The organism is Flagellimonas aurea, assembly GCF_017313785.1.
Lineage (GTDB): Bacteria > Bacteroidota > Bacteroidia > Flavobacteriales > Flavobacteriaceae > Flagellimonas > Flagellimonas aurea.
Genome location: NZ_JAFLNL010000002.1, coordinates 57,672 through 114,947 on the forward strand (window position 1 = coordinate 57,672; position 57,276 = coordinate 114,947).

Sequence of the window (57,276 nt, forward strand, 5' to 3'; positions counted from 1 at the left end):
ATATAATGTTCCAATTGCTTTAAACTGATCTTGCCTTCATAAATGGCTTTTCCAATGATTGTACCTTCACAACCAAGTTTAGCAAGTCTGGGGAGTTCGTCAAAAGTGGAAATACCACCACTGGCAATTAAATTTAAGCCTTTTTTGGTTTGGGCCAACATTTTTTGATACAAGTCGAATGCAGGCCCTTGCAGCATGCCATCCTTGCTTATATCCGTACAAATCACATATTCGATACCTTCGGATTGATACTGCTGCACAAATGGAATCAGCTCCAAATCCGATTCTTCTTGCCAGCCCGAAACCGCCACTTTCTCGTTGTTGGCATCGGCACCTAGAATGATTTTTCTAGCCCCGTAGGTCGACAACCAGCTCAAAAAAGTTTCCCTGTCTTTAACAGCAATACTTCCGCCCGTAATTTGATGTGCTCCGCTTTGAAAAGCAACATGCAGGTCATCACCCGATTTTAATCCACCGCCAAAGTCAATTTGCAAACTGGTTTTTAAGGCAATGGTCTCCAACACTTTGTAGTTGACAATATGTTGGGATTTAGCCCCGTCCAAATCAACCAAATGTAGGTACTGGATACCGTGTGCCTCAAACTCCTTGGCCACTTCCAACGGATTTTCATTATAGACTTTTTTGGTGCTATAATCACCTTTTGATAGACGAACACATTTTCCATCGATAATGTCTATGGCTGGAATCAATCTCATTTTCTAGTCATATTTTACTCGTTCTATGGACATCCACATTTTTGAATCCCCAACTTTTTTAAAGCCCAGGTTTTCATAAAAACTATGGGCGTCCAATGTTTTTAGTGCTACTGTGTTGACTTTCTTCACATCAGGTTGGTCCAAAATATATTGCACCAATTTTTTTCCAAGTCCTTTGCCCTTGTTGGGATCAAAGACAACTACATCCATAATGTAGGCAAACACCAAACCGTCTGTCATCATTCTGGCGTAAGCAACCTGCTCACCGTTCTTATTGAACATTCCAAAGCAGATACTTTTTTCAATGGTCATCAAGGTTTCCTCCCAGGTTCTTTCCTTTCCCCAGTATGTCGAGGTTACCTCTTTATGAATTCTTGGGATATCCAGTTTCTCTTTGTCCGTCAAAATATGGAACTCCATATCAGGTAATATTTAGAAAATTTTTTAATATTTCACTACCTACATCGCTGCTTTTTTCAGGGTGGAACTGTACCCCATAAAAGTTTTCTTTCTGCAGAGCCGCACTATATTCTACATCGTACTCGGATTTGGCAATAGTTTCCGAGCCAATCGGAGCATAAAAACTATGCACCAAATAGATATAGGCTTTCTCAGGAATATTTTTGAACAGCTCACTTTTTAAATCCGAAATCTGGTTCCATCCAATTTGAGGGACTTTGACCTTATTGGAAAATTTAACCACATCCAAATCAAAAATGCCCAAGCCTTCCGTGTTACCTTCTTCTGATGAGTGGCACATGAGCTGCATGCCCAAACAGATGCCCAAAACAGGTTGTTTTAAGGTAGGAATTACCTTGTCCAATCCTGTAGCTTTTAATTTGGCCATAGCGGAACTGGCTTCTCCCACTCCAGGAAAAATCACTTTATCGGCATTTCGGATTTCTTCTGCATCATGGCTCAAAACAGCTTCATATCCTAGCCGTTTTATCGCAAATATGATACTTTGAATATTACCTGCTCCGTAATCGATTATTACAATCTTCATTTATTCTTTAATCTTTTGTCATTTCGAGCAAAGCGAGAAATCTAGATTTCTCAGTCGCAAGCTCCTTCGAAATGACAGTTTTTATAGCATACCCTTGGTAGAGGGCAGCACCATTTTTTCAGCATCCCGTTTTACCGCCATTTTAATGGACTTGGCAAAAGCTTTGAATATGGCCTCGATTTTATGGTGTTCGTTGGTTCCTTCGGCCTTGATGTTCAAATTGGCTTTGGCGCCATCGGTAAACGATTTAAAAAAGTGCATGAACATTTCAGTTGGCATATCGCCCACTTTTTCACGTTTGAATTCGGTGTCCCAGACCAACCAATTCCGTCCGCCAAAATCAATGGCAACTTGTGCAAGGCAATCGTCCATGGGCAACGCAAAACCATAGCGTTCAATGCCCAATTTGTTGCCCAAAGCTTTGGAAAACAGCTCACCCAAGGCAATCGCGGTATCCTCAATGGTATGGTGTTCGTCCACTTCCAGGTCTCCATCCACTTTGATTTCCAAATCCATTTGTCCGTGCCTAGCTAGCTGGTCCAACATATGGTCAAAAAACGCCAGACCTGTATTGATGTCACTTTTTCCTGTGCCGTCAAGGTTGATTTTGATATAGATTTCGGTCTCGTTGGTTTTTCGGGTTATTTCCGCAACACGATTCTCCAATTTTAAGAATTCATAAATTTTCTCCCAATCGTTGCTTTCCAAAGCGATGTACTCATCCAATTCTTCACGTTTTACTGTGATTTCCCCTGTTCCCAAATGTGTTTCATCATTGATAAAGATTCCTTTGGCTCCCAGATTTTTGGCCAATTCAACATCTGTCAAGCGGTCACCGATCACAAATGAATTGGCTAAATCATAGTCATCGGAAAAATAGGAGGTCAACATACCCGTACCTGGTTTTCGGGTATTGGCGTTGTCTTTTGGAAAGGTTCTGTCAATAAAAACATTATCGAAAATCACACCTTCGTTCTCAAAAGCTTTGATGATGAAATTATGCACGGGCCAAAACGTAGCTTCAGGAAAAATATCGGTACCAAGGCCATCTTGATTGGTGATCATGACCAGTTCATAGTCCAACTCTTTGGCTATTTTACCTAAATAAGTGAATACCTTGGGGTAAAAAACCATCTTTTCAAAAGCATCTATCTGCTCATCCACAGTTTCCTTGATGATGGTTCCATCACGATCAATAAACAATACTTTTTTGCCCATTAGTTCAATTCTTTTAAAATGGCTATCAATTTTTTGTTCTCCTCTGGTGTGCCTACGGTAAATCGCAATGTATTCTCACAGAGCGGCTGCGTGCTTCGGTTGCGCACCACCACTTGTTTATCCAATAGTTGTTGGTAGCGTTTGTTGGCATCGTCAACTTTGGCCAATACAAAATTAGCGTCGGTTGGATATAATTCCTTTACAAATTCCAAACCGTTCAAAGCATTAATCAATTCATCTCTTTCATCAAGAATCTGTTGCACCTCTTTATTGACTAAGTCTTGGTTCAACACCCGTTGTAAGGCACGCTGCTGTGTCAATTGGTTGACATTGTAGGGTGGTTTGATTTTGTTCAAAACACCGATAATTTCTTCTGATGCATAGCATATGCCCAATCGGATACCAGCCAGTCCATAGGCTTTGGACAGCGTTTGGGTCACAATCAAATTGGGATAGTTATCCAATTTCGACAACCAACTTTCATCCTTTGAAAAATCGATATAAGCTTCGTCAATCACCACCAAACCCTGAAAGGACTTCAGCAATTTTTCGACGGCTTCTTCTTTGAAAGCGTTGCCCGTAGGATTATTTGGCGAACAAATGAATAACAACTTGGTTTTGATATCCACCGCCATTAAAATTTCATCCACATTGGGTTCGAAATCATTGGTTAGCAGCACCTCCTTGTTTTTAACTGCATTGATGCCTGCCAGCACTTTATACATTCCGTAAGTTGGTGGCAGCGTGATAATATTATCCTGATTCGGTTCACAAAACGCCCTGTAGATCAAATCCAAGACCTCGTCGCTCCCATTCCCGAGTAAAACTTGATTTTCCGATACTCCTTTCTGCTTCGCCAGCAAAGATTTTAAACTTCGCTGGTAAGGGTCTGGGTAGCGGTTGACCCCATTATCGAAGGGATTTTCGTTGGCGTCCAAAAATATCATCTCCGAACCATCCGAGACATACTCGTCGCGTGCGGAAGAGTACGGTTGTAGCTTAAGAACCGATTCCCTTACCAATTTATTTAAATCAAACCCTTCCATTATTTCAAACTTTTTAATCTAAGGGTCACCGCATTTTTATGTGCCTGCAATCCTTCCGCTTCGGCCATCAGTTCAATGGCAGTTCCAATACCTTTGATGCCTTTTTTGGATATTTTCTGAAAGGTCATACTCTTCATAAAGCTATCCAGATTCACACCGCTATATTGCTTGGCATAGCCGTTTGTGGGCAGGGTATGATTGGTGCCCGAAGCATAATCCCCTGCACTTTCTGGCGTATAGTTTCCAATAAAGACCGAACCCGCATTCTGAATGTTCTCGAGATAAAAACCCTCGTTCTCCACACAAACAATAAAGTGTTCTGGACCATATTCATTAATCAAATCCAAAGCTTCTTGGTCATTTTTGACTAGAATGAGCTTGCTGTTACCGATGGATTTACCGGCGATTTCTTCTCTGGACAGAAGTTGTATCTGATTCTCGATTTCCTTTTCAACGGCCTTAACCAACTTTTCCGAAGTGGAGACCAAAATCACTTGACTGTCCACCCCGTGCTCGGCCTGACTCAACAAATCCGAAGCAACAAAGGCTGCATTGGCAGAATCGTCAGCAACCACCAACAATTCACTTGGACCTGCGGGCATATCGATAGCCACGTTGTATTGTGTGGCCAGTTGTTTTGCGACGGTCACATATTGATTCCCAGGGCCAAAGATTTTGTACACTTTCGGAATGCTCTCCGTTCCAAAGGTCATCCCTGCAATGGCTTGAATCCCACCTACTTTAAATATTTGCGTTACACCGCACAATTGGGCCGTATATAAAATCGCTGGATTGATTTCCCCATTTTTATCTGGTGGGCTACAGAGCACAATTTCTTTGCATCCCGCCAATGTAGCAGGAATAGCCAACATTAAAATTGTAGAAAAAAGTGGCGCTGTTCCCCCAGGAATGTACAATCCTACTTTCTGGATGGGGCGCTTTTCTTGCCAGCACTCCACACCAGGCATGGTTTCAACTTCTACTTTTGAGGTTTTCTGTGCCGCATGGAATTTCTCAATGTTGGATTTGGCCAGCGTGATGGCTTGTTTCAACGCATCAGAAACAGAATTACTGGCGTTATCAATCTCAGCATCGTTCACTAAAAGTGATTCCAAACTCACTTTATCAAATTGGGCCGTATATTTTTTGATGACGGTATCGCCCTCGGCCTGAACCTCCTTAAAAATACTGTTGACAATTTCCTCAATATCGGAAACGGTCTGGGTAGGTCGCTTTAAGATTTCTTCCCACTCCGTAGGCTGTGGATAGTTGATACGTTGCATTACAATACCATTTTTTCAATTGGACAAACCAAAATACCTTCTGCACCAGCTGCTTTCAGCTCATCGATAACCTCCCAAAAGGTCTCCCGATTGATTACGGTGTGCACGGAGCTCCATCCTTCTTCTGCCAAAGGTAAAACCGTAGGGCTGCGCATTCCAGGAAGAATGGAAATGATTTTATCCAATTTATCGTTGGGGGCATTCATCAAAACATACTTGTTGTTCCGCGCCTGCAATACCGATTTAATCCTGAATTGGATTTTCTTCAACAGCTCCTTGCGTTCTTCGGAAATGGTGGGTGATACTGCCAATACGGCCTCACTTTTTAGCATCACTTCCACTTCCTTTAAATTGTTTTTGAAGAGCGTACTGCCACTGGAAACAATGTCACAAATTCCATAGGCCAAGCCAATATTTGGTGCGATTTCCACCGAACCATTGATGATGTGTAAATCTGCTGTTACACCTTTGGACTCCAAATACTCCCTTACGGTGTTCGGGTACGAAGTGGCAATTTTTTTACCTTCAAAATCCTTGATGGAATTGTAGGTTACGCCCTTGGGTACGGCCAAGGAAACGCGACATTTGGAAAAATTAAGACGCTCCGCGATGGAAATGTCCTTTCCTTTTTCAATCAAAACATTTTCCCCGATAATGGCAATGTCCACTACCCCATCTCTCAGGTATTGTGGAATATCCCCGTTCCGTAAATAAAAAACTTCCAAAGGAAAATTTCTTGAGGTGGCCTTCAACTGGTCCTTTCCATTATCGATGGAAATGCCACAATCTTTTAAAATAGCGAGGGAATCCTCGTTCAATCGGCCACTTTTTTGGACTGCAATTCTAATTTTTGTCATTTTTTAATCGTTTTGTCCGAAAAATCAAATGGGTACAAAAAATAAACCCGTTTGATTTCTCAAACGGGTTAGAATATATTTTAAAAACAACAATACATTTCTATCTCGCTTGAGGGCAAGTATAAAAATGATGATGTGTGTTTTTGTTTCTCATTATGCTCCAAAAATAGGATATATTTTTATATCAAAAAAGGAGAATTTAGTTATTTCCCAAAATTAATGGCAATCCGTCATCGCCCGAACCTACCACAACCACTTTGGCATTTGGGGATTCCGCCAACTTAAGCGTTGCATCTATACCCTTGTCCTGTAATATCTTATCTGTTAAAGATGCACTCAAAATACGGTTGGCATCGGCCTTACCCTGCGCTTCTATTCTAACTTTTTCAGCTTCCTTTTCGGCAGTCACCAATCTAAATTCATATTCCAATGACTCCTGTTCCTGCTTCAATTTGCGCTCAATGGCATCCTTGATGGTTGGCGGTAAGGTAACATCTCTCACCAGTACCTCATTGAGTTGAATATACTGGTCTTCCACAATTTTCTGGGTCTCCTCAAAAATCTCTTGTTGGATTGCATCACGTTTACTGGAGTATAATTGTTCGGGGGTATAACGCCCAACAACGCTACGTGCGGCAGACCTGATGGCAGGAAGTAGAACACGCTCTATGTACTGTTCACTTTTTTCCTGATGTAACTTTCCGAGTTGCTCATATTTGGGCTGGAACCACACGGATGCCTCCAATTTAATGTCCAGACCGTTGGATGAGAGTACGTTCATTTTTTCGAGCTGTTCTTGCTGCCGTACTTCGTAAACAAAGACTTTGTTCCAAGGTGCTACAAGATGAAAGCCTTCTCCCAAAGGTGGTTCGTCGGTAACAACCCCTCCACCGAAATATTTGTACAAAACTCCAGCTTCACCGGAACCAATGGTCACTGTTGACCTAGATGCAAAAATGATTAAAAAAATAATCGCTGCCAAAGCCGGCAACGCAATCTTTGGTAATTTATCCATGTTTAGTTTGATTTATATTAATCCGTTATATTTTCTGATAAACCATTCCGCTGCAAGCGAAAGGATGATGAGTCCGAGTAAAATACGGAAATCTATTAAAGATACAACATTATCCCTGCTTTTTTGAACAGGTAAAAACTGTTGTGATGATGATAAATTGGTCTGTAGTTCTTCCAGTTTGTCCAAATAATATGCTTGCCCCCTATTTTTGGAAGCTAAACGTTCCATTTTTTTATAGTTTGAGGAAACCAGTTGCTTTTCTGGGTTAAAATCCAATATTTTAAAAGTGGCCGAGCGGCTCAAATTTTCATCCTGAACAGTTACTGTAAACTCATATTCCCTTGATCCCAGATCACTCAGATCCACTTCATAAAAAGAGCCCTTCAACAACATTGGCGAAGTCCGTGAAAAATCGTTCTCCCTTCCTTTGATAGAAATGGAAATGTTGGCATTGGAATCAAACTGATAGCTTTCATCAAAATAGGAAGCCCTGATCTTGGCCATACTCGCATTGTCAAACACCAATTCATAGTCCAGTTCCAAACGATTGCGCTGTTTGTTGGAGCCCAGATACACCATCAAATTCCCGATAAATTCATCGAAGGTGTCAAAACTCTGCTCATTTCGATAGACTTGAGCGCGCCAGCGCCAAATATCCTCTCCAAAAAGAACGGCTTCCTTTGTGTTGGATTCGGTCAAAATTGAAAATAAAGGCTTTTCAAGGTTGATGCCCTGCAATTGCTGGAACATCAATGTTTCACTTTCTTTGTTCAACTGAATATCTGCCAAGGTTCCCTTTAAGGGTGGAAATCCGTCAACAGCAAAATTGCCAAGACCAAATAACCCGAAGGCGTTGTTCAAAACAGGTAAAATATCCTCTGCTTGTCTGCTACCCGAAACGGTGAAGCTCTCTTGAATACCGTTCAAAAAGTTCCAATCCGTTTTGCTTCCAGTGATGGTAAAATGGTTGGCACCTGAATTATTGATAAACTCGTAAATACTTCTAAAATTTCGATTGGGCTGATACAAAATGATCAATCCCATGTCTTTCAATTCGGATTGACTGACGTTGGGTTTTAAAAGGGTAACTGAGCGCTGTTCGTTGGATTCGATGGATTTTTTCAATGCCCCGATATCAGGGTGCAACATATCCGAAACGATGGCGACATTGGTTTTTTCGTCGATTACTTCAATGGCGGTTTCCTTGGAATTGTTGGCGGTATTACGTTCGTTGTCCAAGGTCCCTACTTCAATTTTAATGGTTTTGACGCCCACACTTTGCGCCTCGACCAAGGTGTTCAAGGTTTGACTATTCTTGGTAGCACTAAAGTTTATGCGTTCTTGGTGCACCCTGCTTCCATTGATGGAAATAGTTACCGTACTGGATACCGCTCGGCTACCTTGGTAACGAATTGTAGATTCTATAGGAAAGCTATTGCGTAAAAAAGCGTATTTGTTTACATTGATAAGCCCAACTGAAATATCTTCATACTGGGTTGTATCCCCAACGACAACTGGGTTTACGGTTGAATTTTCATTGAGCGTGATGTACTCATAATCTCTTCCTAAAGTTTGATTGCCATCGGAAAACAACACAATGGCATTGTTTCCGTTGACAAATACTTCGTTTAAGGTATTGAGTGCATTGGAAATATCGGTATTGCTCCGATCAAATTGAATAGAATCGCTAGCAGAAATGGTATTGCCAAACCCGTATTGATGGATGCTGAATCTTTCGTTTATAGCATTATTCTGACTAATTTGTTGGATAGCTTGGGAAATATCAGTCTGGGATGAAGCATCTTGCATAGAAGTGGAATTATCCACTACCAGAATCAAATTGGCTTTTTCAACAAAATAATCCTTACTGACAAACTTTGGGTTTATTAAAAGTAAAAGGCCGCAAAACAAGGTGATAAACCTTAATGCGGCCAATAGTATCTTAAGTGAACCCTTTCTTGGGTTTTTATAGAAGTATTGAAAATAGACAAGGATAAGCGCGGCAGCAACTGCTAAAACAATAAGAAGTACCGTGCTCAACTCCATTCATTTATGTTAACATTCCACCATCAACATTCAATACCTGTCCTGTTACGTAGTCGGATAGGTCCGATGCCAAGAATACACATGCATTGGCAACATCTTCTGGACTTCCACCTCGTTTTAACGGAATGCCTTCTCTCCAACCTTGAACTGTTTTTTCGTCCAGTTTTTCGGTCATCTCAGTTTCGATGAAACCGGGAGCAATGGCGTTGCAACGGATATTTCTAGACCCTAGTTCCAATGCAACGGATTTGGTAAAACCAATCATACCGGCTTTAGAGGCTGCATAATTGGTTTGTCCTGCATTACCTTTTACCCCTACTACACTGCTCATATTAATAATAGAACCTTTGCGCTGCTTCAACATAGTACGTTGCACCGCTTTGGTCATATTAAACACTGATTTCAAGTTAATTTCAATTACGGTATCAAAATCTGCTTCGCCCATACGCATCAACAAATTGTCCTTGGTGATACCTGCGTTATTGATCAATACATCAATTCTTCCGTCAAAATCCTCCAAAACCTTGGCAACAAGTGCTTCGGATTCTTCAAAACTGGCGGCATTACTTTTATAGGCCTTGGCCTTTACGCCTATTTCGGACAGTTCTTTTTCCAATTCCAAGGCTGGGGCTTCACTGGAACTGTAAGTGAAAGCCACATTTGCCCCATGTTTTGCAAATACTTCGGCAATGCCTTTTCCAATTCCTCTACTGGCTCCAGTTATAATTACATTTTTCCCTTCCAAAAGTTTCATACAATGATTGTGTTTGAATGGTTAATAACCAAATATAGTTGTTGTTTTATGTTTAGACGAAAAAAAATCCCGCATAAAACGGGATTTAGTATGGTTTTAACGGTTGGTTACCCAACCACTTCTTTTACTTTTACGCCGATTTCAGCTGGAGAATCGACCACGTGGATTCCACATTCCTTCATGATTCTCTTCTTGGCTTGGGCCGTATCATCACTTCCACCTACAATGGCACCGGCATGTCCCATAGTACGACCGGCAGGAGCAGTTTCACCAGCAATAAATCCAACAATCGGCTTTTTGCTTCCACTCTCTTTATACCACCTAGCGGCTTCAGCTTCCAATTGACCTCCGATTTCACCGATCATAACAACACATTCGGTTTCTGGGTCATTGATCAATAGCTCAACGGCTTGTTTTGTTGTAGTGCCGATAATTGGGTCACCACCAATTCCGATGGCAGTTGTGATTCCCAATCCTTGGCGAACTACTTGGTCAGCAGCTTCGTAAGTCAATGTTCCGGATTTTGAAACGATGCCCACTTTTCCTTTTTTGAAAACGAATCCTGGCATAATACCAACTTTCGCTTCACCGGGAGTAATCACACCAGGGCAGTTTGGACCAATCAATGTGCAATCCTTGTTTTTTATGTAATCGTTGGCCTTCACCATATCCGCTACGGGAATACCTTCGGTAATGGTAATGATTACCTTGATTCCTGCATCGGCAGCTTCCATAATGGCGTCAGCAGCAAATGCGGGCGGAACAAAAATAATTGTGGTGTCGGCACCAACCTCTTTTACAGCATCTTCCACTGTATTGAAAACTGGTTTTCCCAAATGTTCCTGTCCTCCTTTTCCGGGAGTCACACCACCAACCACGTTGGTTCCGTATTCAATCATTTGTTCGGCATGAAATGTTCCTTCACTACCGGTAAATCCTTGTACAATTATGTTTGAATCCTTGTTTACTAAGACGCTCATATATTTAACTTAATGTAGAGATACAAAAATATGGTTTACTAAAGTTTTTATCTATTGATTTCTTAAATCTTTTTCAGTTTTTTCAAGATTTCGGGAATCTTTTTAATGTATGCGATTTGTTTAAGTTTTTCCCGTGCTTCCTCTGCCGGGTACCCAAAATATGTTTTTCCTCCCTCTAAGGATTTTGAAATACCTGACTGCGCCAGAATCACTGCTTTTTTTCCAATGGTGGCGCCACTTGTTATACCAACTTGTCCCCAAAGTGTCACTTCATCTTCAATAATACAACAGCCTGCAATACCCACGTGGGATGCAATCAAACATTTTTTTCCAATGATAGTATCGTGCCCTACTTGAATCTGATTATCCAGTTTGGAACCTTCTTTAATTGTTGTTGAAGCTGTTACACCTCGGTCAATCGTGCACCCGGCACCAATATCTACGTTGTTCTCGATAACGACATTTCCTCCGGTAAGCAGTTTATCGAAGCCTTCGGGTCTGTTTTTGTAGTAGAACGCATCGGCACCCAACACAGTTCCTGCGTGAATGGTTACGTTGTCGCCAAGAATACATCTATCGTAAATCGTTACGTTTGGATGGATCACGCAGTTTTTACCGATTTTCACATGGTTGCCAATAAATACGTTGGGCTGAATAATGGTACCTTCCCCTATTTCCGCCGATTCAGCTATTGATGCAGCTGCAGTTTCAAAGGGTTTAAAATGACGCGTAAGTTTGTTGAAATCCCTGAAAGGGTCATCGGAAACGAGCAATGCCTTCCCTTCCGGGCATTCAACTTCTTTGTTGATGAGCACCACCGTTGCCTTTGATTGAAGGGCTTTATCATAATATTTGGGATGATCCACAAATACGATGTCCCCTTCTTCCACCACATGGATTTCATTCATACCGAGTACAGGAAAATTTTCATCCCCGACAAAATCGCAGGCAATGATTTCCGAAATTTCTTTTAAAGTATGCGTTTTAGCGAATTTCATTCAAAGTTATTCTTTCGCACGTTCCAGGTAAGCTCCTTTTTCGGTGTCAATTTTAATCTTGTCACCCTCATTGATGAAAAGAGGCACATTGATACTCGCCCCTGTTTCAACGGTAGCGGGCTTGGTAGCATTGGTCGCCGTGTTTCCTTTTACCCCAGGTTCTGTATGGGTGACTTCCAAAACAACACTTGCTGGCATTTCAACCGAAAGCGGCATATTGTCCTCGGCATTGAAAATGATTGTAACGACTTCGCTTTCTTTTAGCAAATCGTATGCATCAAGAGCATCCCTTTGCAAAGCAATCTGTGTGTAATCGTCCGTGTTCATGAAGTGATAGGTCTCACCTTCACTGTACAAAAATTGATAACTACGTGTTTCTACACGGACATCTTCAATTTTGTGTCCTGCGGAAAACGTATTGTCAATCACCTTTCCAGTGGTGACACTTTTCAATTTGGTTCGGACAAATGCGGGTCCTTTGCCAGGTTTCACATGAAGAAATTCTACGATCTTGTAGATATCGTGATTGTACTTGATGCACAATCCTTTTCTTATATCAGAAGTACTTGCCATAAATTTAATTTGAACTGAAATAACCTTTCATAATTCCACGTTGCGAATCTCTTATAAATTGAAGGATCTCATCTCGCTCTGGAGTCGCCTCCATTTCAGCTTCAATAATGGATGCCGCTTGGGAATTGTTATAATTTTGTTGATAGAGTAGTCTATAAATGTTTTGGATTTCACGAATCTTATCCGATTCGAATCCCCTTCTTCGTAATCCAATGGAATTGATACCTACGTAAGATAGTGGTTCCCTTGCCGCTTTCACGTATGGAGGTACATCTTTACGTACCAAAGAACCACCTGTTACAAAAGCATGGTTTCCAATGGAAACAAACTGGTGAACGGCTACCATACCTGCCAAAACCACATTCTGACCGATGGTGACATGTCCCGCCAAAGTAGAGTTGTTACTGAAAATACAGCCATCACCCACAAAACAATCGTGTGCAACATGGCAATAGGCCATAATCAAACAATTATTTCCAATCACCGTTTTCATACGGTCGGAAGTACCTTTGTTAATCGTGGCACATTCCCTGATCGTTGTATTGTCACCAATTACAACTGTGGTCTCCTCACCTTGATATTTAAGGTCTTGAGGCATTGCGGAAATTACGGCTCCAGGGAAAATACTACAGTTTTTTCCAATTCGAGCTCCTTCCATTATGGTTACGTTGGAACCAATCCAAGTTCCCTCACCTATCGTTACATTATTGTGTATCGTGGTAAAGGGTTCGATCACCACATTTTTGGCGATTTTGGCTCCTGGGTGTACATATGCTAGAGGTTGGTTCATTTACGAATCTGTATTTTTTGTTTTTACGATCTGTGCCATCAACTCCGCCTCGGAAACCAATTTTCCGTTGGCGTACGCATAGGCCTGCATGTGGCAAATTCCCCTACGTATGGGAGATATCAAATCGCATTTAAATATTAAAGTGTCTCCCGGAACTACCTGTTGTTTAAATTTCACCTTATCAATCTTCATAAAAAAGGTAAGGTAGTTCTCCGGGTCGGGAACCGTGCTCAACACAAGAATTCCTCCAGTTTGAGCCATAGCTTCAACCTGCAAAACGCCAGGCATTACGGGTGCTCCAGGAAAATGACCAACAAAAAATGGCTCGTTCATGGTCACATTTTTGACTCCGACCACATGTGAATCGGAAAGCTCCAAGATTTTATCGACCAATAAGAATGGTGGACGATGCGGTAACCGAGCCATGATTTCGTTCACGTCCATCAAAGGCTCTTGATTGAGGTCATAGCTAGGAACCTTGTTCCTTTTTTCTATTTTAATAATTTTGGACAGTTTTTTTGCAAACTGGGTGTTCACGAAGTGCCCGGGTTTGTTTGCAATGACTTTTCCACGAATCCGTGTTCCGGACAATGCCAAGTCCCCGATAACATCCAATAATTTATGTCTTGCCGCTTCGTTAGGATGATGAAGGGTAAGGTTGTCCAAAATCCCATTGGGTTTTACGGAAAGTTTCTCTTTGCCGAAAGCTTTCTCCAATTTCTTCATAGTAGACTCCGAAATTTCTTTGTCTACATAAACAATGGCGTTATTAAGGTCACCACCTTTAATCAGGCCGTTCTCCAACAACATTTCTAATTCATGAAGAAAACTGAACGTACGAGAATCGGCTATTTCTTCCTTAAAATCGGACATTTTTTCCAAAGTGGCATTCTGAGTGCCCAAAACCTTGGTCCCAAAATCCACCATGGTAGTAATCTGATACTCATCAGAAGGAATAATGGTGATTTCACTGCCCGTGGCTTCATCTTTGTAAGAAATCACGTCCTTTACAATGTATTCTTCCCTTTCTTCCTCTTGTTCAACTATACCGGCTTCCTCCAACGCTTTCACAAAAAATTTGGAGGAACCATCCATAATTGGTGGTTCCGGGGCATCGAGTTCAATTAGGACATTGTCGATATCCAGACCCACTAGTGCAGCAAGCACATGTTCGGAGGTATGAATTTTAACACCGTTCTTTTCTAGATTGGTGCCCCTTTGGGTATTCACCACATAATTGGCATCGGCTTCAATAATGGGTTCCCCTTCCAAATCAATTCTTTGAAATGCAAAACCGTGGTTTTCGTCCGCAGGTAAAAAGCTCATGGTTACATTTTCGCCTGTATGTAGTCCTACACCTTGTAGCGTTACTTTTTTGCCAATGGTGCGTTGTTTATTGCTTGGTTTGCTCACCTTCAACTCTTTTTTCTATGTTAGAGATTTGACTTGCCAATTTTGGCAAATTCTTAAAGTGTACATATGATTTATTGAAGTCTCCATAGTTTAGTGCTGGCGACCCTTGGAGAGCTTCATCATCTTTTACGTTTCTTCCGATTCCGGATTGGGCTTGGATTCGGACCCTATCACCTATGGTGATGTGTCCAACGATTCCTACCTGACCTCCTATCAAACAGTTTTTTCCTATTTTGGTGGAACCTGCCACCCCTGTCTGGGCTGCAATGGCAGTATGTTCTCCAATTTCAACGTTGTGCGCAATCTGGATCTGGTTGTCCAGTTTTACGCCCTTTCTCAATATGGTGGAACCTAATGTGGCACGGTCAATTGTAGTGCCCGCACCAACATCCACATTGTCTTCTATGATCACGTTCCCCGTCTGGGGCACTTTACTGTATTCGCCGTTGGAGTTTGGGGTAAAACCAAATCCGTCCGCCCCAATGATCGCTCCACCATGGATTACACAATTGTTTCCGATAATGGTTTCCGAGTATATTTTTGCTCCGGCAAAAACAATAACGTTGTTGCCAATGCTCACATTATCGCCAATGTATGCGTTTGGGTATATTTTTACATTGTCCCCTATTTTTACATTATCCCCTAAATAAGCGAACGCACCCAGGTAAAATCCTTCACCGTATTTAGCAGTTTCGGATATATAACAAGGGTTTTCCACTCCTATCTTGTTGTTTTTCACCTGATTGTAATATTCCAATAATTTGGAGAAGGATTTGTACGCGTCTTCCACTTTAATAAGTGTTGTGGAAACGGATTGCTCCGGCACAAAATCCTTGTTCACAATGGTGATGGATGCTTTGGTGGAATAAATGTAAGAGGTGTATTTTGGATTGGCCAAAAAGGTCAGTGAACCTTTTTCACCTTCTTCGATCTTGGACAATTTATGGACAGCGATTTGAGGATTTCCCTCAACTTCCCCTTCTAAGATTCCGGCAATTTGGGTAGCTGTAAATTTCATTGGTGCAAAAGTAACAAAATTTGTTAAACGGCTTTCTTCGGATAACAGCTGTAATATTTGGTCACAGTTTCGGCCAACGCTTTCAGGCTTAGCTGGTCCGATTCTTTAAGTACATCTGAAATTTTACCGTTCTTTTTTAATATTTGAATGGCCTCGTCCTTACTGTATGCTTTGTTGGATATTTCCCCCTTAAATACGAAATTGGATGCTTCTTCAACGGAAAGATCATGCTTTTTGATGATCCATTCCAACTTTTCATTTAATTTTTCTTGAGTTATGGGCCGCTTTTTTACTTTAATATGCAAAAGACGCCTGTTCAATAACATTTCACAAAGTTTGGAAAGCACAAAATCATCATGGAACTGCCAATTCTTCAGAGCTCCCAAAATATCGATATCATCAAGTTTGGCAAAAGTTTTTAAAACGTCGGTAGTAAAGGTCAAGGTTCCATTGTTCTTCAAAAAAAACAATAAGGATTCACTTGCGGCAAGCGGTTCTCCATTACTGAGTAGAAATCTTGCTCGTTGCATTACACGAACCAATAGTTGCTCCGCCACCAATCCTGTTTTGTGCAGATACACCTGCCAGTACATAAACCTGCGGGCCATTAAAAACTTTTCTACCGCATAAATGGCCTTCTCTTCCACAACTAGATTGCCTTCCACAACATTCAACATGGAAATTAATCTCTCCGAATTTATGTTGCCCTCGGTAACACCAGAGTAAAAACTGTCTCGTTTTAAGTAATCCAAACGGTCCATATCCAATTGACTGGAGACCAATTGATTTAAAAATGTCTTTGGGTAATCACCTTTGAATATGGCGATGGCAGTATCCAACTTTCCGTTGAACTCTTCGTTCAATTCCATCATAAATTTCAAGGAAATCTGCTCATGGCTGATTTCTTTGGCCACAAAGCCTTCCAAAGCATGGGAAAATGGGCCATGACCAATATCATGAAGCAAAATAGCACACAATAATCCTTCTTCTTCTACTTCGGTTATCTCTACATTTTTTAATTTTAAAACCTGAATGGCCTTAGTCATTAAATGCATGCTGCCCAATGCGTGATGGAATCGTGTATGATGCGCACCTGGATACACCAAATATGAAAGCCCCATTTGGGATATCCGTCTCAACCTTTGAAAGTAAGGATGTGATATCAGACTAAAAATTAGTTCGTTTGGAGTTCCAATAAAACCGTAAATTGGGTCGTTGAAAACATTAAGTTTATTGGTTTTTACCAAGGATTTTTGTTTTAATTCCCACAAAGATAAACACTATATGAACAAGATAACAATTCTTTGGGTCGATGATGAAATAGACCTATTAAAACCCCATATATTATTTCTTGAAAGCAAAGGCTACAAGGTAGTGACCAGCCAAAGTGGACAGGACGCCATCGAAGAAGTGACGGGTACTTTTTTTGATATTGTTTTTTTGGACGAGAACATGCCAGGCCTGTCCGGTCTGGAAACCTTGACCGAAATTAAAAAATATGATGGCTCCATTCCTGTGGTAATGATCACCAAAAGTGAAGAAGAGTATATTATGGACGAGGCCATTGGTTCCAAAATAGCAGATTATTTGATCAAGCCCGTAAATCCCAATCAAATTTTACTTTCCTTAAAAAAGAGTTTGGACAATTCCCGTTTGGTCTCAGAAAAGACCACGGCCAATTACCAACAGGAGTTCCGTAAAATAGCCATGGATCTATCCATGATCAACACACAAGAGGAATGGGTGGAACTCTACAAGAAATTGATTTATTGGGAACTGGAGCTGGAACAAATCGAAGATTCGGGCATGTTCGAGATATTGGAATCCCAAAAGGTAGAAGCCAATTCGCAGTTCGGGAAGTTTGTAGATAAGAACTACAAGAATTGGTTCAAGGAAGGTGAAGCTCCCGTAATGTCCCACACTCTATTTAAAAACAAAGTAGTGCCCGAGCTGGATGATAGCAAAACTCTTATGGTTGTCATAGATAATTTAAGGTATGACCAATGGTTGGCTTTTGAAAAAACATTGTCCGTTCATTATAAGAAGAAACAAGAATGCGCCTATTTCAGTATCCTTCCAACGGCAACACAGTATGCTCGTAATGCACTTTTTTCCGGTTTGATGCCCTCCGAAATGGAAAGGCGTTATCCAGATTGGTGGAAAAACGATACGGACGAAGGCGGCAAAAATCTGCATGAATCCGATTTTTTGGGAGAACAGCTTAAAAGATTGGGATTGGACCTTAAATGGGAATACCACAAAATAAGCAATCTAAAACAGGGGAAACAACTCGCCCAAAACTTTAAGACCCAAAAGAATAATGATCTAACCGTGGTGGTCTACAACTTTGTGGACATGTTATCCCATTCCAAAACCGAAATGGAAGTGGTGAAGGAACTGGCATCGAATGATAAGGCTTATCGATCATTAACCCTGAGCTGGTTCAAAAACTCCCCGCTGTTGGAAATTATCCAGCAAGCCCAAACATTGGGCATGAAACTGATTTTGACTACCGATCACGGGACCATCAATGTAAATCAGCCCTCCAAGGTCATAGGTGATCGTGAGACCAGTTTAAATCTTCGCTATAAAACGGGACGAAGTCTCACGTACCAGGAAAAGGACGTGTTAGCTACCAAGAATCCACAGGAAATCCATTTGCCCAACATTAATTTGAGCAGTAGTTTCATTTTTGCCAAGAACGACCTGTTCTTTGCCTACCCTAACAATTACAATCACTATGTGAGTTATTACAGAAATACCTATCAGCATGGCGGTGTCTCGTTGGAAGAAATGATTGTCCCTTTTGTAGTTTTGGACCCTAAATAATACTCAAGTGAAGAGAACTTTTCAATTGAATGAAATCCACGATGTAGCCAAAGAGTTATTGGAAAAAGCACCGAACAAAGTTGTGTGCCTATATGGCGAAATGGGTATGGGCAAGACCACTTTGGTAAAAGCTTTGATAAAAGAACTTGGAGCGGTGGATGTCGCCAGCAGCCCCACTTTTGGTTTGGTAAACGAATATTCCGATGCAAATGACACACCCCTTGCCTATCATTTTGATTTTTATCGACTCAATGATGAAATGGAGGCGTTGGACATGGGTTTTGAAGATTATTTAAACTCTGATGCTTGGTTGTTTATTGAGTGGCCAGAAAAAATCCCTTCATTGATTCCCAATGATGCCGTAAGCGTATTCCTGCACTTTATCGAGGAAAGCACACGTTCAATCGAGTTAAATATTTCCTAAAATAGGATTGGTATATCTTCCAACAAATTATTGCACAGAGCAAGTCTTTTTCGATAAAACGTATGTTTTTTGCGTTTAAAAACAAATTTTATCGATAAAATGTACTGTGGGTTGAAATATTTTCCTACATTTGCAATGTGAATTAATTCATTTATTAACCAAAAACTCTTTTACGATGAACACTAAAAAAGTTTTTTTTGGATTGCTAGCTGTTGCGTTTTTGGCAATGACCGCTGTTTCAACAAGCGTTGTTTCTATTGACAAAGATCAAACTGTAAGCATTAGAAAAGATCAGCTAAAGAAGCTTTAGTAATCTTTAATCCAAATCGATTAGATAATCCCTTTTTTTTAGAAGGGATTATTTTTTTTTTACAATAATCTATCATTTTTCTAGTTATCTACAACAATGAAGGATAAAACTAGAATCAGGAAAAAGTTTGTTATTGAAGGATTGGTGGCTTTATTTATTGCTATCTCTCCCCTACTTTTTTATGGATATAAGTACCTGCCTGTTGGCACCAATACGTGGACTTTTTTAGGAATTGAGTTTACCGACAATGGGTTTGATAATGATGTTAGTCTAGCTTTCTATTATTATTTGAACAAATTAGTCCCGTTACTTCTTTTGGTTATTTGGTTTGTTACCTCCAAAAATTGGTGGTACCATGCTATATTGATACCAATTGCTATGTATAGCTTTCAGCTATACACGGTATTGAACTATACCAATAGCGAACGAATAGATGAAAACGAAATCCTATATGTCATAGCCGTTACCATGGTAATAGTTCCTGTTGTTTACTTTATTAGGGTAAAACTCGTGGATAAACACGTACATGGCATCGACCTTGAAGCTATGGACACCGAACTTCAAATCTTAAAAGAGAAAGAAGAATTGCGCAAGGAACGCGAGAAATTGGAACAGCGTCAAAAGAGCGTTTCAAAAAAAATGTAAATTTGCTCAAATGTCAAATCGGCATCTTGAATAGATTTACTCCTTATGAGCCACGCTTCCTCCCCATTTAGCAAACAACAATTGCTTCCCCAAGAAGAAACCTTGGAGGTCACCAAACAAAAGGGCGAACTTTTTATTGGGATACCCAAAGAAAACCAGTACCAAGAAAAGCGGGTTTGTCTTACGCCAGATGCCGTAAATGCCATTACTGCGAACGGACATCGGGTGTTGTTGGAATCCGGGGCTGGCGAAGGAGCCAATTTTTCCGATATCGATTATACCAATGCCGGGGCGGAAATAACCAGGGATACCAAAAAGGTGTTTTCCTGTCCGATAATTCTAAAAGTGGAGCCCCCTACCCTTTCCGAGATTGAGATGTTGAATCCGCAGACCATTGTTATTTCTGCGCTTCAAATTAAGACCCAGAACAAAGAATATTTTGAAACCATGGCCAAACGAAGATTAACGGCCATAGCGTTTGAATACATACGGGATGAAGACGGAAACTATCCGGCCGTCCGCTCCCTTAGTGAAATTGCTGGTATTTCTTCAATCCTAATTGCTTCCGAATTGATGTCAAATCCTAATACGGGCAACGGCCTAATGTTCGGAAATATTAGTGGTGTTCCACCCGTAGAGGTTGTCATTATTGGAGCTGGGACAGTAGGTGAATTTGCCGCTAGGTCTGCGATTGGGCTTGGTGCCAACGTAAAGGTTTTTGATAACTCCATCAGTAAGCTGAGAACATTACAGGCCAATTTGAAGCAAACCGTATATACCTCTACAGTACAGCCCAAAAATTTATTGAAATCCCTAAAACGTTGCGATGTGGCCATTGGCGCAACACGCGGAAAGGACCGTTCGCCCGTTGTTGTTTCCAAATCCATGGTGGAAAATATGAAGAAAGGGGCCGTGATCATCGATGTTAGCATTGATATGGGAGGTTGTTTTGAAACTTCCGAAGTAACTACACATAGAAAACCCACTTTTGAAAAATACGGGGTCATTCATTACGGGGTACCAAATATTCCTTCTCGATACCCAAGGACTTCATCCATTTCCATCAGTAATATCTTCACTCCATATTTATTAAAAATCGGGGAAGAAGGTGGTTTGGAACACTCAATTAGATTTGATAAAGGCTTGCGGAATGGACTTTATATGTACCACGGAATTTTAACGAACAAATCGGTTGGTGATTGGTTCGGCATGAGCTACAACGATATTAACTTTCTTATTTTTTAATATAGATGGCATTTTTGAAACGATTGGGATGGTACTTGGTTGGACTATCCATAGGATTGATTTTTTTAGTTTTTTTCTTGAAGAAAAAATCAGGTGAGGAAGGGTTTGATTTTTGCTATTTGCCCAATTGCAGGGTACTCAAGGACATGCGCTCAAAACCTTTGGTTTTTTCTGAATCGCTTCCAGAGCAATACCAAGACACCCTGATGGTTCAGTCCTTTTTAAAGGATGGAAATGTTGATTTTGGCAAAAGCGACACCAAATCCGAACCATGCAAAACGTATTACATTTCTCATGAATACAAGGGTCGGGAACTGGAATTAAAAGCCAAGAATTGTGAGGATGTGGTTACATTGCAAAACATGGAGGAAATAGATTGACGTTATCTACAGGGCATTTGTCAACTCATACGGACCATACATCAATTAACAGGTGAATTTTTATTTTCAAAAGCATATATTTCCTACTTTTTAACTCTAATCTAGTATGAAGTTTGTTTTGGTCAAAGAATTTAAATTAACTCTATGCCTTCTTCTTAGCAGTGTGGTTTTCTGCTGGGCTCAAAATAAGGACACCTATTCGGGAGATTTATCCAACCTTACCTATGATGAACTCTATGACATTATGGTTTCCGATGGAGATTCTCTATATATAGAAAATGCATTCTCCGCTTATGTAAAAAAAGCCAAAAATAATTATGATACTTTAGAAGTGGCTCGGGCATTAAGACTAAATGCTTATAACTTAAAACTCATTGAAGGAATAAAAAGTGTAGATTCCTCAATTACAATAGCAAATAGTATTATGGGGATTAAGAAATTGGATTTAGATGAATTCATGGCTTATGCACATTATACCAAAGGAGCCCTATTTTATGATAATGATAAGAATTATTTAGCAGCCAATGAATATATAAAAAGTTATAATCTGGCAAGACGATGCAATAATTATGATTTATCAATAATTGTTTTAATATTCATAGCGGATATCAAAGCTGTATTTGGTCAAGAAGATGAAGCTATTCTACTTCAAAGAAAAACAAGGGATTATCTTGACCTAAATAAAACCAATATTGAACAATTTGAGAATCTTGAATTGTTTTGGGTAGAACAAATGTCTAGGAGTTTTCTATTTGCAATGGAGTTAGATTCTGCAAACAAGTATATCAGAAAAGGGTTGGATTTATCTAAAAAATATAATGATAAAAACTTTCTCAATCAATTTAAAACACAAAGTGCAAAACTGGATTTTTATTTGAACAATTTTAGGAGGGCAAAGGATACTCTGGAGAGGTATAATAAAAAAAGTAATAACCTTCAATCTGCTGACGACCTATTTTATTTGGGAATGATTGAAGGCGAATTGGGAAATCAAGACAGAAAAAGAGATTACTTTTTGACCATTGACAGTCTTTTAAGGCTAAGAAACTATCCATTGCGTGATAATTGCAGCGAGATTTACCAGTTTCTCTTAAAGGATGCAGTAAACGATGGAAATACCGGTTTGGCCGATCACTATTTAAAAAGGGTTGTTTATTATGACAGTTTACTCTTGATCACTCAAAAAAACCTACGTGAGATAACCCTAAAAAAGTTTGACCTCCCTATGCAAGAGGAAGAAAAAGAATCGCTGGGAAACATTATCTCGTCGAAATCCAAGTGGCTGACATGGTTATATATAATGTGCGGATGTATGCTGATAGGTTTGACGGCCTATTTTATAAAATACAAAAGGACGAAAAATCGGCTGGCTCGTTTAATGGGTGGCAGTCTAACACTTGAAAAAACCGATGTCTCAAAGGAAACTAAGGAGCAACTGGATGAAGAAACAGTTGCCAAAGTATTGCAAAACCTAGAAATTTGGGAACAGAGAAAGGGTTTTTTAGAAAATTCCTTGACGCAACAATCCTTAGCCAAGGAACTGAATACCAATAGTTCTTATCTGTCCAAGGTAATCAATGTACATAAAAGCAAAAATTTCGCGAGTTATCTAAAGGATATCCGAATTACCTATGCGATAAACGATTTGAAGGAAAATCCTAAAATCGTAAAAACCAAGTCCATGATCCAGATTGCCGAAATGTATGGGTTTAATTCCATAAGCGTTTTTACCAAATGCTTTAAAGATAAAACCGGGGTGACACCAGGGGTCTTTTTCAAAAGAATTTTGGATGATCAGTGGAAGAAATCCTCATAACCAATCTTTAAATCCCAATGCTCAACTTTTCTTTTTTCTTGTTGTTGAATACTGCGTAGAGGGCAACTATCAAAATTATTTGAAACAAAATTGCTAAAACAGAGCCTTCAAAACCGAAATCCCCTCCGCTGACCCAGGTGTCCTGTGTGGTTCTAAACTCGATGAGAGAATAGGAGTCAAGACCACTTACATTAAACCCAAATAGGGATTGAAAGAAATTCCAGCTAAAATGGAAAGCAATGGGAAACATGAGGTTTTTGGTATAGATGTAGGGCAAGCCCAATAAAACCCCTGCAAGAAAAAGGTTGATGTTTCCAATCAGGGAGAGATTTGGATTGGCCGCATGCATAAGCGCAAAAAATAGCGCAGATACAAATAAAGCCACATACTTGTTCATGGACTCCATAAAGTTTCGTAGAACATATCCGCGAAAAAATATCTCCTCGGATATAGAAACTATGAGAAATAAAAAGATGGCCATTAAAAACTCACCACCCAAGAATATGGTCTTTGCATACTCTATTTGATTTAAAGCATCGAGAACTAAATATCCAGCAACCATAATGAACAAACCCGCAATTAGCCCTAATAAGATGCCTTTTTTATGATTTTTAAAATGCAGGCCAACGTCAGCAAAGCGTTCATCATCGACCAACTCGACAAACAGATAAATTACGAATAATGTACCCAATAAACCGAAGAATGAAGTGATGAGATGCTGTTCGGTTGTTTCTTGTACGTATTCAGGTGAAATTTCTTTACCTGATACATATGCCCCAGCAAACTGGAAAAGACCAACAATAAAAAAGTATGGGACTATAATTAGAAGTATACGAACCCAGCCTTTGTTTTTTGATTTCATTTCATACCTATATTGATAACCTGTAAGACACTAAAACTAAATGTATGTCCGCAAATATTTTAAAATATACTCAATAATAATTAGAGATGTAATTTATAGTTGGTAGGATGTAAAAAATCATATTTAATCCAAACGAATAATAGACCCCATTTTCTCTGGCAATTTTTGCCAAGTAGAAAGCTTTTATTGACATGACTGTAAAGAACATGAGGTATAAAGGCCAATTCTCATTCTCAAAAATTAAAACAAATCTTATTTGTGATAAACATGAAAAAAATACGACAATCCAAAAAAGATAGGAAAGAAATTTACTTTTCAAATTTGTTTTTTTTACATAAAGAATTCCTATTATGGATAGATAAACTATTATGATTACGCTTAGAAATTTGTCACCTGAAAAAAAGGAGTACGCCAAAAATAAAACTCCCGCAAATGCAGAAACATTTATATTACTTTTCTTTTTATCTAATTGCAGTCTAAATGTCAATTCTTCAATTAATGGCATCAATATCAGACTGAAAATCAGAAGTGAAAAAAGGCTATGCTTAATCAAGGAAATATTTTTGAAAATGATATTAACATTTTCATATGGTATTTTCACACCAATAAAATAACATACTAATGCTACGAAGCCATTTATGATGCCAGAATAAATTAATATGTAAAGTAAATACAAAAAAACATACCCTAAACTATGCTTTAGAGTATGTTTGTTTTTTTTTGAATCAGTCATAACGAAAGTTACAATATAATTTCAAAAAATGTCAAATATTGATTTTAATTGCCGGACAGTATTTCCTATTGCTCTACCAATTGCACAACCAATATTCATTCCAGCTTGGACATCTGGGTCATTACTTGTTGCACAACCACCGTTGATGTCTCTTAATTCATTAACTTTTAAATATATTATCATAATTATTATTTTAAGATTTAACACCCTCATCAAATCCTTCACTAATACCAGTTAACACGCCTAGGCCAAAAAGAAATGCGCCTGCAGCAAGAACACCAGTTTTATAGAAGAATCCCTTGTGGCCACCGTTAATATTCAATAACTCTTGATTTGAAATTTCTGTGATTCCTTTATATTCCATGATATATAATTATTTTGTGTTAGCTGTAAACCTGTCTATAAAACCATTTGCAAAATCAAAGGCAGCATGCGCCCCAGCTAAGCTTAATGATAGACTGCCTCTAAATAAAGAACCCATTCCAGTTGATAAGCTACCCCCAGAAATAGATTTGGAACTATCAACTGATAGTTCAATTAATACTAAATCTTTCATTTTTTAAGTTTTAAATTAAACAATAATTTTCGTAACCAAAGCCAGAAATTTCTGTTGCGCGCTGCTTTGTGTTACATTTCAAATATGAGACATGTCACTCTCAAATTTTGAGAGTGAGCAGGTGAAAAATGTTAAAATTCCAATAGTTGAACCATATTTTTGAAACTATATCCACCCGAAAGGTTCCGCTCAGATGTTTCATCTAATTCTTCCATATAAAAACCACATTTAAAATTGGTGGTTTCCGTATACACATAACTTTGCCGTGCCAGATCATAACAAATGGGGGCATTAAGTTCTTTCATCGTCTCTATCATTCTAAACACGGTTGCCTCCGAAACCTCTAGCCGATCAGCTAATTGTTTGGGCCTTCCTGTAGCTTTTAATCGTATCAATTGGTCAATTCGTTCTAAAACTGCTATTTGTTGTGTAAGCTTTGCCATAAACGTAAAATTTATCAGTTAACAGGTTTAAGTATGGATAGGAATGAAGGCACTTGTTGTTGCCACAACTTAAAATAAGCCCCTTTTTGATCATATAATTGGTAATGCGAGCCCTCTTCCAAAACTTGGCCTTTGTCCAATACCACTATTTTATCCGCATTGATAACAGTACTCAACCTATGGGCTATAATGATTACGGTTTTGCCCTCAGAGCGTAAATTATCAATGGTTTTTTGCACATAATTCTCCGAGTTACTATCTAAAGAGGAGGTGGCTTCGTCCAATACCAAAATTTCTGGATTTTTATACAATGCCCTTGCAATGGCTATCCGCTGCTTTTGACCACCTGACAAGGATGCACCATTCTCACCTAAATAAGTGCTAAAGTCGTTGGGAAGGCTCTCAATAAAATCCAAAATACCAATGTCCTTGCATATTTTGTGAATCTTTTCAAAATCAGGTTGGAGTTCCCCTACCGCAATATTCTCAATAACATTCCCAGCAAACAGGTCAATTTTCTGAGGCACTACACTTATCAAATTACGGAGACTATGGTTTTCTATATGGTTAATATCTATGTCCCCGATTCGGATTTTGCCTTTATTAATGGGATAGATGTTCTGTATGAGGGATACAAGGGTCGATTTTCCTGAGCCACTTTCCCCCACAAAGGCAGTTATGCTGCCTTTCTGAATGGTCAGGTTTAAATTTTTAAAGACTTCGACCCTTGTTCCATACTGAAAACATACCTCCGAGAAGGTAATGTCATCAACCTTATCCCTACTGAACACTAAATTTTTATCTTTCTCCTCTCGCTCCAAATCCATAATTTCAAAAAGCCGGTCAGCTGCTATAAGGGCATTTTGAATTTCTTTATTTGCTCCTATCAAACTGCTCAATGGCCCAGTAAAATATCCAATAATGGCATAGAACGATAATAGCTCGCCAGGGCTAATCTGTCTTTCAATAACAAATCCGGAACCTGCCCAAAGCAATACTATAATGAATACTTGGGAAATAGCTTTTGATGATGTTTGGGAAAAAATGGTGTTCAATGCGGAAGTGTATCCCGTTCTCAAAAGTGTAATAAAACGAGTCTCGGTTTTGATATTGGCAAAATCTTCCAATCCAAATCGTTTAATGGTACCTACCGAATTCAAGGACTCCACCAATTGACTTTCCAGATCGGCAGCATTTTCCATGACCCTACGTGCTACTTTCCTGTTGAGTTTGTTTACAATCCAATAAATTAGAGAGTAAACCGGAATTATGATCAACATGATCAGGGCCAGCTTCCAATAATACGTGAACATCAAAGCAAACGAGAAAATCACGATAAGAATATTCACCGTCAGATTAAGGGACACTCCATTGATAAAGTTTCTAATCTTGACCGCATCATTGATTCGGGATATGATCTCCCCTACTCTCATGGTGTCAAAAAATTGTTGGGGCAACTTTAATAAGTGTTTGTAATAGCCCAAAATCAAACGAGCATCAATCTGCTGACCTGTCTTTAAAAGGAAGGTGTCCTTATAATACCCAATAGCGAGTTGGACTACTAATAGGACAATCATTACGACACTCAACAAGTTCAATAGTTGCGCATTTCCATCTACCAAGACGTGGTCCGTTATTTTTTGAATATAAATAGATGTGGAAAAACCCAATAGCGTGTATACCAAAGCACCAACAAAAGCTTGAATAAGTACCGCTCTATGTGGTTTCAGTAAGAACCAAAACCTCTTGAATACAGATACCTTTTCATTTCCTTTTTCAAAAGTCTCGTTGGGCAGCATCAGTACCAAAACACCGGTCCACTCCTTTTTAAAATCCTCATGGCTTCGCTTTTCCAGTTTCCCCGTGCCAGGATCCATGACCTTTATGTATGTTTTGGTCACTTTGTAAATCACCACATAATGATGTAATCGTTCACGAACTATTACATGTGCAATGGTTGGTTTGGGTATCTTAAATAGACTTTCAAAATCACCACGGACCCCTTTTGCTTCAAACCCCAACTTCTCGGCCGCTTTAATAAGACCATAAACATTTGTTCCTTTTTTATCGGTGCCTGCATATTGCCGTATGCGTGAAATAGGTATTTGAAAATTGTAGTGTGCTGAAATGGAAGCCAGGCAAGCAGCCCCACAATCTGTAATATCGTGTTGTTTGATTGTTGTTTTTGTCATGAATATTATTTTACATGACAAATTACAGGTGCTTAGTGCAAAAAAAGTGCGGAGAAAGAAAAATCAAAAAAATAAATCAAGCTGATTATCTGCTTGTGCTGTAAAAGCATTTGGCTTAAGTATATATGACACACCTAAAAAATTTATACAAATTATTCAATGTTTGTCTTTTTAAAGCTGCTTTTCTCTTTGTCGGCTCGTCCATCCAAATAACCTACCAAAGTGAATATAACAATAACAAAAGTTATTGCCCAAAGGATGATATTTTTAATACTACTCTCTTTCATAATTGAAATATTTTTAAAACCTATGTCAAAAATAAGATTTAAGGTTCCTTTCTTCAAAAAAAAGGAACCTTAAATAATACTATTGTTTGTCACGTCTTCCATCAGCATAACCGATAGACATGCTAAAAACTATTATTCCTACAATAATAGGCAAAATGCCTCCATTGATACTTTTAAGACTTTTCTTTTCTAAAGGAATAACATTATACTTTTCTAATTTAAGATTATTGAGCATAGCATTGATTTTTAAATTAAACACGGCCTAAGAGATATCCTATCGTATAAAAAGGAAAGAAAATTACAGCTGCAACTTCATTGTAATTTTCAGGCATTCCCCCTCCATCAATAGAAAGCATTTCATTTGAGTCCAGTCTTTGAACATCTAATTTCTCTAAATTCATCATAATGATATTGATTTGATTAATAAATGATTTTCACAAAGCTTTTGTTATGCGCATATTCTTACTTTGTTGAGACCACAGTACTTTTGTCCACCGCACGAACCTTGCAGGAAAGATTTTTTCTTTAAAAAATAACTTCCCCCATAAATTTCGGTCACCTCGTTGTTGCTCAACACGGTAACAGAAATGTTTATCATTAATTTGAAATCATCACAATAGTAATATGTTTTTCTACTCCTGCTATAACATATAGCAGCATTTAAATGTTTTAGCTCCTCTACAAGCTGGTACACTTTACGTTCGCTGATGCCCATAAGGGCTGCCAGTTCTTTGGGAGTGCCCGTATTTTCACCTTCAATGAGCAAGTGTAGACGTTGCAGACGTTCAAGGTTCTTAATGTTGTTCATATAATTTGAGGATTTTATACTAATTATTTTCCAGTAAATCAAGTTTGCACTTATGTCAATAATCTTTTTTCTCTTTTGAAGAAGGATTCATCCAATCGTCAACCTTGTCATATAAGAGCTGGTACAGGGTCCTTTCGGTGAGTTCAAAGCGAGCATTAAAAGTCATCCCCTTTTTTATGGTTCCCTTTGCTCCATTTTTAAGTTCCAAAAACTCCTCGTTTATCTGACATCTCATCTTAAAAATTGGTTGCTCATTGATCAATTCTATATCTTCCGAAATCTCCAAGATTCTTCCCGTTGCCAAGCCCCATTGGTTGTAGTTAAAGGCGTCTATCTGAAAATTAACTGGTTTTGACTTGTCGATAAGTCCTATATCCAGTGGGCTCACATAACATTCGGCCAACAACCTTGTATCGGGGGATATCTCAGCCAACAAGGCTCCAGATGTTACAATACTGCCCCTTTCAATCCCCATTGGATTCACTATGGAACCCGTTACAGGGGCGGTAACTATATGTTCATTTTTACTCTGTAAATATTGGGAGTTTTTGTTTTGGGTAATTTCCAATTCATTCTTCAACGCTGTCAAACTGGACTCCCATGTGTTGAATTGTTGCTTTTTGAACTGATTAAAAGCATTTAAGGCTAAATCATATTCCAATTTGATGTTTTCAAACTCAGCTTTTGCAATCACCCCTTTGTCCAAAAGTTTGTGATTACGGTCAAAATCAATTTTTAATTTCTTTATTCGAGTTTTATGTTCAAAGGAGACTTCTATAAACTGAAAATACTCCTTTTGGTATTTTGCCGATTGAATGCTATCGCTTAATACTGGCCTTTGGGTCAAAAGATATTGTAGGTCCCCTATTTCTTCCGATAACCTTTTTGTATCATATGTGGTAAGGGCAATTTGTTCATTGAGCACGTTGTTCTGAATGATTAGCAATACATCCCCTTTGTTTACATATGTATTACTTTGGATGTTGGAAAACAATACTTTTCCCGAATTAAGACTTGTTATGGCAATACGTTCCTTAGAAGGTTTGACCAAGCCTTGTGCATTTTTATAGATTTTCACCTTTAAAAAAGGCATAGCGCAGATAGCCAACAGGGTAGTAGTTAATATTATTCCATAAACCACCCTGCTCTTCACCCCATTTTTAGGAATGTAAGATTGAATTGTATTATCAATAATTTCTTTAGGAAAAATTTGCATGGACTAAATATCCAAGCAAAAAAGACAGTGCACAAACAGAGCTGTTTGTAATTTGTAAAAGCTAATTCAGATTTATAAATCACCCAAAATTCACAGGTTGATTTGTTTTTTTTGAACTAAGAATTGACCAAGTAGACCACTACCCTTCCATCTTCCTGCGCTTCCGCTCTTTTGTAATCAAGGTAAGTTCCCTGGAAGTTTGTCCGGCCACGGAGGTATTCTCCTCTGCCCTTCTAATCAAATAAGGCATTACGTCACGAACAGGGCCATAGGGTATATACTTAACCGAGCTGTATCCATGGGCCGCTAAGTTGTAGGTTATATGGTCGCTCATTCCAAACAATTGTCCGAACCAAATTCGGGAATCGTCGGGAGATACCTGCTTCTCCTCCATCAAATCCACTAGTTTTAAGGTGCTTTGCTCGTTGTGGGTTCCAGCGAAAATGGTAAAATACTCCAAGTGCTCCATCATATAATCGATGGCTGCATCAAAATTTTCATCGGTCAATCGTTTGCTTTTACAGATAGGACTTTCATAACCTTTATCGTCTGCCCTGTCGTTCTCTTTCTCCATATAGGCACCACGCACCACTTTAGCGCCAATCTTGAAACCTTCTTCTTTGGCAGTTTCGTGTAATTTTATGATGTAGCCCATTCGGTCCCAACGGTACATCTGAAAGGTGTTGAAGACAACTGCTTTTTCTTTATTGTACTTGCGCATCATGTTCAAAACCAAATCATCGGCTGCATCCTGCATCCAACTTTCCTCGGCATCAATCAAAAGGGAAACATCAAGGTTGTGGGCTTTTTGACAGACTTTTTCGAACCTGTTTACGATTCTTCCCCACTCTGCTTGTTCCTCTTCGGTCAACTTGGTACCGGCAGTAACCTTTTCGAACAATTTAAACCTTCCAAAACCGGTAGGTTTAAAAACAGCAAAGGGCAAGGCGTCTTTTTCTTTGACAAAATCCAAGATTTCCAATGTTTTTTCCATGGCAAAATCAAACTGATTGTCCACTGATTTCCCCTCGGCCGAATAATCGAGTACAGAATAAACTCCGTTACCATACATATTATCTATAATGGGCAAACAGTCCTTTTCGTTCACGCCACCACAAAAATGGTCGAATACGGTGGTCCTGATCAATCCCTCTACAGGCAAATGGGCCTTTATGGCAACATTGGTCAAGGCGGTTCCTATCTTAACCAAGGGTTCTATGGAAATCATTTTAAAAAGAAAGTAAGCTCGCTCCAGTTGGGAGTCGGATTTAAGCTCAAAAGCTATTGCAGTGTTCTCGAAATTCGGTCGCATTCAAAATTAGGCATTAAGACCCGCGGTCTTGGTTTCTATATTTTCTGATTTTTAATGCTTGGGGCTCGGGATTGATAAGCTTTAAGATGTATTCTTCTACATAATTCCTCAACTCAAAACATTGAAAACCAGAACAGTATTTCTTATTTTGAAAATGCCTTGTTATTGAACAAAAAGTCTATTCAAAACCTGTGCATTTACGCTTCCAAATATAGTCACGGAGATTCTATATTTTTGCACTGGAAAAGATAAAAATTAACTTAAAACATGTAGATTTTTCCAATATGGATTCACAAGGAACTAGGTGGCCATCAGCAGAAAAAACAAATTAGTTCAGTGGGTATGGACTTCAGCCAAACAGGGATTGCTATAAAAGTGACGAATTCTTTTTGTTAAGCAGCTTGTTCCGAATATAACATAATCAGCAAAAAAAGAATCAACCCTTTAAGATATTGATATAAGTTAACCAACAAAGGGCTTAAATATAAAAATAGTCTTTATTTAGTGGTGTAATTAAAATTATGGAGTCGGTAAAATCACAATCCTACGAAGTTCACATAAATGAATTGGCAAAAGCGGCGCTCAACCAACATATTGCCAATAAAAGTTATTCGAAAATATTCCTGTTGGTGGATGAAAACACCAAGGAGCATTGTTTACCCATTTTTAAGGAAATCGTTGACCATACCATTGATTCCCTACTTGAAATAAAATCTGGTGAAGAAAATAAGCACATTCACACTTGTTTGCAACTTTGGGAAGATCTTTCCAATTTTGATGGCGACCGCAAAAGCCTCCTGATCAATCTTGGAGGTGGCGTACTGACCGATATGGGAGGTTTTGTCGCCTCCACCTTTAAACGTGGAATTGATTTTATCAATATCCCCACTACCCTGCTTTCTATGGTGGATGCTTCCATTGGTGGCAAGACGGGGGTTGATTTGGGTTCATTAAAAAATCAAATAGGGGTCATCAATCAACCACAGATGGTTTTGATTTTTCCTGAATTCCTGAAAACGCTCGATGCACGCCAAACGAAAAGCGGATATGCGGAAATGCTGAAACATGGTCTCATCCGGGACAAGGCGTATTGGGAAGATATCGTAGCTAAAGGAGATTTTACGGATGCTGCTAGAATTCAACAATCCATTTCCATAAAAAATGAAGTGGTTCTACAAGACCCTACAGAACAAGGTCTGCGAAAGATCCTCAATTTTGGGCACACCTTGGGCCACGCTATCGAGTCGTACTGCTTGGATAATCCAGATAAGAAAACATTGTTGCACGGGGAAGCAATTGCTGCCGGGATGATATTGGAAGGTTATTTATCGCATGAGCTTAGAGGGCTTTCAAAATTGGCGTTGGACGAAATCAAGAAGGCGTTCCTAACCTATTTTGACAAAGTCGAGTTTACCGAAGATGATATTGATGCAATTCTACAATTGCTCAAATACGATAAGAAGAATTCGCACGGCAATGTAAATTTTGTATTGCTCCAGGACATCGGGAATGCTGTTACGGACATAAAAATCCCTGAAGAATTATTTTCCAAAGCCTTCGCTTACTACAAGGAATAAACTTTTTATATACTTCTTTTTTACGTTTACAACTCTTTGAGTTCATCGGATTCGAAAATTCCTAGTTTAGGGACACTTTTAATAACTGACCATTATGAAACGAATTTTGATAGACTACAAAAAGTTGAGCCATGATGTGGCTGCAAAATTAATTGACTCCTATCCTGATGGTTACGGGGACGATGATATTATTACCATTAAAAAACCCACTGGGGAAGTAATCGATGCCGTGGAAGTTAGGACAGAAGACACTATCTACTTGGTAAAAATCAGTAAGAGTCTTTCTAATTTTATGGCCAATTTCGAGGAAACTATAGACAAGGAACTAGATAAGGAATTGATAGCCTCTGAATTTGAGGGGGACTCTTTTGAAAATCTTGAAACCGCCTCAGAAGATCTGAATGAGGAGGAGGACTATTGATCAATCAAGATAGCGTTCCTGAATTACACGAACATGATGTGCCTGATGCCCACATATAATAAAACCAAGGGCTCTAACACTCATTTTGGAACCACTGGTTGTCCCCAGTCTCACCAACGCCTCATCATCAAATGAAGCAAATAGCGATATCGTAGCATCTCTTACCGTTTTATATTCGGTAATCAAATCTGTTTTTGAACGCTTTGCCGCATTGGAGAACGGAACATAGTCATCTTGATCAAAACCAGGTAAGGGAGTCTTGTCGTTTCGCGCAATACAAAGTGCCCTGTATTGGAAAATGCGTTCCGTATCTATTATATGCAACAATGCCTCAGCCAAGGACCATTTGCCCTCGGCATAGGCATAATTTAATCTGTCTTCTGGTATTTCTTCAAAAACGGACACAAGTGCTTTTTTTCCGTTTATTAACTCTTCAAGCAATTCCACATTGCCCAGCGCCATAATATAGGTCTGGTAAAATGGATTGTATTCAGAAGATGGAAGTTCCGATAGTACCATAAATATTATGAGGTGCTACAGCTCGTTGAAGATGGTGTGCATCAAACGTCTCTTATCGTTGATGCTCTCTTCCAAGGAAATCATTGTTTCCGTTCTGCTGATACCTTCAATATCATCTATCTTAAAAATGATGTTTTTGGCATGTGTAGTGTCCCGTGCACGGATTTTACAGAAAATATTGAACTTTCCTGTTGTAATGTGCGCTACGGTAACGTATGGTATTTGGCTCAACCTTTCCAAAACAAATTTGGTTTGGTGTGTTTTTTCCAAGAAAATACCCACGTAGGCGATGAATGAATACCCTAGTTTTACGTAATCTAAGGTTAGGGAAGAACCTTTAATGATTCCGGACTCTTCCATTTTTTTGACTCGGACATGAACCGTACCTGCAGAAATCAGCAATTTCTTTGCGATGTCCGTAAAGGGTGTACGGGTGTTATCGATTAACATATCCAAAATCTGATGATCTATCTCGTCTAGTTTAACTTTGTTCATTACGTTGAATTTTGCAGCAAAAGTAGTTAAAAAAGGAAATTTACGTAATAAAAATGGTTCTTTTTTAAATAATATGCAAGAACCTCCGATAAACTCCTTTTATTTATTGATTTTCAGTAGCAAATCGAGAATTTCTTTCTGGGAAGATCTAAGCCCAAAATCCTTGGAATCAACACATTCTATGGTCCGGTGCCCATAAAAACCTTCTAACGGCCCAATTTCAGTAATCTCAGGCTGAAAAATGATTTTTTTATCCTGCAACACTTCTTTATATCGAATTCCTACCCAATGCCCCTTCTCAAACTCGGCATTCACTACTTCGGGATGCTTCACTAAAACATCAAAAAATAGTTTGTCATTATTTGGAATGGAGAAATAATCCCCAGTTTTAAAGTCATTGATTCGGTCTTCCGAAATTATTCCGATAGCTTCTACAAGTGAGAAAAAAATAAGTTCCCGTGTTTTCTCTCGTTCATAATCCTTCGGATAATGGCCCGCTTCAAATAGAATGGTGGGCACACCCAACATTTGGAGGGTATCCCCTATGCAATTGTCGTTGAAACCATCATCATATCGCCCCACCTGCCCAGGAATACGGGTCTGAAGCATATGGTTCATGGCAGCAATCAATTTCATGGCCATTTCGCGGTTTGTGGTTATGTGCCGTTCCTTATTGCTAGCAGGCGATAAAAACGATACTGTAGCTGGTTTGTTCGTTTTTCCTGCACTGAACAAGGTACGTTGGTCATGCAGGTTAAAGCAGAAATCGGGTTGGAATGATTCGAACAATTTTCGAAAAGCAATACTTTCAGGTTGCGTTAAATTTTTGGCATCGCGGTTAAGGTCAATATCATTGCTATTAACACGTGTGTATGCATTGGCGCCATCCGGATTCAGTATGGGTACTATCATAATGGTGCACGCTTTTAGTATATCAATTGCAGAAGGCTCATCAGACTGTAAAAAATTTACTAGGTCCCAGACCGCTTTTGTGGTTGTGGATTCATTGCCGTGCATTTGGGACCACATCAGAATCTTTTTGTCCCCCTTTCCCAATTGAAAAGCACTAATATCAACCCCATTGACGGATTTACCAATACAGTTCACAACCGATGAAATCTTGGCAAAACAGGGCCGTATGGATTCCATATTTATGTAGCGTCCTTGAATGGAGTTCTCTTTAAATAACGAATAATCGAGCATAAGGTTTTGCAATTGAAGTTTACAAAAGTAACCATAGTTGAATTTACAAATGTAAATAGACTTAATTATCAATTAATATACAATTGTAATCAGTCAAATAGTGTGGGGCGCCCTGAAATTGCATAATGTAAACAATAAAAATAATTTAGAATTCAAATAATTGTTAATCAATGCCATAAAGATTTTTATATCAACTTATACATCAAATAAAATCACTGATAATTCCTTTGTTTTTTACAGTATGAGATGTAATTTGGTATCTTTGATCTGTAAAATTTACGTTTGTGAATAAAGAAATTGTCTCACGTATTGAAATGGTGATCGAACACCTAGAACTGTCGGTTTCTGCCTTTGCTGATGAGATTGGGGTGCAACGTTCAAGTATGTCTCATTTGCTTAATGGGAGAAATAAACCAAGTCTTGATTTTATCATGAAATTGGTGGACACCTACCCCGAAATCAAACTAGATTGGTTATTAAAAGGAAAAGGAAATTTTCCTGAAACAGATAATATTGAAGAAGAGCCTGTTGCTAAGAAGACTAATCTTGAAATTGAAAATTTCAAGATTGAACCAACCAAAAGAGAATCTGTCATAGCACAAAAGCAATCCAAAGAACCCTATAAAATAGTTATGTTTTATTCGGATGGTACTTTTGATACATTCAACACAAAAAAGGATTGACCCTTTCCGCTACATTCCGTTTCTTTGTGGTTATGATAAAACATTTCTATTTTGGTTTAATTGCGCTATTTTTCATAGCCTGCGGTCAACCCCCACAGCGCAACTGTACGGATTTTAAAACGGGCAACTTTACTTTTACCGCAATGGTGAATGGTGAAGAGAAAGAAACGACTTTTAGCCGAACATTGGATTTGGAAGTTGATGAATATGAAGGCAAGGTGGACTCCTCTTCCATTCGGTGGATAAATGATTGCGAATACGTTCTTAAAAATTTAAATCCCAAGAACAAGGCCGAAGAAAAACCAATTCATATCAAAATATTGACCACAACAGAATCTTCATATACTTTTGAGTACAACGTTGTTGGGGATAATCGAAAGTTTAAAGGAACGGCCCACAAAATAGATTGATAATCTTTCAGGCTTTTGGGCTAAAACTCTAGTTAGGTCGTTGATAAGCCAGTTCAGGACTAGCTTCCTTGTGTTTTTTGAACAATCGTTGCTGCTGTTTCACGGTAAGTGTGCTTCCGTCATGGCTCCACCCCGGAGGGCCAAAAATGTACATGAGTTTATGTGAAAGCTTTTTGGATTTCTTTACATCCTTCCAGATATCTTTGAATTCATGGGTGAGAATCACTACCGGATTATATGATTCCGGAGCGTGAATCACGCCGTATTTTACATCAATATCATCGTCCAGTTCCTTCCAGGTGCCGAACATCTTATCAAAGATATTCAAGAATCCTCCGTGGTTCTTGTCCAAATACTCCACATTTTGGGCGTGATGTACCTGGTGCATGGTATGTGTGTTGAATATTTTCTCTAAAAACCCAAGTTTTGGAACATAAACGGTATGGAGTTGAAATTGCCATAAGGCTTCAATACCTAAACAAACTACCACCATTTCTGGAGGGAAACCAATTGCTGGCAACCACATATAAAAGAAGGGCTTGTACAAAATGGTGAACCATCCATTTCGGATTGCGGTGCCTAAATTAAAGTTGTCGGATGAGTGGTGAACAATATGAGCCGCCCATAAAATGCGTACCTCGTGATTGGCCCTGTGGAACCAGTAATACGTAAAATCATCACCTAATTGACACAAAATCCAAACGTACCAAGCGTATCCAAAAGATTCATAGCCTATAATATTTGTTCTGACCCCATCCACTACTGGATTGAACAACTCATAAGTACCTTCAAAAAGAAGAATGGCAAAAGCTACTTTGAAAAGAGGTCCAAGGATTGCAGACCCAATCCCCATAAAACCACTTGCCGCTAAATCCTTCCAGTTGTAGAGCTCATGATGGTGCTCGTGATCATGGGTTTTGCTATACGTAAGTTCAAGTAAAATAAAGGCAATAAAAACTGGTACGCCATATACCAGCGGGTTTGTAAAATCCATATAGATGTATTAAGCAATCTGTTTGGTGTGTAACTCAATTGGGAAAATTAGCTATAAAAAGCGTTAAAACAAAGTAGTTTGATCAGAACTATCATTCTTTGTCCCTATATCAGTATCATCATTGTTTATTTGCTCTTCGTCGATTACCTCTATATCCTCGGGCTCTTGTTCTTCTGGTTCTTCGTAAGGAAGTGAATCCAAAACATTGATGTTCTTCACCTTGTCCGGTGTCAGTTGATTGCCCAGCGCTTTGATTCCTTTTACCGCAATAAACTCCTCAATATTTACTTCAAGGTTCGGTTTTTGGTCTTTGCCCCTTGGTTTGACAAATTCAATTTCCAACATAGGTTTCCAATCGGTGGAGACCAGTTCCAAATAGGATTTAGGGTCCTCGTCAATCACCAATTCTTCTTTATTCGGGTTTTCGACCAAAAATCGTTTCAGGTAAAAGCGCTCCTTGTCACCTACATAGTGAACGACAGAAATTGGTTTGTCGGGATTCCATTTTTCCAGAACCACCATATCGTCGTTGAAACGGGTAAGCAAATCAGGCGGGATGGTTTTTACGATACCTTTCTGGTCTATTACCAACAACAGGTCGTCACCTCTGAATTCTCCAAGTAGCTCCCCTCTTCCATCAACATTGAGTCGGCTCACTACATCATCGAACCAAATTTTTCGAGGTTTTAGTGTGGACACCCCTTTTTCTTTAAGTTCGATGCGCTTTACAGGGTATTTGGTGACCAAATTTCCTTTCGATGTTCTTCCTTTGATAAGAACGTCCGAGAAATCGATGTCCCATTTTAATTTTTTGATGCTACCCGATTGTCGCAACATAACGGTGACTACTTCTGCCTCCCCGTTCGGATTGGCCGAGAAATACAATACCTCGGAGGTGGGCTTATCGCCCGCAAGATCATATATCTTGTCACGGGTAATACTGGTGACATTGAACCTTTTTATGTAGCTGGGTCCGCCCTTCATGCTCTTGTAGATCATGTTATAAATGGTTCGCTTGTCCTTCTTTTTAAAGACTGCTACGTGGATAATGTTTTTCCCGACAAACACTTTCGAATCCACTTTGGTCACCATCATCTCCCCTTTTTGGGTAAAAACTATGATGTCATCGATGTCGCTACAGTCTGTAACATATTCATCACGTTTTAAGGAAGTTCCGATAAATCCTTCTTCGCGATTTACGTAAAGTTTGGTGTTTCTTATAACTACTTTGGTGGCTTCGATTTCATCAAAAACCCTTATTTCGGATTGACGTTCACGACCGGCTCCGTATTTCTTTTTGAGCTCCTTGAAATAGTCGATGGCATATTCGACCAAATGTTCCAAGTGATGCTTGGTCTGCGCAATTTTATCCTCTAAACTCTCAATGAGTTGTTGGGCCTTGTCCAAATCGAACTTTGAAATACGTTTGATGCGGATTTCGGTCAACCTGACAATATCGTCCTTCGTCACCTCTCTTTTTAGATGGGTAATATGGGGCTTCAGTCCTTTATCGATAGCCTCGATAACACCCTCCCATGTTTCCTCTTCTTCTATTTCGCGATAAATCCTATTCTCGATAAAGATTCGCTCCAAAGATGAGAAGTGCCATTGCTCTTCAAGCTCGTCCAACTGAATTTGAAGTTCTGCTTTAAGTAACTCCACGGTATTGTCTGTGGACCTTTCCAGCATTTCCTTCACGCCGATGAACAAAGGCTTGTTGTCCTCTATGACACACCCTAACGGGGAGATGGACGATTCACAAGCCGTGAATGCATAAAGGGCGTCAATAGTTTTGTCCGGTGAAATACCATTTGGCAAATGCACCAGGATTTCTACATCGGCTGCTGTATTGTCTTCAATCTTCTTTATTTTGATTTTCCCCTTGTCATTAGCCTTTAAGATGGAGTCAATTAAAGAGGAAGTATTGGTGCCATAAGGTATTTCGTTGATCACCAAGGTATTCTTGTCCAAGGTCGATATTTTGGCGCGCACACGAATCTTTCCGCCGCGCATACCATCGTTATAATTGGTCACATCAATGATGCCCGCTGTGGGAAAGTCCGGAACTATGGTGAATCTTTTGCCCTGCAGGTGTTTTATTGACGCGTCAATCAATTCGTTAAAGTTGTGCGGAAGTATTTTTGTGGAAAGACCCACTGCGATCCCCTCGGCGCCTTGAGCTAACAACAAAGGAAACTTTACGGGTAAATTGACAGGTTCCTTTTTTCTACCGTCATAGGATAACTGCCACTCGGTAATTTTAGGACTATAAACTACTTCTAGGGCAAATTTGGATAATCGGGCCTCTATATACCGAGGTGCGGCTGCGCCATCACCTGTCAAAATATTTCCCCAGTTACCCTGGGTATCAATAAGAAGGTCCTTTTGGCCAATTTGAACCATGGCATCGGCAATACTGGCATCACCGTGCGGATGGTACTGCATCGTATGTCCCACCACATTTGCTACTTTGTTGTAACGGCCATCGTCCAATTCTTTGAGCGAGTGCATGATTCTCCGTTGCACAGGCTTGAATCCATCTTCGATGGCAGGTACGGCGCGCTCCAGAATAACATAGGAAGCGTAATCCAAAAACCAATCCTTATACATCCCGGTCACCTTGACCAGGCTGTCTTGGGATTCGTCTTGGTTTTCTAAACTTTCATCGTTCAGTTCTTCGTTCTCTTCCATTTAGAAAGGTGGCATTTATTTGGGTTGTAGTTGGTTTTCTTCGACAAGGTCAAGTTCCACTTTAAGGTTGTTGATAATGAATTCTTGTCTGTCAGGTGTGTTTTTTCCCATATAGAACTTCAAAAGGGCGTCAATGCTCATAGCTTTGTCCAGCATTACGGGTTCCAAACGAATATCGTCACCGATGAAATTTTTGAACTCATCCGGAGAGATTTCACCCAATCCTTTAAATCGTGTTATTTCTGGCTTTCCGGAGAGTTTTTCAATGGCCTGTTTTCTTTCCTCGTCGCTGTAGCAATAAATGGTCTCCTTTTTATTGCGTACCCTGAACAATGGGGTTTGAAGAATATATAAGTGATTTTCTTTGATCAATTCCGGGAAAAATTGCAGAAAGAAGGTAATCAACAATAAGCGAATGTGCATTCCATCCACATCGGCATCGGTTGCGATCACAATATTATTGTACCTCAGGTCCTCCATGGAATCCTCAATATTGAGTGCCGCCTGAAGGAGATTAAACTCTTCGTTCTCGTAAACTATTTTCTTGGACATGCCGTAAGAGTTCAAAGGTTTTCCCCGTAAACTGAATACGGCCTGTGTGTTCACGTCCCTTGACTTTGTAATGGACCCGGAAGCAGAATCTCCCTCTGTAATAAAAAGTGTGGATTCCAATCTTCGGTCCTTTTTCATATCCTGAAGGTGAACCCGGCAATCACGTAATTTTTTATTGTGAAGGCTTGCCTTTTTAGCACGGTCCCTTGCCAGTTTTCGGATTCCCGAAAGTTCTTTTCGCTCTTTCTCCGCCTGAACAATCTTTTTTTGAAGTGCTTCGGCCGTTTTAGGATTTTTGTGTAGATAATTATCTAGCTGTGTGCCAATAAAATCGTTGATGTAGGTACGCACCGTGGGCAAATCGCCTCCCATATCCGTAGAACCGAGCTTGGTCTTGGTCTGACTTTCAAAAACGGGCTCCATCACTTTAATGGAAACAGCCGATATGATGGACTTGCGAACATCCGAGGCGTCATAGTTTTTTCCGTAGAAATCACGGATGGTCTTTACCACGGCTTCCCTAAATGCAGATTGGTGCGTTCCACCCTGTGTGGTATGCTGCCCATTAACAAAGGAATGGTACTCCTCGCTATATTGTGTTCTGCTGTGGGTCATCGCGACCTCTATATCATCACCCTTCAAATGTATGATCGGGTAAAGGAAATCCTCATCGTTATTATTGTCCTCCAATAAATCCTTCAGACCATTTTCCGAATGGAATTTTTCGCCATTGAACACAATGGTCAATCCCGGATTTAGGTAAACATAATTTTTGAGCATGCGTTCCACATACTCGTTACGATATTTATATTTTTTGAAAATGGTCTCGTCCGGGGTAAAACTGACCTTGGTTCCTTTTCTTCGGGAAGAATCTTCCAAAAGCTCTTCGTTCACCAAATTCCCTGCTTCAAACTCTGCAGATTTTGATTGTCCGTCCCTGTTGGACTCTACCCTAAAATAGTTTGAAAGGGCATTCACCGCCTTGGTACCTACTCCATTCAGCCCCACTGATTTTTTAAAGGCTCGGGTATCATACTTTCCTCCCGTGTTCATTTTGGAAACAACATCCACCACCTTTCCGATTGGTATTCCACGACCATAATCACGAACATGGACCGTATTTTCCTTAATGCTGATTTCAATGGTCTTTCCCGCTCCCATCACAAATTCGTCGATGGAGTTGTCGAGCACTTCTTTTAAAAGAATGTAAATGCCGTCATCTGCGGAGGAACCGTCGCCCAATTTTCCGATGTACATCCCCGGACGCATACGAATATGCTCTTTCCAGTCCAGCGAACGGATATTATCCTCAGTATATTGGGTATCTGCCATGAGTCAAGGGTTAATCATTGCAATATAAAATTTAGGAGCAAAAATAAAAGGGTGAACGGTAGAAAGTAATCAACAATGAAAAACAATAATTGTTAATATATATCAGCCTTTAGCCCTCTTTTTGCCTTGGATTGACAGGTATGTCACCCCAAAAATAACAACCAACATTCCAATCAACTGCCAATATGTGAGTTTTTCGTCCAAAAACACAAAGGCGAGTAAAATAGTGGAAATAGGTCCCAAGCTTCCCAAAATGGAAAAGTTATTGGCTCCCAACCTTTCGATGGCAGCGGAGACCAAAAATGACGGAATCAATGTTGCAAAAACTGCCATGGCCAAACCGTAGGCATAAACCTGCCAAGAGTAGTCCATAAACTCCCAACTACCTGCTAATAAATAATGTATGGCAATGCAAAGGGTTGATATGATCATTGCGTAGCAAGTAAATCGTAGCACTCCAAACTTGGGAATCAACCAGCCACTGCCCACTAAATACGATGCATAAGTGATGGCACTCAACAACACCAAAAAGCCCCCCAATAGGACTTCGTTACCAGAGACGTCCAATTCATCCCAAAAGGTAATAAGGACACCCACGTAGGTAATCAAGATGGCAATACCTTGCACTTTGGTTATCTTCTGTCTGAAAATCAACCAACTAAGAAAAACAACTATTGTCGGATATACAAAAAGAATGATACGCTCCAAGCCAGCTTTGATGTAATTCAACCCCTCAAAATCAAAATAACTGGCCAAATAGTAACCCACAAAGCCAAACAAGGCAAGCCATGCATAATCTTTGGGTGAGATTTTTGCCTTTGATGACTTTTTTCGAATCAAGAACAATATCAAAATGTAGAAAGGGAGTGAAAAAAGCATCCGGAACAATAGCAAATCCAATGTGTCGACATCGTAGCGGTATGCCAATTTGACCATCACGGCCTTAGAGGAGAATAACACTACTCCCAAGACTCCGTACAAAATCCCTAAACTTTTACTGGACATATAGCAAAGCTATTTTATGTCCATGAATAGAGGGTTCACAAATTTTATGGATTACAATGCCCAGCGTTTACACGTTGAACCTAAAGTGCATTACATCACCATCTTTAACGATGTATTCTTTACCCTCTACACGCATGCGTCCAGCTTCTTTTACCTTGGTCTCGCTTCCATATTTCACGTAATCATCGTAAGCGATGACCTCGGCACGTATAAAGCCCTTTTCAAAATCGGTATGGATTACGCCGGCAGCCTGGGGAGCGGTCGCCCCAACGGGAATGGTCCAGGCGCGGACTTCCTTTACCCCTGCGGTGAAATAGGTTTCCAAATCAAGTAGTTTGTATGCGCCACGAATCAATTTGGCTGAACCTGGCTCGGAAAGCCCCAAGTCTTCCAAGAACATTTGGCGTTCTTCGTAGGTCTCCAATTCAGTGATATCTGCCTCTGTTCCAACGGCCAAAAAGATGACTTCGGCATTTTCGTCGGCAACGGCCTGTTTTACTTTTTCAACATAGGCATTTCCGTCAACAGCAGCACCTTCGTCCACATTGCAAACATACATTACGGGCTTATCTGTAATTAGCTGCATAGGACGGACAAACTCTTCACGCTCATCTTCGCTCAACGAAATGGCTCGCACAGATTTCCCAGCTTCCAGTCCTTCTTTCAACGCGGTAAGTACAGCTTCTTCTTTTTGTGCCTCTTTATTTCCGGTTTTGGCAGCTCGCTTTACTTTGTCGAGCTTCTTTTCCACACTGTCCAAATCCTTCAACTGTAATTCCATATCAATGGTTTCCTTATCCCTAATAGGGTTTACGGAACCATCCACATGCACCACATTGTCATTGTCAAAACAACGGAGCACGTGGAGAATGGCATCGGTTTCCCTGATGTTGCCCAAAAATTGGTTTCCAAGTCCCTCACCCTTACTGGCGCCCTTTACAAGCCCGGCAATGTCCACGATTTCAACGGTGGCAGGCACCACACGTTCCGGATTCACCAATTCTTCCAATTTTTCCAAACGTTGGTCGGGCACATTTACCACGCCAATATTGGGTTCAATAGTACAAAAAGGGAAGTTGGCACTTTGTGCCTTTGCATTGGACAAACAGTTGAAAAGTGTTGATTTTCCTACGTTTGGTAATCCTACAATACCTGCTTTCATCTAATTACTTTGTGTTTTGAGGGTGCAAATATAAGTTGAAGTTTTGGTACTAGAGGTCAATAACCTTGAATGAGCAAATAAAGCCCCATGATCATCAATCCGATGATACCAAAGATGGCAATCAAGGACAAAATGCATCCTGCCTGTTTCCAAATACCATTGTATGCTTTTTCTTCTTTTTGCATAAAAAAACCCCGAACATTGGTCCGGGGCTAAATTAAATGTTTTTTATTGCTTAACCATCGGGGTGCATAAACTTTTGCTTGCCCAATAGCTCTTCCTCTGTTTCTACATGGTCTTCATCGGGAACACAGCAATCCACGGGACAAACCGCCGCACATTGTGGCTCTTCGTGAAATCCCTTGCATTCGGTACACTTATCGGGGACTATATAGTAAAGCTCGTCACTTACCGGCTCCTGTGCTTCATCGGCATTTACCTCTTTTCCATTGGGCAACACCACATCACCGGTAAGGGAAGTACCCTCGTTATATCTCCATTCGTCAGCACCTTCATAAATTGCTGTGTTGGGGCATTCCGGCTCGCAAGCACCACAATTTATGCACTCATCTGTTATAATAATTGCCATAATTTTCTTTTCCTTTTGGGCTGATTCTTGTCAGCATGCTTACTTTTGACAAAAATAAACCCTAGTAAATTAGTGTACAAATTTAATGGCACCAGATAGAAATACCATAGAAGCTTTTGTTAAACTTGGAAAATACTTAACGGATTTTTGTGATAAATGTTATTCCAACGTCCTAGAAGTTGACCAAAATTTGAAGGAAGTCGTTGCACGGGCAGGTCATCACAATGGATGGTTTACCGAAGATAACATTCTGTTTTCTTTAAGGCAATGGGGAGAATTGCTCACCACAGAAAACTTGAACAATTGGTTGTCCGGTTACACTTTTCTTGAAAAAGGAGAAGCAAAAACTGTAGGTATAGTCATGGCGGGGAACATACCTTTAGTGGGCTTTCACGATTTTCTGTGCGTATTGTTGTCCGGAAACAAGGTTTTGGTAAAACTATCATCCAATGATAAAGTACTCCTTCCCTATTTGTGCTCTTATTTGATTCAACAAGAGCCTTCTCTTGCAGATAAAATAGAGTTTGTGGACGGAAAACTCGAAAATTTTGATGCCGTAATCGCCACAGGCAGCAACAATACCAGTCGCTATTTTGAGTACTACTTTGGTAAAAAACCGAATATCATCAGAAAAAACAGAAGTTCCGTAGCCGTGCTTACTGGAAACGAGAGTGAAGAAGAGCTAAAAGCCTTGGGCGAGGATATTTTTAGGTATTACGGACTGGGTTGCCGCAATGTGTCAAAAATCTACGTACCCAAGGATTATGATTTTGATGGCCTCTTCAATGCACTCTTCCATTATAAGGATATCATCAACCAACATAAATACGCCAATAATTACGATTATAACAAGGCCGTGTATTTGATGAGCGAGTTTAAGATTCTGGATAATGGATTTTTGATTTTAAAAGAGGACGAATCCCTCACCTCCCCTATTTCTGCACTATTCTACTCATATTATGATGATGAATCAACCTTGAGAAAGAAATTGCAAGAGATGGAAGAGCAAATACAATGCGTGGTTTCAAGTGATGCAAAGGAGAACGAGGTCAATTTTGGCGACACTCAAAAACCGAGTTTAAACGACTATGCCGACGGAATCGACACCATGGAATTCTTATTGAAACTTTAAGATAATCCTAACCACAGGAAACGTTTTAAGATCCAACTATTTTTTAGACCTTTACTCCTTAAACCTAGTCAATGAAAAAGCACAATTTTAGCGCAGGCCCCTGCATTCTACCGGCGGAGGTTATGCAAAAAGCATCCCAAGCTGTACTGGAACTGGACGGCATTGGACTTTCACTTATCGAGATATCGCACCGCAGCAAAGAGTTTGTGGCCATTATGGAAAATGCCCGTTCCTTGGCCCTTGAACTTTTGGGACTGGAGGGCAAGGGGTACCAGGCCCTTTTCTTGCAAGGAGGAGCGAGCATGCAGTTTTTAATGACCGCTTTTAATCTTTTGGATAAAAAGGCAGGATACGTAAATACAGGAACTTGGAGTCAAAAAGCGATTAAAGAGGCCCGTTTGTTCGGAGAAATTGTAGAGGTAGCTTCATCTCAAGAAGATAATTTCAAGTATATCCCGAAGGGCTACGCCATCCCATCAGACCTTGATTATTTGCACCTTACGTCAAATAATACCATTTATGGAACACAGATTAAGGAATTTCCAAAAACGGATGTTCCCCTAGTCTGTGATATGAGCTCGGATATCTTTTCACGTCAATTGGATTTTTCACAATTTGATTTGATCTATGCTGGTGCACAAAAAAATATGGGACCTGCAGGAGCCACCCTTGTAGTAGTAAAAGAAGATATTTTGGGTAAAGTTTCCCGAAAGATTCCTTCAATGATGGATTATTCGGTCCATATAGCAAAGGAAAGCATGTTCAATACACCTCCCGTTTTTGCCGTGTATGTCTCCATGCTCACTATGCAATGGTTGAAAGATTTGGGCGGTATTGCCGCCATCGAAGAAATCAACGAGCGTAAAGCCAACTTGATCTATTCAGAAATTGAACTGAATCCAGTATTTTATGGGGTTGCCGCAAAAGAGGACCGTTCCATTATGAACGCCACTTTCAACATCACCGATGATGAACTAAAAGATGTGTTTGATGACATGTGCAAAGAAGCTGGAATAAGTGGTATTAATGGACACCGCTCCGTTGGCGGCTACCGTGCCTCAATGTACAACGCCCTTCCCATGGAAAGTGTAGGTGTATTGGTCGATATAATGAGCGAATTGGAAAAGAAAGGATAGTTTTAATGGTGAAGATTTTAGCCAACGACGGAATTGCCCAAGAAGGTATTGACTTGCTTGAGAAGGAAGGTTTCGAAGTTAAAAATACCCGTGTTGCTGAAGAACAATTGGCAAACTATATCAACAAAAACAAAATTGAAGGATTATTGGTGCGCAGCGCAACCAAAGTCAACAAAAAACTGATAGATGATTGCCCTGGCTTAAAGTTGATAGGTCGTGGCGGTGTAGGTCTGGACAATATTGATGTAAAATATGCCGAATCCAAAGGAATTCAGGTTTTCAACACTCCGGAAGCATCCTCAGGATCCGTAGCAGAATTGGTTTTTGCCCATTTGCTCAATGGGGTTCGTTATTTGCACGATTCCAATCGTAACATGCCTTTGGATGGCGATAGTCAATTTAAGCAGCTTAAGAAAAGTTATGCCGCTGGAGTTGAACTTAGAGGGAAAACCTTGGGTATTGTTGGTTTCGGTAGAATTGGGCAAGCCACGGCAAAAATCGCCCTTGCTCTGGGAATGGAAGTCCTCTTCACTGATCACGAAACCAAAGAAGCAACCCTGTCCCTTTCATTTTTTGATGGACAGTCCATTGATTTTACCTTAAAAAGCAGTGAGTTGAAGGAAGTGTTGGCCAATTCGGATTTTGTGAGTCTGCACGTTCCAGCACAGGATAAATATTTGATCGGTAAAAAAGAACTTGGACTAATGAAACCTGGTTCAGGAATCATCAATACCTCCCGTGGGGGCGTTTTGGATGAAGTTGCCTTGGTAGAGGCTTTGGATTCCGAACACTTGGCTTTTGCAGGATTGGATGTGTATGAATCTGAGCCAAATCCGGAAATCAAAATACTAATGAATCCCAAGATTTCCCTGAGCCCACATATAGGAGGTTCTACCCTAGAAGCACAGGAACGCATCGGTATTGAATTGGCGGACAAGGTTATCAAATTGCTAAAGAAATAGGTTTTTTCTGAAGGGAACGATCTTGTAAAACTCACTTTTTCGTACATTGTTACTTCAAACCTTAACACTAACACAATGTCAGGATTATTAGATTTGATCAATAGCCCAGTGGGCAAACAGTTGATCAGCGGAGTTGCAGGACAAACCGGGCAGCCCGAAAATAAAACAGCAGAAGTTTTGAGCATGGCAATGCCCCTATTGATGGGTGCCATGAAAAAGAATGCTTCTACCCCCGGTGGAGCGCAAGGACTTATGGATGCGCTTTCTTCCAAGCATGATGGCGGAATTTTGGACGACCTGGGCGGTCTTTTTGGTGGCGGTGTGGACCAAAATGTGATGAACGACGGTGCTGGAATTTTAGGCCATGTATTGGGTTCCAAACAATCACAGGTAGAAAATGCGCTCAGCGCCAAGTCTGGTATTGATGCCAGCTCAATTGAACAAATCCTTAAAATTGCGGCACCAATTCTGTTGGGATATTTGGGAAAACAAACAAGACAGCAGAATGTAAGCAGTCCAGAAGGACTTAATGGTCTTTTGGGGGGCCTAATGGGTGGAACCAAAACTGCCAATAAACAACAATCCTTAATTGAGACTTTTCTGGATAGCGACGGCGACGGCAGCGTTATTGATGATTTGGCTGGAATGGTTTTAAACGGTGGCAATCAGAAGAAAAGTGGTCTTGGCGGAGTCCTGGGCGGACTTTTTGGAAAGTAGAATAATCCAATTAACGATATTTAACTAAGCCGCTTGAATTTCCAAGCGGCTTTTTTTGTACATTATGTATATGAAAAAGAAAACCACACACCTTATTTTAATCGGCTTGATGTTTGGCATGGCCCTCACCTCTTGTACCTCACAAAAATCAACATTAGATGTATCAAGTGAAGAAAAGGCTCTGTTTGACTCCAATGATGAAGAACCAGTTGAAATTGCAAATGATGAAACTGAATATGAAATCATAATCATAGAACCTGGTTTTAACACATGGCTCAATTCCATAGCCCGTCCAGAAGGCTACTATTCCCAATCATTTTTGGAAAATAGAAATGCCATAATGGTAATCAATTGGAACCAAAGAGTGCTCAACCCTATGCGATGGAATCCTAATCTGTACGAAATGCAAATTAACTATGACCCAAGCATAGATTACGGTTACGAAGTGAATTACAAACTCTACAATTATTTCATTTATTTCCAAAGGAAGTACAATCAAAGGTTAGGGCCTTTCATTCCAAGGATTTAAAGTATTATTTTTGCATTGATTATAGCTTTAGCCTTCAATGCAAAAAATAAAACAACGTTGGGAAATCCAGAAGAACTGGCAAATCCTTTTTCCCATTCTGGGTACAATTCTCAACCTACTCGCCTCTTATCTTGTTTCTAGGAGTTTATTACATGCTTTTGGCCTTAATAATACAGTGTTCGAATGGCCTTTTGCCATTGGTGTTATGCTTATTATTCATGTAATGTTGATCAAGTTCTTTCTTTGGTGCTTCAAAAAGTTGGAAAACAAATGGAAAGTGGACTATAAGTGGGAAATGATAGCCATTTTTATTGTTTTTGCCATTACAGGAAGTTTATCTGGAAAACTGGCCGCCCCTTTGGTCCATTTGATTGGTTTTGATAACGAAAACATACATGGGGCCATCTATTGGACTCTTCGCATTCTTTTGATATTTCCTATTTACCAAGTTCTTTTGGTTGGGATTGGCTGGTTGTTCGGACAGTATCAATTTTTCTGGAATTTTGAGAAAAAAATGCTAAAACGGATGGGATTGGGTTTTCTCCTTTCATAGTTTATGTTTTTTTTAACATAAAAACAAATATGGGCTTGGTTACTTTGCGAACGTATGATTACCAACCTCCACAAACGCATACTCATATTAAGTTCCCTACTGATGGTGGTAGCAATTCTAGCTCCCTCCGTTATAAAGTTAGGGCATACGTTGTACGAGCACAATCAAGAAAAACATTGTGTGGCGTTTGGAACAAACCATATACACGATGGCAATCTGGACTGTGATTTCAATGATTTCACCCTCGCCAACAAAGTACTGTTCAACATTACCTTCACATATACACCGGTCGACATACCAGAAATAAAGTATGAGACCATAAATTATTCTTTTTTTTACGAGCCACGAGAAGCGTCTTTTCAGGCTTTAAGGGCTCCCCCATCAGTTTCATAGTAAGATTTTTCTAGATTCGTCAACTTTTTATCTTTTACAATGAAACAATTTTGTACCACAATGCTATTGGCATTGTTCCCCCTTTTAACATATACCCAAAACTCATTATCAGGAAACGTGGCCGACGCCGAAACAGGCGCACCATTGGAACAAGTTTCCGTTTATATTCCTCAATTGGAAAACGGAACGGTAACCGATGAAAACGGAGACTTCCTATTAAAGAACTTACCGGAAGGAAATTACAAACTAGTGATTTCCTATATTGGGTTTGAAACGTATTCAACTTCCATTGAAATAAATACAGGAAGTAATCAATTTGACTACCAAATGACTCCATCCGCCATAGAAATGGATGAAGTGGTCCTATCCACTCCTTTCCATAAGCTCCAACGTGAAAATGTGATGAAGGTGGAGCAAAAATCCATGGAGGAACTCAAACAACAAGGAGGAATAACCTTATCTGAAGGAATTACCAATATACCTGGTGTATCTTCGGTCTCTACTGGGGTGGGCATCGGAAAGCCCGTAATTCGTGGTCTGAGCTTTAACCGTGTACTTGTTTATACTCAAGGCGTGAGGTTGGAGAACCAGCAATATGGTGGTGAGCACGGATTGGGAATAAATGATGCCGGAATCTCTAGTGTAGAGGTAATCAAAGGCCCAGCGTCCTTATTATATGGTTCGGATGCTTTGGGAGGTGTGCTTTACCTTAATCCCGAAAAATTTGAGACAGCTGGCGAGACCTCTGGTGATGTGAATATGAGATACTTCTCCAATACCCTGGGCTACAATGCCAATGCAGGGTTCAAAACTTCTGGGGAAAAACTTAAATTTTTGGTCAGAGGTGCGTATGCATCAAACGCCGATTACGAGACAGGAGATGGAACCAGTATAACCAACTCAAGGTTCAACGAAGCAGATTTAAAAACAGGTCTTGCCTATCAGGCTTCCAAGTTTAAGACAGAGCTTAGATACAATTACAATGGTTCGGAATTGGGAATTCCGGAAGAAATCGGGGCACAGAACAATGATCGCGATCCATTGATGCCCTATCAAGAGCTATCGACCCACATTATTAGTTCCAAGAACAACTTCTTTTTCAAAAAATCGAGCCTTGAAGCCACTTTTGGCTATACCGTGAACAATAGAAAGGAGTTCGAGGAGCACCACCACGAAGAGGAACACGAGCATGAGGAGGGTGAGGAACACGCCGAAGAGGAAGAGCACGAAGGCGAGGAACACGAGGAAGAAGGACACGAGGGTGCAGCACTTGATATGCGCTTGAGTACCTTCAACTACAATATTCAGTTTAACACGCAATGGGGCAAAATGACCACGATCTTTGGAGTGCAGGGTATGCATCAAACCAATGAGAACTTCGGCGAAGAGGTTTTGGTTCCCAATGCCACAACCAACGATTTCGGAATCCTGGCAACTTCACATATCCATTTTGATAAAAGTGACCTTCAGATTGGATTACGTTACGACCTTAGATCTATCAACGGAGAAGCTAGTGGTGTAGAGGGAGACGAAGAGTACATCCCATCGTTGGACAAAAACTTCAATAGTTTCAATGCTGCTGTGGGTTATCGAATGGATTTGACCCAAAATATTTTGGGCCGTTTAAATCTCGCCACAGGATTTAGGGCTCCCAACTTATCCGAATTGGCTTCCAATGGCTTGCACAGTGGTGCAAATAGAGTAGAAATTGGTAATCCCGATTTGGACAGTGAACAAAATTTTCAAGTTGACTTGGCACTGGAATATGGCAACAAACACCTTGAGGCCTATATCAATTCATTCTACAATATCGTGAACGATTATATTTATTTGGAACCTACTGGAGAATTCCGAGAACTAGATCCTGTATATGACTTTCAACAGCAAAATGCCATTTTGTATGGTGGAGAGTTTGGGTTCCATTTGCACCCACATCCTATTGATTGGTTGCATTTAGAGAGTAGCTACGACATAGTTTACGGGCAATTGGAAGATAAGTCCAATCTACCCTTGATTCCTGCCAACCGCTGGACCAATACGTTCCGGGTTGAGTGGAAAAAACGAAATCAAGATTATAAATGTTATGCCTTCGTAACCCTTCAAACAAATTTTGATCAAAACAAGGTAGCCGATTTTGAAACCACTACGGGAAGGTACAATCTATTTAACGTAGGCTTGGGAGGAGATATGAGAATTTTTGACCAAAAGGTGGGGTATTCCATCACGGCCAACAACCTTTTTGATGAAAATTACATTTCCCACCTATCAAGATTAAAAGCAGATGGCATAGCAAACATTGGAAGAAATATATCGTTTAGTTTGAACGTGCCACTTTAACAAGCAAAGGTATTTACAGAGAATATAGGTCAATCTATTTGTTTAGGTTGGCCTTTTTTCTTGCTGAGAACATAGGTATATATCCAAGTTAACGTGAATGTCGGAATTACATCCAACCCTGGAACAATTTCCTCTACAAAAGTCACAACACCAGCAGCTTGACCTATTCTTCCTTTATACAAGCGGGTCATGAGCCAACCCGCTACGGGCGCCCAGATTACATCGGAAAACTCTCCTATGCCTGGAATAACAAAGGAAAGCATCCCAATGGCATCGAACAATAACCCTAAAAATAGGTTACGGTACTTATTGTCTTTTTCTTCTGTCATGTGGGAAAAATAGCAATTCCCATCTAATTGGAAAAGTGGATTATGACAAATCGGCGCTGATGAGCTTCAAAAACTCGTTTCGGGTCTCTATTTTTTCGAACTGTCCCCGGAATCCAGAGGTAGTTGTGACCGAGTTTTGTTTTTGCACCCCGCGCATCATCATGCACATGTGGGACGCTTCGATGACCACGGCGACCCCTTTGGGTTTGAGGGTTTTATTGATACACTCCAAAATATCGTGTGTTAACCGCTCCTGAACCTGCAGCCTTCTTGCAAAAACATCGATCACTCTTGGGATTTTGCTCAACCCAACAATGTGGCCGTTGGGGATGTAAGCAACGTGCGCCTTTCCAAAAAACGGAAGCATATGGTGCTCACAAAGGGAATATAGTTCAATATCCTTAATAATTACCATGTCATCATATTCCTCGGCGAACATGGCACCTTTTAGGATTTTCTCGGCATCCTGTTTGTAGCCCTGGGTCAAGAAAAGCATCGCTTTGGCGGCCCGCTCTGGAGTTTTGATCAATCCTTCACGAGTTACGTCTTCCCCTATATCGTCCATAATTTTGGAGAAATGATCTTTTACCTCATTGGTAATTTCGATGTTGTACTCTTCAAGGTTTCTATATGGTGCCATTCTTTAGCTTTTTTGAAAAATAATTGTTCAATTTTTTGATCTTAGGATCAATTATGATTTGACAATACGGTTGTTGCCTGTTATCGTTGTAGTAATTATGATGCTCCTCTTCGGCCAAATAGAATGGCTTTTCTTCTGATACTACAGTAACTATCGGGGCATCAAAAACCTTTTCTCTTTCCAATAATTGGACAAAATCTTCAGCCAGTTTTTTTTGTTCAGAAGAAGTATAAAAAATTTCACTTCTATATTGTGTGCCCACATCATTACCTTGTCGATTAAGGGTTGTTGGATCGTGCGTAGCGAAAAAAACTTCCAATAGTTCCGAATAGGATATTTTTGAAGAATCAAAAGTAATCCTTACCCCTTCGGCATGTCCGGTTCGACCTGTGCAGATTTCGCGGTATGCAGGATTCTTAATGTTCCCGCCCGTGTATCCAGAAACCACTTCCTCTACTCCATCAAGTCTTTGAAAGACAGCCTCGGTACACCAAAAACAGCCTCCTGCAAAAATTGCTATTTCTAAATTTGAATTATTTTGTTTATTCATTTTGATTCAAAGTTAAACAATATTTGTTCTTACAACTGATTTCTAACAAATATTTATGTATCCCTTGGTCGAAGTTATAACCATAAACTTAATCCAGTGGCTCTTATAAAAAAAGACTTTTGCCCAAACCGTCATGTCTCCCCTATTACGCTTAAAACTTTAAAAGTTATGGAAATCGAGTTAAAACGATCATCTTTGCGATACAACGGTAATGATTATCTTCGACCAGCGAAGTTGTACTTATGATAAAGGCCACAAATATTCAAAAAAGTTACGGAGACCTCAAAGTTCTGCAAGGCGTTGATCTCGAAATCAAGAAAGGTGAAGTAGTATCGATTGTCGGTGCTTCGGGTGCGGGAAAAACAACCTTACTACAAATTTTGGGCACTTTGGATACTCCGACCAATAAGGGGGAAAGCACATTGTTGATCAATAATACGGACGTAAACCAACTCAACGAGAAGAATTTGGCCAAGTTCAGAAATGAGCATATAGGGTTCATCTTTCAGTTTCATCAGTTGCTGCCCGAGTTTACCGCTTTGGAGAATGTGTGTATACCTGCCTTCATCAAAAAAACTCCGAAAGCCGAAGCGGAAAAACGTGCCAAGGAACTATTGGACTTTTTGGGATTAAAGGATCGCTACGACCATAAACCGAATGCGCTATCGGGCGGTGAGCAACAGCGCGTAGCAGTGGCCCGTTCCTTAATGAACAATCCTTCCGTAGTTTTTGCCGATGAGCCCAGTGGCAATTTGGACTCAGAGAGCGCCGAGAATCTTCATAAATTGTTTTTTAAATTACGTGATGAGTTTGGACAAACCTTTGTTTTGGTGACCCACAACTTGGATTTGGCCGATATGGCGGACCGTAAACTCACCATGGTGGATGGTTTGATCGTTTCCAAAGATTGATATGACCAAAGCGGAACTCAAAGAATTTTTGGATGCCAAGGTATTGGAATACAACCATCCCAAGTTTTTGGAGGATGATCCTTTGCAAATCCCGCACAAATTCACGCAAAAGGAGGATATTGAGATCAGCGCATTTTTAACGGCCACCATTGCGTGGGGCAATCGCAAGAGTATCATCAACAACGCCACAAGACTCATGGAATTGATGGGCAACACACCCCATGATTTTGTAATGAACCATACCCAGCGTGATTTGGAACTCCTCTCCCCTTTTGTACATCGTACCTTTAATGGTATTGACCTTGGTTACTTTGTAACCAGCCTTCAAAATATTTACAAAAACCACGATGGTTTGGAAGCGGTTTTCACCGCACATCAGACCAAAGATTCCATGCAGCCTGCCATTTCCAAGTTCAAGGAACTGTTTTTTGAGCTGCCACACCAGAGCCGAACGCAAAAACACGTTTCCGACCCCAATAAAGGCTCTGCGGCCAAACGCATCAATATGTTTTTACGGTGGATGGTGAGAGACAACAGTACTGGGGTTGATTTTGGCTTGTGGAAAGACATCGACCCTGCCAAACTTTCCTGCCCATTGGATGTGCACTCAGGTAACGTGGCCCGTAAACTCAAACTGCTCAAACGCAAACAGAACGATGCCAAAGCATTACTGGAGTTGGACAAAAATCTAAGAAAACTGGATGCCACCGACCCTGTAAAATACGATTTCGCACTGTTTGGATTGGGGGTTTTTGAAAAATTTTAAATTAAATGGCCGTATCAAAATTATAAAATAGTTTGGGATGATTCGATTTTGGTGTATTTTTACACCATATCAAATAATCAGAAATTATGGCTCGTCAAAGTATTTCCTTTACCAAACCTAACGATCAATGGCTTAAAGAACAAGTGGATAAGGAAGAGTATTCCAGCAAAAGTGAACTTGTCAATGATTTGATACGTCAGGCAAGAAAACAACAAGTACAAATTGATTGGGTTAAAGCTAAGTTGGAAAAAGCCGAAAATAGCGGGTTTACCAGTGATAGCAAAGAAGAAATTCTGGCCCAGTCCAAGTCAATGCTCAATGGCTAAATATAGACTGAGCAACACAGCAAAAGAAGATTTAATTAGAATCCATCAATATGGCGTTCAAAGGTTTGGGATGGCTCAAGCTGACAAATATTTTGAAACTTTTTTTGAATATTTCCAAATTATTGCCGAACAACCATATTCTTTTGAATCAGTGGACCATATCAAAAAAGGATATAAACGTTGTGTTTGTGGCTCAGATAGTATCTATTATAAACTGAATAATGATTTAGTTGAAATTATTGCTATTATTGGGAGTCAGGATTTCAATAATGTTTTATAGTAAACTTTAAATCACCCCCCAAACCCATAACCAGGCTCAAAATCCAATGCAATAGTCTCTCCCCCATTGGCGATGGATCTATAAATAGCCTCCACGATCATCATATCGCGTTTGCCCATTTCGCCAGGCGCTTTGTTGGGCTCATCGAATAAAACATGTCGAGCAAAATCATCCATTTGCAATTTTTGTTGGCTTTCGTGCGGGAATTTAATGGTATCCCCATTGGAGGTCTCCCCGCTCAACGGTCCATAATTATTGGCGGGCTGTAACCGAAACCATCCCGATGTTCCCGAAGCATACATGGCATTTGC

At 40.0% G+C, this 57,276-nt stretch carries 65 protein-coding genes (2 of these 65 running past the window's edge); 23 read left to right on the forward strand and 42 right to left on the reverse strand.

Annotated features, from left to right (window positions below; genetic code table 11):
- From hisA to J0656_RS03740, 17 genes are all read right to left on the reverse strand, one after another.
- A protein-coding gene (gene hisA / locus J0656_RS03660) for a 1-(5-phosphoribosyl)-5-[(5-phosphoribosylamino)methylideneamino]imidazole-4-carboxamide isomerase (RefSeq protein ID WP_207031637.1) crosses the window boundary here: on the reverse strand, positions 1–716 show its 5' portion. The gene continues 16 nt to the left of window position 1, outside the view; 716 of the gene's 732 nt are visible here — the first part of the coding sequence; the start codon lies at positions 714–716; its stop codon lies off the left edge, out of view.
- A gap of 3 nt (positions 717–719) precedes the next feature.
- Positions 720–1,136, reverse strand: a complete 417-nt coding sequence (locus tag J0656_RS03665) for a GNAT family N-acetyltransferase (protein WP_207031638.1) — start codon at positions 1,134–1,136, stop codon at positions 720–722.
- 1 nt (position 1,137) lies between these two features.
- Entirely contained in the window at positions 1,138–1,722 is a 585-nt protein-coding gene (gene hisH / locus J0656_RS03670; RefSeq protein ID WP_207031639.1) for an imidazole glycerol phosphate synthase subunit HisH, read from the reverse strand.
- An 81-nt stretch (positions 1,723–1,803) separates the two neighbouring features.
- Complete coding sequence (gene hisB / locus J0656_RS03675) at positions 1,804–2,940, reverse strand: bifunctional histidinol-phosphatase/imidazoleglycerol-phosphate dehydratase HisB (protein ID WP_207031641.1); 1,137 nt, start codon at positions 2,938–2,940, stop codon at positions 1,804–1,806.
- On the reverse strand, positions 2,940–3,986 hold the full coding sequence (gene hisC, locus J0656_RS03680; RefSeq protein WP_207031643.1) for a histidinol-phosphate transaminase: 1,047 nt from the start codon (positions 3,984–3,986) through the stop codon (positions 2,940–2,942). Before hisC ends, hisB begins: the two co-directional genes overlap by 1 nt.
- The gene (gene hisD, locus J0656_RS03685; RefSeq protein ID WP_207031645.1) at positions 3,986–5,269 is read right to left on the reverse strand and encodes a histidinol dehydrogenase; all 1,284 of its coding nucleotides are present in this window, start codon (positions 5,267–5,269) and stop codon (positions 3,986–3,988) included. Before hisD ends, hisC begins: the two co-directional genes overlap by 1 nt.
- Positions 5,269–6,126, reverse strand: coding sequence for an ATP phosphoribosyltransferase (hisG, locus tag J0656_RS03690; RefSeq protein WP_207031647.1), 858 nt, complete (start codon positions 6,124–6,126; stop codon positions 5,269–5,271). The genes hisD and hisG overlap by 1 nt, the downstream gene beginning before the upstream one ends.
- A 199-nt stretch (positions 6,127–6,325) precedes the next feature.
- On the reverse strand, positions 6,326–7,141 hold the full coding sequence (locus tag J0656_RS03695) for a prohibitin family protein (RefSeq protein WP_207031648.1): 816 nt from the start codon (positions 7,139–7,141) through the stop codon (positions 6,326–6,328).
- 12 nt (positions 7,142–7,153) lie between these two features.
- A complete protein-coding gene (locus J0656_RS03700) occupies positions 7,154–9,187 on the reverse strand; it encodes a vWA domain-containing protein (protein WP_207031649.1) in 2,034 nt (677 codons plus the stop codon).
- A gap of 4 nt (positions 9,188–9,191) precedes the next feature.
- On the reverse strand, positions 9,192–9,941 hold the full coding sequence (gene fabG, locus J0656_RS03705) for a 3-oxoacyl-[acyl-carrier-protein] reductase (protein ID WP_207031650.1): 750 nt from the start codon (positions 9,939–9,941) through the stop codon (positions 9,192–9,194).
- A 107-nt stretch (positions 9,942–10,048) separates the two neighbouring features.
- Complete coding sequence (gene sucD / locus J0656_RS03710) at positions 10,049–10,921, reverse strand: succinate--CoA ligase subunit alpha (RefSeq protein ID WP_176619957.1); 873 nt, start codon at positions 10,919–10,921, stop codon at positions 10,049–10,051.
- A 62-nt stretch (positions 10,922–10,983) separates the two neighbouring features.
- On the reverse strand, positions 10,984–11,919 hold the full coding sequence (locus tag J0656_RS03715; RefSeq protein WP_207031651.1) for a UDP-3-O-(3-hydroxymyristoyl)glucosamine N-acyltransferase: 936 nt from the start codon (positions 11,917–11,919) through the stop codon (positions 10,984–10,986).
- Positions 11,920–11,925: 6 nt separating this feature from the next.
- Entirely contained in the window at positions 11,926–12,492 is a 567-nt protein-coding gene (efp, locus tag J0656_RS03720) for an elongation factor P (RefSeq protein WP_207031652.1), read from the reverse strand.
- Between the two features lie 4 nt (positions 12,493–12,496).
- A complete protein-coding gene (gene lpxA, locus J0656_RS03725) occupies positions 12,497–13,282 on the reverse strand; it encodes an acyl-ACP--UDP-N-acetylglucosamine O-acyltransferase (protein ID WP_108246092.1) in 786 nt (261 codons plus the stop codon).
- Positions 13,283–14,695: a bifunctional UDP-3-O-[3-hydroxymyristoyl] N-acetylglucosamine deacetylase/3-hydroxyacyl-ACP dehydratase gene (locus J0656_RS03730; protein ID WP_207031653.1), complete on the reverse strand. Its 1,413-nt coding sequence runs from the start codon at positions 14,693–14,695 to the stop codon at positions 13,283–13,285.
- Complete coding sequence (lpxD, locus tag J0656_RS03735) at positions 14,676–15,713, reverse strand: UDP-3-O-(3-hydroxymyristoyl)glucosamine N-acyltransferase (protein WP_207031654.1); 1,038 nt, start codon at positions 15,711–15,713, stop codon at positions 14,676–14,678. Before lpxD ends, J0656_RS03730 begins: the two co-directional genes overlap by 20 nt.
- A gap of 23 nt (positions 15,714–15,736) precedes the next feature.
- A complete protein-coding gene (locus tag J0656_RS03740; RefSeq protein ID WP_207031656.1) occupies positions 15,737–16,960 on the reverse strand; it encodes an HD domain-containing protein in 1,224 nt (407 codons plus the stop codon).
- A gap of 37 nt (positions 16,961–16,997) precedes the next feature.
- Here J0656_RS03740 and porX point away from each other — a divergent pair, with 37 nt between their 5' ends.
- The 7 genes from porX (at position 16,998) to J0656_RS03770 (ending at position 23,362) form a co-directional block, all read left to right on the forward strand.
- On the forward strand, positions 16,998–18,542 hold the full coding sequence (porX, locus tag J0656_RS03745) for a T9SS response regulator signal transducer PorX (RefSeq protein ID WP_207031657.1): 1,545 nt from the start codon (positions 16,998–17,000) through the stop codon (positions 18,540–18,542).
- Between the two features lie 7 nt (positions 18,543–18,549).
- Positions 18,550–18,966: a tRNA (adenosine(37)-N6)-threonylcarbamoyltransferase complex ATPase subunit type 1 TsaE gene (gene tsaE, locus J0656_RS03750; RefSeq protein ID WP_207031662.1), complete on the forward strand. Its 417-nt coding sequence runs from the start codon at positions 18,550–18,552 to the stop codon at positions 18,964–18,966.
- A 175-nt stretch (positions 18,967–19,141) separates the two neighbouring features.
- Positions 19,142–19,276, forward strand: a complete 135-nt coding sequence (locus tag J0656_RS20280) for a hypothetical protein (RefSeq protein WP_262897056.1) — start codon at positions 19,142–19,144, stop codon at positions 19,274–19,276.
- Between the two features lie 96 nt (positions 19,277–19,372).
- Positions 19,373–19,921, forward strand: coding sequence for a hypothetical protein (locus J0656_RS03755; RefSeq protein ID WP_207031663.1), 549 nt, complete (start codon positions 19,373–19,375; stop codon positions 19,919–19,921).
- A 45-nt stretch (positions 19,922–19,966) separates the two neighbouring features.
- Positions 19,967–21,166, forward strand: coding sequence for an alanine dehydrogenase (locus tag J0656_RS03760; RefSeq protein WP_207031664.1), 1,200 nt, complete (start codon positions 19,967–19,969; stop codon positions 21,164–21,166).
- 5 nt (positions 21,167–21,171) lie between these two features.
- Positions 21,172–21,546, forward strand: coding sequence for a DUF4258 domain-containing protein (locus tag J0656_RS03765; RefSeq protein ID WP_207031665.1), 375 nt, complete (start codon positions 21,172–21,174; stop codon positions 21,544–21,546).
- A gap of 106 nt (positions 21,547–21,652) precedes the next feature.
- Positions 21,653–23,362, forward strand: a complete 1,710-nt coding sequence (locus tag J0656_RS03770; RefSeq protein WP_207031667.1) for a helix-turn-helix domain-containing protein — start codon at positions 21,653–21,655, stop codon at positions 23,360–23,362.
- Positions 23,363–23,369: 7 nt separating this feature from the next.
- Here the strand turns inward: J0656_RS03770 and J0656_RS03775 are convergent, their stop codons facing one another.
- The 11 genes from J0656_RS03775 to J0656_RS03825 form a co-directional block, all read right to left on the reverse strand.
- Positions 23,370–24,224 (reverse strand): CPBP family intramembrane glutamic endopeptidase, encoded by an 855-nt coding sequence (locus J0656_RS03775; RefSeq protein WP_207031669.1) that lies wholly within the window; start codon positions 24,222–24,224, stop codon positions 23,370–23,372.
- A 754-nt stretch (positions 24,225–24,978) separates the two neighbouring features.
- Positions 24,979–25,140, reverse strand: a complete 162-nt coding sequence (locus tag J0656_RS03780; protein ID WP_207031670.1) for a hypothetical protein — start codon at positions 25,138–25,140, stop codon at positions 24,979–24,981.
- A 10-nt stretch (positions 25,141–25,150) separates the two neighbouring features.
- Positions 25,151–25,321, reverse strand: a complete 171-nt coding sequence (locus tag J0656_RS03785; RefSeq protein WP_207031671.1) for a hypothetical protein — start codon at positions 25,319–25,321, stop codon at positions 25,151–25,153.
- Between the two features lie 9 nt (positions 25,322–25,330).
- Positions 25,331–25,513, reverse strand: coding sequence for a hypothetical protein (locus J0656_RS03790; protein WP_207031672.1), 183 nt, complete (start codon positions 25,511–25,513; stop codon positions 25,331–25,333).
- A 131-nt stretch (positions 25,514–25,644) separates the two neighbouring features.
- Entirely contained in the window at positions 25,645–25,956 is a 312-nt protein-coding gene (locus tag J0656_RS03795) for an HTH domain-containing protein (RefSeq protein ID WP_207031673.1), read from the reverse strand.
- A 14-nt stretch (positions 25,957–25,970) separates the two neighbouring features.
- Positions 25,971–28,148: a peptidase domain-containing ABC transporter gene (locus J0656_RS03800; protein WP_207031674.1), complete on the reverse strand. Its 2,178-nt coding sequence runs from the start codon at positions 28,146–28,148 to the stop codon at positions 25,971–25,973.
- A gap of 366 nt (positions 28,149–28,514) precedes the next feature.
- On the reverse strand, positions 28,515–28,670 hold the full coding sequence (locus J0656_RS03805; protein ID WP_207031675.1) for a class IIb bacteriocin, lactobin A/cerein 7B family: 156 nt from the start codon (positions 28,668–28,670) through the stop codon (positions 28,515–28,517).
- Positions 28,671–28,686: 16 nt separating this feature from the next.
- The gene (locus tag J0656_RS03810; RefSeq protein WP_207031676.1) at positions 28,687–28,839 is read right to left on the reverse strand and encodes a hypothetical protein; all 153 of its coding nucleotides are present in this window, start codon (positions 28,837–28,839) and stop codon (positions 28,687–28,689) included.
- A 44-nt stretch (positions 28,840–28,883) separates the two neighbouring features.
- Entirely contained in the window at positions 28,884–29,243 is a 360-nt protein-coding gene (locus J0656_RS03815; protein WP_207031677.1) for a DNA-binding protein, read from the reverse strand.
- A 55-nt stretch (positions 29,244–29,298) separates the two neighbouring features.
- Positions 29,299–30,294 (reverse strand): HlyD family secretion protein, encoded by a 996-nt coding sequence (locus J0656_RS03820; protein WP_237688840.1) that lies wholly within the window; start codon positions 30,292–30,294, stop codon positions 29,299–29,301.
- Between the two features lie 304 nt (positions 30,295–30,598).
- Entirely contained in the window at positions 30,599–31,771 is a 1,173-nt protein-coding gene (locus J0656_RS03825; protein WP_207031680.1) for a proline dehydrogenase family protein, read from the reverse strand.
- A 521-nt stretch (positions 31,772–32,292) separates the two neighbouring features.
- Between J0656_RS03825 and aroB the strand changes: the two genes are divergently transcribed.
- Positions 32,293–33,348: a 3-dehydroquinate synthase gene (gene aroB, locus J0656_RS03830; RefSeq protein WP_207031682.1), complete on the forward strand. Its 1,056-nt coding sequence runs from the start codon at positions 32,293–32,295 to the stop codon at positions 33,346–33,348.
- Between the two features lie 94 nt (positions 33,349–33,442).
- Positions 33,443–33,769 (forward strand): hypothetical protein, encoded by a 327-nt coding sequence (locus J0656_RS03835; protein ID WP_207031683.1) that lies wholly within the window; start codon positions 33,443–33,445, stop codon positions 33,767–33,769.
- On the opposite strand, the gene J0656_RS03840 is transcribed toward J0656_RS03835, so the two are convergent.
- The 3 genes from J0656_RS03840 to J0656_RS03850 form a co-directional block, all read right to left on the reverse strand.
- The gene (locus J0656_RS03840; protein ID WP_207031684.1) at positions 33,770–34,288 is read right to left on the reverse strand and encodes a DinB family protein; all 519 of its coding nucleotides are present in this window, start codon (positions 34,286–34,288) and stop codon (positions 33,770–33,772) included. It lies immediately after the preceding gene.
- A gap of 15 nt (positions 34,289–34,303) precedes the next feature.
- On the reverse strand, positions 34,304–34,783 hold the full coding sequence (locus J0656_RS03845) for an Lrp/AsnC family transcriptional regulator (protein ID WP_108246105.1): 480 nt from the start codon (positions 34,781–34,783) through the stop codon (positions 34,304–34,306).
- 99 nt (positions 34,784–34,882) lie between these two features.
- Entirely contained in the window at positions 34,883–35,986 is a 1,104-nt protein-coding gene (locus J0656_RS03850; protein ID WP_207031685.1) for a M14 family metallopeptidase, read from the reverse strand.
- 284 nt (positions 35,987–36,270) lie between these two features.
- On the opposite strand from J0656_RS03850, the gene J0656_RS03855 reads away from it, so the two are divergent.
- Together J0656_RS03855 and J0656_RS03860 are read left to right on the forward strand one after the other, a co-directional pair.
- A complete protein-coding gene (locus tag J0656_RS03855) occupies positions 36,271–36,669 on the forward strand; it encodes a helix-turn-helix transcriptional regulator (protein WP_313790175.1) in 399 nt (132 codons plus the stop codon).
- Between the two features lie 32 nt (positions 36,670–36,701).
- Positions 36,702–37,079, forward strand: coding sequence for a DNA topoisomerase IV (locus J0656_RS03860; protein WP_108246142.1), 378 nt, complete (start codon positions 36,702–36,704; stop codon positions 37,077–37,079).
- Positions 37,080–37,107: 28 nt separating this feature from the next.
- On the opposite strand, the gene J0656_RS03865 is transcribed toward J0656_RS03860, so the two are convergent.
- The 7 genes from J0656_RS03865 to J0656_RS03890 all read right to left on the reverse strand — a co-directional run bounded on the left by J0656_RS03865 (position 37,108) and on the right by J0656_RS03890 (position 45,404).
- The gene (locus tag J0656_RS03865; RefSeq protein ID WP_207031686.1) at positions 37,108–38,073 is read right to left on the reverse strand and encodes a sterol desaturase family protein; all 966 of its coding nucleotides are present in this window, start codon (positions 38,071–38,073) and stop codon (positions 37,108–37,110) included.
- Positions 38,074–38,136: 63 nt separating this feature from the next.
- Positions 38,137–40,764: a DNA gyrase/topoisomerase IV subunit A gene (locus J0656_RS03870; RefSeq protein ID WP_207031687.1), complete on the reverse strand. Its 2,628-nt coding sequence runs from the start codon at positions 40,762–40,764 to the stop codon at positions 38,137–38,139.
- Between the two features lie 15 nt (positions 40,765–40,779).
- Positions 40,780–42,648, reverse strand: coding sequence for a DNA topoisomerase IV subunit B (locus tag J0656_RS03875; RefSeq protein WP_207031688.1), 1,869 nt, complete (start codon positions 42,646–42,648; stop codon positions 40,780–40,782).
- Between the two features lie 102 nt (positions 42,649–42,750).
- The gene (locus J0656_RS03880; RefSeq protein ID WP_207031689.1) at positions 42,751–43,653 is read right to left on the reverse strand and encodes a DMT family transporter; all 903 of its coding nucleotides are present in this window, start codon (positions 43,651–43,653) and stop codon (positions 42,751–42,753) included.
- 67 nt (positions 43,654–43,720) lie between these two features.
- Entirely contained in the window at positions 43,721–44,815 is a 1,095-nt protein-coding gene (gene ychF / locus J0656_RS03885) for a redox-regulated ATPase YchF (RefSeq protein WP_207031691.1), read from the reverse strand.
- 56 nt (positions 44,816–44,871) lie between these two features.
- Positions 44,872–45,000: a hypothetical protein gene (locus J0656_RS20285; RefSeq protein ID WP_258538890.1), complete on the reverse strand. Its 129-nt coding sequence runs from the start codon at positions 44,998–45,000 to the stop codon at positions 44,872–44,874.
- Positions 45,001–45,050: 50 nt separating this feature from the next.
- Positions 45,051–45,404: a 4Fe-4S dicluster domain-containing protein gene (locus J0656_RS03890; protein ID WP_207031693.1), complete on the reverse strand. Its 354-nt coding sequence runs from the start codon at positions 45,402–45,404 to the stop codon at positions 45,051–45,053.
- A gap of 85 nt (positions 45,405–45,489) precedes the next feature.
- Here J0656_RS03890 and J0656_RS03895 point away from each other — a divergent pair, with 85 nt between their 5' ends.
- From J0656_RS03895 to J0656_RS03930, 8 genes are all read left to right on the forward strand, one after another.
- Positions 45,490–46,536: an acyl-CoA reductase gene (locus J0656_RS03895; protein ID WP_207031695.1), complete on the forward strand. Its 1,047-nt coding sequence runs from the start codon at positions 45,490–45,492 to the stop codon at positions 46,534–46,536.
- Positions 46,537–46,607: 71 nt separating this feature from the next.
- On the forward strand, positions 46,608–47,672 hold the full coding sequence (gene serC / locus J0656_RS03900) for a 3-phosphoserine/phosphohydroxythreonine transaminase (protein WP_207031697.1): 1,065 nt from the start codon (positions 46,608–46,610) through the stop codon (positions 47,670–47,672).
- Between the two features lie 8 nt (positions 47,673–47,680).
- Positions 47,681–48,634: a D-2-hydroxyacid dehydrogenase gene (locus tag J0656_RS03905; RefSeq protein ID WP_207032211.1), complete on the forward strand. Its 954-nt coding sequence runs from the start codon at positions 47,681–47,683 to the stop codon at positions 48,632–48,634.
- A gap of 75 nt (positions 48,635–48,709) precedes the next feature.
- The gene (locus tag J0656_RS03910) at positions 48,710–49,351 is read left to right on the forward strand and encodes a DUF937 domain-containing protein (protein WP_207031699.1); all 642 of its coding nucleotides are present in this window, start codon (positions 48,710–48,712) and stop codon (positions 49,349–49,351) included.
- Positions 49,352–49,421: 70 nt separating this feature from the next.
- Positions 49,422–49,880, forward strand: coding sequence for a DUF6146 family protein (locus J0656_RS03915; RefSeq protein WP_207031700.1), 459 nt, complete (start codon positions 49,422–49,424; stop codon positions 49,878–49,880).
- A gap of 37 nt (positions 49,881–49,917) precedes the next feature.
- Positions 49,918–50,433, forward strand: coding sequence for a DUF6787 family protein (locus J0656_RS03920; protein WP_207031701.1), 516 nt, complete (start codon positions 49,918–49,920; stop codon positions 50,431–50,433).
- Positions 50,434–50,535: 102 nt separating this feature from the next.
- Positions 50,536–50,826 carry a hypothetical protein gene (locus J0656_RS03925; RefSeq protein WP_207031702.1) on the forward strand — a complete coding sequence of 97 codons (291 nt, stop codon included), beginning with the start codon at positions 50,536–50,538 and terminating at the stop codon, positions 50,824–50,826.
- Positions 50,827–50,865: 39 nt separating this feature from the next.
- Positions 50,866–53,163, forward strand: a complete 2,298-nt coding sequence (locus J0656_RS03930) for a TonB-dependent receptor (RefSeq protein ID WP_237688842.1) — start codon at positions 50,866–50,868, stop codon at positions 53,161–53,163.
- A gap of 29 nt (positions 53,164–53,192) precedes the next feature.
- On the opposite strand, the gene J0656_RS03935 is transcribed toward J0656_RS03930, so the two are convergent.
- Genes J0656_RS03935 through msrA form a run of 3 tightly spaced genes read right to left on the reverse strand, consistent with a single transcriptional unit; the run spans position 53,193 to position 54,682 of the window.
- On the reverse strand, positions 53,193–53,492 hold the full coding sequence (locus J0656_RS03935; protein WP_207031703.1) for a hypothetical protein: 300 nt from the start codon (positions 53,490–53,492) through the stop codon (positions 53,193–53,195).
- Positions 53,493–53,532: 40 nt separating this feature from the next.
- Positions 53,533–54,132 (reverse strand): GTP cyclohydrolase I FolE, encoded by a 600-nt coding sequence (gene folE, locus J0656_RS03940; protein ID WP_207031704.1) that lies wholly within the window; start codon positions 54,130–54,132, stop codon positions 53,533–53,535.
- Positions 54,119–54,682, reverse strand: a complete 564-nt coding sequence (gene msrA, locus J0656_RS03945) for a peptide-methionine (S)-S-oxide reductase MsrA (RefSeq protein WP_207031705.1) — start codon at positions 54,680–54,682, stop codon at positions 54,119–54,121. The genes folE and msrA overlap by 14 nt, the downstream gene beginning before the upstream one ends.
- Before the next feature lie 242 nt (positions 54,683–54,924).
- On the opposite strand from msrA, the gene J0656_RS03950 reads away from it, so the two are divergent.
- The 4 genes from J0656_RS03950 (at position 54,925) to J0656_RS03965 (ending at position 56,965) form a co-directional block, all read left to right on the forward strand.
- Positions 54,925–55,593, forward strand: coding sequence for an ABC transporter ATP-binding protein (locus tag J0656_RS03950; protein ID WP_207031706.1), 669 nt, complete (start codon positions 54,925–54,927; stop codon positions 55,591–55,593).
- Position 55,594: 1 nt separating this feature from the next.
- Positions 55,595–56,359 (forward strand): TIGR02757 family protein, encoded by a 765-nt coding sequence (locus tag J0656_RS03955; protein WP_207031708.1) that lies wholly within the window; start codon positions 55,595–55,597, stop codon positions 56,357–56,359.
- An 86-nt stretch (positions 56,360–56,445) separates the two neighbouring features.
- Positions 56,446–56,685, forward strand: a complete 240-nt coding sequence (locus J0656_RS03960; RefSeq protein WP_207031710.1) for a ribbon-helix-helix domain-containing protein — start codon at positions 56,446–56,448, stop codon at positions 56,683–56,685.
- Complete coding sequence (locus J0656_RS03965) at positions 56,678–56,965, forward strand: type II toxin-antitoxin system RelE/ParE family toxin (RefSeq protein ID WP_207031712.1); 288 nt, start codon at positions 56,678–56,680, stop codon at positions 56,963–56,965. The genes J0656_RS03960 and J0656_RS03965 overlap by 8 nt, the downstream gene beginning before the upstream one ends.
- 11 nt (positions 56,966–56,976) lie before the next feature.
- Here J0656_RS03965 and J0656_RS03970 read toward each other — a convergent pair whose 3' ends face one another.
- Positions 56,977–57,276, reverse strand: partial view of a Gfo/Idh/MocA family protein gene (locus J0656_RS03970; protein WP_207031714.1) — the 3' end only. 840 nt of this gene lie beyond the right edge of the window; 300 of the gene's 1,140 nt are visible here — the last part of the coding sequence; its start codon lies off the right edge, out of view; its stop codon occupies positions 56,977–56,979.

Bases quoted from the DNA above. Each gene is read 5' to 3' on its own strand.
- aroB (WP_207031682.1), top strand. From the start codon at position 32,293: ATGGAGTCGGTAAAATCACAATCCTACGAAGTTCACATAAATGAATTG.
- J0656_RS03965 (WP_207031712.1), top strand. From the start codon at position 56,678: ATGGCTAAATATAGACTGAGCAACACAGCAAAAGAAGATTTAATTAGA.
- J0656_RS03910 (WP_207031699.1), top strand. From the start codon at position 48,710: ATGTCAGGATTATTAGATTTGATCAATAGCCCAGTGGGCAAACAGTTG.
- J0656_RS03920 (WP_207031701.1), top strand. From the start codon at position 49,918: ATGCAAAAAATAAAACAACGTTGGGAAATCCAGAAGAACTGGCAAATC.
- J0656_RS03915 (WP_207031700.1), top strand. From the start codon at position 49,422: ATGAAAAAGAAAACCACACACCTTATTTTAATCGGCTTGATGTTTGGC.
- J0656_RS03765 (WP_207031665.1), top strand. From the start codon at position 21,172: ATGGCATTTTTGAAACGATTGGGATGGTACTTGGTTGGACTATCCATA.
- lpxA (WP_108246092.1), bottom strand. From the start codon at position 13,282: ATGAACCAACCTCTAGCATATGTACACCCAGGAGCCAAAATCGCCAAA.
- J0656_RS03890 (WP_207031693.1), bottom strand. From the start codon at position 45,404: ATGGCAATTATTATAACAGATGAGTGCATAAATTGTGGTGCTTGCGAG.
- J0656_RS03865 (WP_207031686.1), bottom strand. From the start codon at position 38,073: ATGGATTTTACAAACCCGCTGGTATATGGCGTACCAGTTTTTATTGCC.
- J0656_RS03935 (WP_207031703.1), bottom strand. From the start codon at position 53,492: ATGACAGAAGAAAAAGACAATAAGTACCGTAACCTATTTTTAGGGTTA.
- J0656_RS03665 (WP_207031638.1), bottom strand. From the start codon at position 1,136: ATGGAGTTCCATATTTTGACGGACAAAGAGAAACTGGATATCCCAAGA.
- J0656_RS20280 (WP_262897056.1), top strand. From the start codon at position 19,142: ATGAACACTAAAAAAGTTTTTTTTGGATTGCTAGCTGTTGCGTTTTTG.
- J0656_RS03875 (WP_207031688.1), bottom strand. From the start codon at position 42,648: ATGGCAGATACCCAATATACTGAGGATAATATCCGTTCGCTGGACTGG.
- lpxD (WP_207031654.1), bottom strand. From the start codon at position 15,713: ATGAAATTTACAGCTACCCAAATTGCCGGAATCTTAGAAGGGGAAGTT.
- J0656_RS03780 (WP_207031670.1), bottom strand. From the start codon at position 25,140: ATGATAATATATTTAAAAGTTAATGAATTAAGAGACATCAACGGTGGT.
- hisD (WP_207031645.1), bottom strand. From the start codon at position 5,269: ATGCAACGTATCAACTATCCACAGCCTACGGAGTGGGAAGAAATCTTA.
- J0656_RS03860 (WP_108246142.1), top strand. From the start codon at position 36,702: ATGATAAAACATTTCTATTTTGGTTTAATTGCGCTATTTTTCATAGCC.
- J0656_RS03815 (WP_207031677.1), bottom strand. From the start codon at position 29,243: ATGAACAACATTAAGAACCTTGAACGTCTGCAACGTCTACACTTGCTC.
- hisH (WP_207031639.1), bottom strand. From the start codon at position 1,722: ATGAAGATTGTAATAATCGATTACGGAGCAGGTAATATTCAAAGTATC.
- J0656_RS03800 (WP_207031674.1), bottom strand. From the start codon at position 28,148: ATGACAAAAACAACAATCAAACAACACGATATTACAGATTGTGGGGCT.
- sucD (WP_176619957.1), bottom strand. From the start codon at position 10,921: ATGAGCGTCTTAGTAAACAAGGATTCAAACATAATTGTACAAGGATTT.
- porX (WP_207031657.1), top strand. From the start codon at position 16,998: ATGAACAAGATAACAATTCTTTGGGTCGATGATGAAATAGACCTATTA.
- J0656_RS03960 (WP_207031710.1), top strand. From the start codon at position 56,446: ATGGCTCGTCAAAGTATTTCCTTTACCAAACCTAACGATCAATGGCTT.
- J0656_RS03825 (WP_207031680.1), bottom strand. From the start codon at position 31,771: ATGCGACCGAATTTCGAGAACACTGCAATAGCTTTTGAGCTTAAATCC.
- J0656_RS03785 (WP_207031671.1), bottom strand. From the start codon at position 25,321: ATGGAATATAAAGGAATCACAGAAATTTCAAATCAAGAGTTATTGAAT.
- J0656_RS03870 (WP_207031687.1), bottom strand. From the start codon at position 40,764: ATGGAAGAGAACGAAGAACTGAACGATGAAAGTTTAGAAAACCAAGAC.
- J0656_RS03700 (WP_207031649.1), bottom strand. From the start codon at position 9,187: ATGGAGTTGAGCACGGTACTTCTTATTGTTTTAGCAGTTGCTGCCGCG.
- J0656_RS03715 (WP_207031651.1), bottom strand. From the start codon at position 11,919: ATGAAATTCGCTAAAACGCATACTTTAAAAGAAATTTCGGAAATCATT.
- J0656_RS03840 (WP_207031684.1), bottom strand. From the start codon at position 34,288: ATGGTACTATCGGAACTTCCATCTTCTGAATACAATCCATTTTACCAG.
- J0656_RS03835 (WP_207031683.1), top strand. From the start codon at position 33,443: ATGAAACGAATTTTGATAGACTACAAAAAGTTGAGCCATGATGTGGCT.
- J0656_RS03880 (WP_207031689.1), bottom strand. From the start codon at position 43,653: ATGTCCAGTAAAAGTTTAGGGATTTTGTACGGAGTCTTGGGAGTAGTG.
- J0656_RS03695 (WP_207031648.1), bottom strand. From the start codon at position 7,141: ATGGATAAATTACCAAAGATTGCGTTGCCGGCTTTGGCAGCGATTATT.
- J0656_RS03790 (WP_207031672.1), bottom strand. From the start codon at position 25,513: ATGAAAGATTTAGTATTAATTGAACTATCAGTTGATAGTTCCAAATCT.
- J0656_RS03805 (WP_207031675.1), bottom strand. From the start codon at position 28,670: ATGCTCAATAATCTTAAATTAGAAAAGTATAATGTTATTCCTTTAGAA.
- fabG (WP_207031650.1), bottom strand. From the start codon at position 9,941: ATGAAACTTTTGGAAGGGAAAAATGTAATTATAACTGGAGCCAGTAGA.
- serC (WP_207031697.1), top strand. From the start codon at position 46,608: ATGAAAAAGCACAATTTTAGCGCAGGCCCCTGCATTCTACCGGCGGAG.
- J0656_RS03955 (WP_207031708.1), top strand. From the start codon at position 55,595: ATGACCAAAGCGGAACTCAAAGAATTTTTGGATGCCAAGGTATTGGAA.
- J0656_RS03850 (WP_207031685.1), bottom strand. From the start codon at position 35,986: ATGCTCGATTATTCGTTATTTAAAGAGAACTCCATTCAAGGACGCTAC.
- J0656_RS03770 (WP_207031667.1), top strand. From the start codon at position 21,653: ATGAAGTTTGTTTTGGTCAAAGAATTTAAATTAACTCTATGCCTTCTT.
- J0656_RS03930 (WP_237688842.1), top strand. From the start codon at position 50,866: ATGAAACAATTTTGTACCACAATGCTATTGGCATTGTTCCCCCTTTTA.
- J0656_RS20285 (WP_258538890.1), bottom strand. From the start codon at position 45,000: ATGCAAAAAGAAGAAAAAGCATACAATGGTATTTGGAAACAGGCAGGA.
- J0656_RS03950 (WP_207031706.1), top strand. From the start codon at position 54,925: ATGATAAAGGCCACAAATATTCAAAAAAGTTACGGAGACCTCAAAGTT.
- ychF (WP_207031691.1), bottom strand. From the start codon at position 44,815: ATGAAAGCAGGTATTGTAGGATTACCAAACGTAGGAAAATCAACACTT.
- efp (WP_207031652.1), bottom strand. From the start codon at position 12,492: ATGGCAAGTACTTCTGATATAAGAAAAGGATTGTGCATCAAGTACAAT.
- hisG (WP_207031647.1), bottom strand. From the start codon at position 6,126: ATGACAAAAATTAGAATTGCAGTCCAAAAAAGTGGCCGATTGAACGAG.
- hisC (WP_207031643.1), bottom strand. From the start codon at position 3,986: ATGGAAGGGTTTGATTTAAATAAATTGGTAAGGGAATCGGTTCTTAAG.
- J0656_RS03810 (WP_207031676.1), bottom strand. From the start codon at position 28,839: ATGATGAATTTAGAGAAATTAGATGTTCAAAGACTGGACTCAAATGAA.
- J0656_RS03795 (WP_207031673.1), bottom strand. From the start codon at position 25,956: ATGGCAAAGCTTACACAACAAATAGCAGTTTTAGAACGAATTGACCAA.
- J0656_RS03760 (WP_207031664.1), top strand. From the start codon at position 19,967: ATGAGCCACGCTTCCTCCCCATTTAGCAAACAACAATTGCTTCCCCAA.
- hisB (WP_207031641.1), bottom strand. From the start codon at position 2,940: ATGGGCAAAAAAGTATTGTTTATTGATCGTGATGGAACCATCATCAAG.
- msrA (WP_207031705.1), bottom strand. From the start codon at position 54,682: ATGAATAAACAAAATAATTCAAATTTAGAAATAGCAATTTTTGCAGGA.
- J0656_RS03895 (WP_207031695.1), top strand. From the start codon at position 45,490: ATGGCACCAGATAGAAATACCATAGAAGCTTTTGTTAAACTTGGAAAA.
- folE (WP_207031704.1), bottom strand. From the start codon at position 54,132: ATGGCACCATATAGAAACCTTGAAGAGTACAACATCGAAATTACCAAT.
- J0656_RS03925 (WP_207031702.1), top strand. From the start codon at position 50,536: ATGGTGGTAGCAATTCTAGCTCCCTCCGTTATAAAGTTAGGGCATACG.
- J0656_RS03755 (WP_207031663.1), top strand. From the start codon at position 19,373: ATGAAGGATAAAACTAGAATCAGGAAAAAGTTTGTTATTGAAGGATTG.
- J0656_RS03775 (WP_207031669.1), bottom strand. From the start codon at position 24,224: ATGAAATCAAAAAACAAAGGCTGGGTTCGTATACTTCTAATTATAGTC.
- J0656_RS03845 (WP_108246105.1), bottom strand. From the start codon at position 34,783: ATGAACAAAGTTAAACTAGACGAGATAGATCATCAGATTTTGGATATG.